The sequence below is a fragment of the Pseudomonas sp. SCB32 genome, from assembly GCF_009189165.1.
Lineage (GTDB): Bacteria > Pseudomonadota > Gammaproteobacteria > Pseudomonadales > Pseudomonadaceae > Pseudomonas.
On sequence record NZ_CP045118.1, the window covers coordinates 5,781,817 to 5,839,487 of the forward strand.

Consider the following 57,671-nt stretch of genomic DNA (forward strand, 5'->3'; position numbering starts at 1 on the left):
TGACGACCTCGGCCGGCTCCGCTCGCTGGAGCAGCAGATCGATGACCAGCGCGAAGCTCGGGATATCGCCAAGTCCAACTTCGACCTGGCCATGCGCCGCTACGGCGAAGGCGTCGGCAACTACCTCGACGCCCTCAGCGTGCAGCAGCAACTGCTGCTGGCCGAACGCCAACTGGCCAATCTGGACGCCCAGCGCATCGACCTCTCGGTGCAGCTCGTCCAGGCCCTGGGCGGCGGCTACCAGCCCGACACCACCTCCACTCCCGCCCCGCTCGCCCAGGCGAACGCGGCCGCCGCGCATTGAACGAGGCACCCGACATGAGCACCCCTACGCAAGAAACCCAGAACGGCAACTCCAAGCGCAAGCGCTGGCTGTTGATCCTGCTCGCCGTCGTCGTGCTGGCCGGCCTCGCCAGCGTGGCCTGGCAGATTCTCTATGGCCGCTGGCACGAGGACACCGACGACGCCTACGTGAACGGCAACATCGTGCAGATCACCCCGCAGATCACCGGGACTGTGGTCAGCATCGGCGCCGATGACGGCGACCTGGTGCAGAAGGGCCAGGTGTTGGTGAAGTTCGACCCGAGCGATGCCGACATCGCCCTGCAGCAAGCCGAAGCCAACCTCGCACGCACCGTGCGCCAGGTTCGCGGCCTGTTCAGCAACGTCGACGGCTACAAGGCTGACGTGGCGGCGAAGAAAGTCGCCCTGACCAAGGCCGAGGCGGACTTCAAGCGCCGGCAGAATCTTGCAAACGACGGCGCCATCTCCCAGGAAGAACTGGCCCACGCCCGCGACGCCCTGGACACCGCGCGCAGCTCGCTGACCAGTGCCGAACAGCAACTGGACACCAACCGCGCCCTGGTCGACGACACCGTCATTTCCTCCCATCCGGACGTCAAGGCAGCCGCCGCCAAGCTGCGCCAGGCCTACCTGGACGACGCCCGCGCGGTGATCGTCGCCCCCGTTACCGGCTACGTCGCCAAGCGCACCGTGCAGGTCGGCCAGCGCGTGCAACCGGGCAATGCCTTGATGGCGGTGATCCCGCTGGATCAGGTATGGATCGACGCCAACTTCAAGGAGACCCAGCTCAAGCACATGCGCATCGGCCAGCCGGTCGAGATCCGTTCCGACCTCTACGGTAACGAAGTGAAGTACTCCGGCACCGTCGACAGCCTCGGCGTCGGCACCGGCAGCGCCTTCTCCCTGCTGCCGGCGCAGAACGCCACCGGCAACTGGATCAAGATCGTCCAGCGCGTGCCCGTGCGTATCCGCATCAGCCCGGAAGAACTGGCCAAGCACCCGCTGCGCATCGGCCTGTCGATGGACGTCAACGTCAACCTGCACGACCAGAGCGGTCCCGCCCTGGCCCAGCAACCGCCGCGCGAAGCGCTGTTCTCCACCGACGTCTACCAGCAGCAGCTGGCCTCTGCCGACCATCTGATCGAACAGCTGATCCACGCCAACCTGGCCGACTCCAACCACAGCACCGCCCAGCGCTGATGCCCCCGACGCCATGAGCCAGAACAGCAGCTTCTCCCCGCCCAGCCTGGTGATGGCTACCATCGGCCTGTCGCTGGCGACCTTCATGCAGGTGCTGGACACCACCATCGCCAACGTGGCGCTGCCGACCATTTCCGGCAACCTGGGTGTCAGCTCCGAGCAAGGCACCTGGGTGATCACCTCCTTCGCGGTGAGCAACGCCATCGCCCTGCCACTGACCGGCTGGCTCAGCCGGAAAGTCGGCGAGGTGCGGCTGTTCATCGCCGCAACGGTGTTGTTCGTGATCGCCTCCTTCCTCTGCGGCGTTGCGCAGCAGATGGGCATGCTGGTCGGCTTCCGCGCCCTGCAAGGCTTCGTCGCCGGACCGCTGTATCCGATCACCCAGACGCTGCTGATCTCCATCTATCCCCCCGCCAAGCGAGGGATGGCGTTGGCGCTGCTGGCCATGGTGACAGTGGTCGCCCCCATCGCCGGGCCAATCCTCGGCGGCTGGATCACCGACAGCTACAGCTGGCCGTGGATATTCTTCATCAACGTGCCCATCGGCCTGTTCGCCGCAATGGTGGTCTATCAGCAATTGCGCGAGCGCCCGGTAGTGATCAAGCACGCGCCGATGGACTATATGGGGCTGGCGATGCTGGTACTGGGGGTCGGCGCCCTGCAGATCGTGCTCGACAAGGGCAACGACCTGGACTGGTTCGAGTCCGACTTCATCATCGGCGGCACGGTGGTCGCGGTGATCGCCCTGGCGGTGTTCGTGATCTGGGAGCTGACTGACCGTCACCCGATCGTCAATCTGCGACTGTTCGTGCACCGCAACTTCACCGTCGGAACCCTGGCCCTGGTCGGCGGTTACGCTGGCTTCTTCGGCATGGGCCTGCTGCTGCCGCTGTGGCTGCAGACGCAGATGGGCTACACCGCCACCTGGGCGGGTCTGGCGGCCGCACCGATCGGCGTCCTGCCGATATTCCTCTCGCCGATTGTCGGACGCTACGCACAGAGTTTCGACCTGCGCGTGGTCGCCAGCCTGGCCTTCCTGACGATGGCCGCGACCTGCTTCATGCGAGCCAACTTCACCACCGAGGTCGATTACACCCACGTCGCCCTGGTGCAGATGTTCATGGGCTTCGGCGTGGCATTCTTCTTCATGCCGATCCTCAGCATCCTGCTCTCGGACCTGCCACCCGACCAGATCGCCGATGGTTCGGGCCTCGCAACCTTCCTGCGCACGCTCGCAGGCAGCTTCGCCGCGTCCCTGACCACCTGGCTGTGGAACCGCCGCGCAACCATGCACCACGCTTACCTGACCGAGAACCTCAGCCAGTACGACCCGGCCACCCGGGCGACCGTCGATCAGCTCGGCGGTCCTGGCCAACACAGCGCTGCGCTGCTGGAGCGCATGGTGGAAAGCCAGGCCTACATGATCTCCACCATCGACTACTTCACCCTGCTTGGCTGGCTGTTCCTCGCCATGCTGGTGGTCATCTGCCTGGCCAAGCCCCCGTTCGGCGCCAAACCCGGCGCAGCCACTGCGGGCGGGCACTGATCATGTACTGTATCACACTGCAAAATCAGAGGTTTACACCCCAGGCGGCATCGCTATAATGGCGGCCCTCCTTGCCGGTATAGCTCAGCTGGTAGAGCAACTGACTTGTAATCAGTAGGTCCCGGGTTCGATTCCTGGTGCCGGCACCATATGCAAAGGCCCCGTGAAAGCGGGGCTTTTTCATTTCAGGGAACCAAACTTCGCCGGAACAATCCAACCCTTGAATCAGTCCATTCGCGACCCCGACTTGACCGGTTGCACTATGAGCACCGGGCCGTCATGCGGTAATCTCTCGGTCGGCCGACTTTCAGGCGGGTGACCTACCCCATAGCGTAAAAAGAACGGTGATGCTGCGTAGGATGAATCTTGCAAAGGACCTTTGATTGATGCTGATCCCAGTGATCATTTGCGGCGGCGCAGGCAGCCGGCTGTGGCCGGTTTCGCGCGAGGCGCACCCCAAACCCTTCATGCCGCTTCCCGACGGGCAGAACCTTCTGCAGAAGACGTTGCTGCGAGCTCTCGCCCTGGATGGCGTATCGGAAGTGATGACCGTCACGAACCGCGAACTGTTCTTCAAGACCGAAGACGAATACCGCGCCTTCAAGCCGCAGGCCCATTGCCTGAGCTACGTGCTTGAGCCGTTTGGCCGCAATACCGCTGCCGCCGTGCTCTCGGCCGCCCTGCAACTGGACCAGACCCACGGTCCCGATGCCCTGATGCTGGTGCTGCCGGCCGACCACCTGATCCAGCACTCCGACGCTTTCGCCGAGGCCGTCGCCAATGCGGCCCGCCTTGCGGCTGCAGGCTGGCTGGTCACCTTCGGCGTCCAGCCAGAGTTCCCGGAAACAGGTTTCGGCTACATCGAATCCGACAGCCAGGCTCTGGAGGGTGGACTGAAGGTCAAGCGCTTCGTCGAGAAGCCTAGCCTGGAAAAAGCGCAGGAATACCTCGCCGCCGGAAACTACTTCTGGAACTCCGGCATGTTCTGCTTCCGAGTTGGAACGCTGGTCGAGGAGATGAAAATCCACGCGCCCGACGTTCATGAAGCCGTCACCCGGACCATCGGCCAATCGCGGCTCACCGAAGCAGAGGCTCACCGTTGCCTATCTCTGGATGCAGATGCATTCGGACAGGTGCCGGACATCTCCATCGACTATGCGCTGTTGGAGCGCTCCGGAAAGGTCGCCACCGTTCCCTGCAACCTTGGCTGGAGCGATATCGGCTCGTGGAACGCATTGAGCGAACTGACCGCCGAGGACGATGAGGGCAACCGCTTTGACGGCGAAGTACTCTCCCATGGCGCCCACAACAACTACGTGCACAGCCCTGAGCGTCTGGCGGCACTGGTGGGCGTGCAGAATCTGATCGTCGTCGACACCCCCGACGCCCTGCTGATCGCTCACAAAGAGCACACCCAGGATGTCAAGCAGATCGTCACTCAACTGAAGAAGAGCGGCCATAGTGCGCACCTGCTGCACCGCACCGTCCATCGCCCCTGGGGTACCTACACCACGCTGGAGGAAGGGTACCGCTTCAAGATCAAGCGCATCGTGGTCAAGCCCGGCGCATCGCTCTCCCTGCAGATGCACCACCATCGCAGCGAACACTGGATTGTCGTAGCCGGCATGGCGCAAGTCGTCAACGGCGAGAGCACCATGCTGCTTAACAGCAATGAATCGACCTTCATTCCGGCCGGCCACAAGCATCGCCTGGAAAATCCTGGCGTCATAGATCTGGTTCTGATTGAAGTTCAGAGCGGCGACTATCTGGGCGAAGACGATATCGTGCGATTCCAGGACAACTACGGCCGCGCTGCGTGCTGAGAAGCCCATCTGCACAACTTATATGCCCGCTAACTTGCGGGCATTTTCCTAATATTCAGCCAATAAGATTTCACCGAAAGAGCACACGGTCGCCTATCGACCTGGAAAATGGACGCCAGCTGCTTACAGATTTCACGTCTGAAAGACCGTAGCGCGATCAACCCAGTGGTCTAGACGCGTCACTGCCGGACCCGACCTTGCTGGTTTCAGCATAAGGGCCAACGTAGCAGCAAGAGGAGAGTCAGGAGCCTTTATGTTTGGGATGTTGAATAGCCTCTGGGATTACAGGGGTTTCATACTTTCGTCAATCCGGAACGAATTCGTTGCTCGATTCGCAAGAAGCCGACTGGGCGGCCTCTGGATGATCATTCATCCTCTGGCCCAAGTGGCAATCTACGCGCTCGTACTTTCGAATGTACTCCAGGCAAAACTTCCAGGGATTGACCACAGTTACGCATACGCACTTTACCTGATGGCCGGCATGGCGGCCTGGAATTTGTTTGCCGACATTATCGGACGTTTCCTTACTCTGTTTATCGAGCAAGGAAACCTAATGAAAAAGATCCGATTCCCTCGCATTACGCTTCCCGCTGTAGTGCTCGGATCGGCACTTCTCAACAACTTACTTCTAATCCTATCCCTTCTGGTTGTATTTGCACTAATGGGCCAGAAGATCACCTTAGAAGTACTTTGGTTGCTCCCCCTGATACTGGTCACCGCTGCCCTGGCATCGGGAATCGGGCTGGTACTCGGCGTACTCAATGTGTTCGTTCGCGATATAGGCCAGGTCATTCCTATTATCTTGCAAGTCTGGTTCTGGCTGACCCCCATTATCTACCCTGTCGCGGTAATTCCAGAGAAATTCAAGGGCACCATGGCCATCAACCCCATGTTCCCAATCGTCAATGCCTATCAGGAAATCCTTGTCTATAACAAGTCTCCCGAACTCCTGAGCGTTGCCTGGATCGCCGCCATTTCTATTGCGCTCATGGCGTTCGGCCTATTTCTCTTCCGTCGCGCAGCACCTGAAATGGTGGACGTACTATGAACTCGCTAGAAGTACATGACATCGGCAAGGCATTTGTCGGATACAGATCCGAATGGCAACGCTTTGCCAGATGGCTCTACCTCCCTAGCAAGCCAAGTACTGAGCACTGGATCATCCGCAATATAAGCTTCTCCATCGGGCGCGGGGAAGCCGTTGGCATTCTGGGCAAGAACGGCGCAGGAAAATCAACGCTATTGAAAATGATCTCTGGAACCTTGCAGCCCTCCGAGGGGAGCATCCAGATAAATGGGCGAATCTCAGCGATCCTGGAGCTGGGAATGGGCTTCAATCCCGATCTGACAGGCAGAAAGAACGTTTATCACGCCGCAGGCCTGATGGGATTCTCGACCGAAGAAACTGACAAGCTCATACCAGATATCGAAGCCTTTGCCGATATTGGCGAGTACTTCGACGAGCCGGTGCGCACGTACTCCAGTGGCATGCAGGTTCGCCTGGCTTTCGGGGTAGCAACCGCCGCCAGACCGGAAATTCTCATCATTGACGAAGCCCTCGCCGTAGGCGATGCCGCCTTTCAGCGCAAATGCTTCCAACGAATAGAGAAGTTCATGGCAGAAGGAACGACTCTGCTCTTCGTAAGCCACGACATAGAAACTGTAAAGAAAATGTGCAACAGGGCGATCTTCATCAAAGAGGGTCGCTTGGAAAGTATTGGTCCGGCAAAGCAGGTTTGCGATGAGTACGAGCGCCATCTGTTTAGTGGAAAGTCGCCCGCAAATCGTCCGTCCAAGAGCACCGGTGAGTCTCTGGCGCATAATGAGCCGCTTTTTGATCCAGCCCTGACTACTGGCTGCGAAATGATCTACGGCAGTGGCGATGCAGACATAGTCGCCTGCTGGCTAGAGGATAGCCTGGGCAGACGAGTCAACATCATCGAGTCTGGCGCCACCTTCAGCTGGTGCTATCGCGTTCACTTCCATAGCGACGTCACGCACCCCATATTCTCCATGATGCTGAAGACTCGTGAAGGCATCGCAATTTTCGGAACTGACAGTACCACACTGGGAGAACCACTTCCCAGCCCGCGGGCAGGAGAGGTGCGCGACATCAAATTCACGCTCACATCACCACTGGCTCCCGGCGTTTACTACTTCAATTGCGGAATTCGACTCGATACATCCGGCGAGGCGGAGTTCCTGTGCCGACGGATCGATGCTGCACTTTTACGTGTAACTTCGACCGATCAGACCACTACAGCCATCGGCATTGTAGAGATGCAGGCCTCTCTTAAAGATATCTCGGTGAGCAACGCATGAATCCTGAAAGCCCAGTATTTATTCACTCACTATTCCGCGCCGGCAGCACTTACATCTTCAATACATTCCGGACTGCGAAAAGTAATTTCTGGTGCTATCAGGAACCTCTGCACGAGTTCATCCTGTCGTCCAAGGGAGCACTCGAGAACCTCATTATCGAAAGTGATGCATTACTGGCGACACTGCGTCACCCCAAGATGTCCGCACCTCACTTCCAAGAGGTGTATGAGGTAGCAGAAAGCTGTCTTCCCCAGCTCTCAGCAGACATGTGTTACGCCGGATACTTTGGCGAAGACATTGTCACCAGCGGAACCCCCTACTTCAGCTCACTCATCGAGGCGGCGAAAGGACGCCCGGTCATCGAGGAGTGCAGAACGGCATCGCGAGTCGGAACACTGAAGAACGCCTTGGGCGGGACACATATCTACCTATGGAGGAATCCATGGGACCAGTGGTGGTCATACAAGACATTCCCTTACTTTACGCACGCAAATCAGGTAATTCTGGACTCCTGTGTGGGGCCGCAGCCAATCGGCATTCTCAAGGACTCCATTTCGTTTACACCCAGCGATAAGAGCAGCATCGTCGAGAAGTTCGACTTCTTCTATCAGAGACCTCTTTCAGCAAACGAAAGCTACCTGACGTTCTACATTCTCTGGTGCATGGCGCTAAGGGAGGGGATCGCTGCCGCCGATATCCTGCTGAATATCGACCGACTTTCAGAAAGTGCCGACTATCGCCAGGAAATTCTAGATCAACTGCAGCAACACGATATAACAGGTCTGGATTTCTCAGACTGCAGAAGCCCATGCGCAGTGTATGACAAGGAAGAGATACAATTCTTCGAAGAAATCGAAGCCCGAGCGAGCGAAATTCTACTGAAGGGGGGCTGGAGTCAGAGTGATCTGGACGAAGTGGCTTCGCTGCGCAAGCGCTTTGCTCCCACTCCGCAGTCAAACTCGGAAAAATTTGATAGCGGCAATGTCCCCAGAGATGCCAGCCGCGCCCGGCAACTTGCACTGCGCTATGAAAATAGTCAAAGCGATCTTGCACAGCAGTTAGTGGCAAAAAACGACGAAGCACACCTACTTTCCTGTGAGAAAGAATACCTTAGCCAGACTCTAGGCTCCAGAGAGGCCGAACTTTCCGATCTGAAACTTGAGTTAAAGACTGAACATTCCAGGAGAGAAGCCCTGGAGACCGAGCGTGAAGAAGCACTTGAAAGCCAGCGCAAGTCCGATGGCGTGATATCCAATCTTCAGGAAACCGTTGCTGCCGCCGAACACGCCCTGGAAAGGCAGCGAATTGAGTTTGAACTGCTAGAAAAACAGCTTGAAGATGTTCTAGCGCAATTGAGCACATCCACCACCACGATATCCGGCCTGGAAAACGCCATCACCCTGGCGGAGCGTGCTCTCAAGGAGCATACCGTGGAACTGGCGGCGACCAATAACCAGCTTGACGGCATAATGAACAGTAAGTCCTGGCGTATTACCAAACCTCTCCGGCTCGGCTCAAGATCTTTACAGGCCATATCGGGCAGAGATGCTGACCTCCTCAATAAAATCAAGCAAAGGATCAAGAGGCATTGCGCAGCCTTCGTAAGGCTTTTTCTGCATAACCCGGAGCTCAAGCAAAAAGTTTCGATGAGGCTGGCACGCCACCCAAGACTGAAAGCAAAGGTCAAGAGAGTCGTTTGGGCATTGGATCGAAAGTTGCGTAGCGCCCCCAGATATCAGCCGCTGGATGTTCCGCAAGACAATTTCAATCCCGCAATTTCACCGACCGGCTTGGCAGCCGGCCAGGGCATACCAGTGAGAAAAGAAGCTGGAATTAATCAGGACCAGAAGTCACCACTCGAGTCCTATTTTTACAGCTAATACGGATATTCCATGAGCAAGATTCTAGCCTTCAGCTTCTTTCCAGCATTCACTCCTCCCTCGAACGGAGGAGAGTCCAGGCTGTTCAATATTTATTCCGAACTTAGCCGCGCACACGAAGTAGTGCTTCTCTCCTCCACCTTCCATGGGGTAGAGGAAAGTATTATCCAGCACGGGAGCAATTTCATTGAGAGACGGATTCCCAAGGATAATGCTTTCGCTGATAGCTGGAACAAATTGAATGCGCATGCAGGCAGTGGCGGGGGCGACCTCTCCGCCCCCTCTCTCGCTTTAGCCGCAAACTCGTTCGGAAACCTCCACCGCGCATATCTGGAAGAGTATGCCGAGGCTGACATCATCATCCACGAGTTTCCGTTCACTATTGGCTACGATATCTTCGCCGGAATGGACGGGAAGCCTCGTATCTACGACGCGCACAATTGCGAGAGCGACCTTTACAAAGAGCTGCACGATGCCAACGGCAATCGGGATGTTCCAGGCCTCGTTATGGATCTCGAGACAAGGATGCTCAAGCTCTGTGACATGCTGTTCTACTGCAGCCCCAATGACCTCGGACGCCTGAAGGAAATCTGCCCTTCTGCATCGTTCGATGCCACCTTCATCCCAAATGGGATGACGCCAAAGACATCCAAGAGGGTCTCTGCCACTGCGGGCAAGTCATTGTCTGCGGCTTTCATTGGCAGCGGGCACCCGCCAAACGTCCTCGCGGCCAAACGGATCGTTGAAGATATCGCCCCGGCACTTCCAGAAGTGACATTCCACATCATTGGCACTTGCCTGCCCGAAGGCAAGTACCCGTCCAATGTCATCCGCCATGGCAGGGTGAGCGATAAAGAAAAGGAACAGATACTCTGGGAAAGTCAGATTGCTCTGAATCCAATGGATCAGGGCAGCGGGTCTAATGTCAAAGTCTTGGACTACCTTTCCCACAGCATGGTAGTAATATCCAGCGAATTCGGAATGCGGGGTATTGAAGCCAACGCCAACGAGCACTATATCGCCGCAGAAATTCAAGATTTTCCGCAGGCAATACGGAATATCGTGGATTCGCCGGATGTCATGTCGCATATCGCAGCCGCAGGTGCGAAGCTTGCAAGTGAAAGATATACCTGGGCAAGCATTGCTGACCGCGCGAGCTCCGCAATCAATCAGTTGTTGGAGTCAAGCACTGCTCCCAAGGCTGAAAAGCATGTCTTGGTCCTCAACGACTATAACTCCTTTAAAATGGTCGGCGGCGGCGCCACGCGAACCCAGGGCATGTACAGCGCGGTCAAATCCTGGGCCCCGGTCATATTGATCTGCTTCTCGGACCGTGACTTTGGTGTTACCAGGGTAGATGAGCGCATACATGTCATCAGCATCCCGATTTCTGATGCACACCGCGCGGAGCTCCATGAGACCAATCGTCAGTTCCACATCAGTGCTGATGACATCATCGCGGGAAAACATTGCGCCACCAACAGTATGTTTCTGTCGGTATATCGCGCACTCCGAAAGGACGCACGCTGCGTCATTATCGAACACCCCTATTTATCGCAGATCCCGGTCATGCATGGTGATCGGTTCATCTACTCATCGCAAAACGATGAGACCCTGCTGAAGCAACGTCTTCTTGAGTATCACCCGCTCAGAGAGTCACTGATTGCAGAGGTCTCTCGGCTTGAAAAGCAGGCAGTAGAATGCGCTGCAGCGGTAGTTGCAGTATCCGAAGATGATGCTGTCAGCCTACTGGAGGAGCGCCGTAGCGCCGGCCCCTGCATCGTAGTACGCAATGGCGCGCTTGCGCCGGCGCAAAGAGACGAGCAACTCTTTGAAACCTGCCAAAGAGAGAGCCGCAGCAACTCAGTGGTATTCCTGGGCTCAGCACACATGCCCAATGTCGACTCTGCGAACTTCATCATCGAGAATGTCGCTGGTGACTGCCCCGATATGGAATTCCACTTCATTGGGTCTGTCTGTGACGCTATTGCCACAAAACCACCGAAGAACGTCAAACTTTGGGGTGTGCTGGATGACGGACAGAAATCTGCTGTGCTGCAGTCCTGCAAGATCGCCCTGAATCCCATGATGGGTGGCGGCGGCTCGAACGTAAAGCTCGCAGACTATCTTGGCAACGGACTGTTTACGGTAACCACCAGCTTCGGTCAACGTGGATACCCTCAGGAGATACAGGAGCATATCAGCATCTGCGAACCTCAGCAGTTCGCTGACACTATCAAAGGCGCTCTTCAGCAACCTGACCTTTTCACCGAGGAAAAGCGTCTTGCCAGACGGCAACTCTTCGACAACCTACTTTCGATGAGCTCACTTGCCTCGGGGTTTGTTGGTTTACTGAAGGGCCTTGAGAAGCAGAGAAAGCGCGCGCTCTTCGTCACTTATCGGTATACCGCACCAGCGGCAGGCGGCGCCGAGGCTATGCTTCATCGACTCTTGAGATCGCTCGGCAGCACCGACGAATTCCAGATTGACGTGGTGGCGCCAGAGGTATCCGTCATCAGCAACCAATATAGGTTTGCTGAAAGCTACGGCTTCTCTCCTGTCAGCGCATTTCCAGATATGCCGAATACCCGGTTCGCTCGCTTCCCACTCGACCCTCAGAGTGAGCCACGCCATGCATTAGAAAAGGCCTGGCGAGTCCAGGCTCGCTTCGAACACCAGCTCAATCGCCAACTTGAAGCGAAGTATCAGCATAGCGGACTTGGCTGGGGATGGGGTTCGCCAAGTTCGAATGATGATAGTGCTTGTCGTTGGGCATTTACTTCATGTGGAATATATTGCTCAAACCCCACGGAAGTAAGGATGTCGGCCTACTCCCATGGCAAGATCTCTATTACCGTCAGAGACGCACATGGTCGGCAATTACTATCCGTCGAAGCTGAACGAAACTTCGAGCTCTGCTTCAGTGCACCGCAAGGCGGTATCGAAATATCCAGTTCCGCTGAGTACTGTGTCGAAGACCCGAGACCACTTGCTTTCCTAGTGCGCGACCTGTACTTCGACGGTACGAGGCAGTCCTTGGCGTCTGCCTTGGAAGTTCCCAAAGGTATTGGTGCGGATGATCTCTTCGAGCACATGCATGCCGCCGCCCGCGCGACTCGCTTCCCGGCCAATCTGCGGCTGACCGACATTCGAGGACCTCACTCGGCTTCGATGGAGCGATATATTGCGGAACATGCCGGTGATTACGACCTGATCATTACCCACAATGTCGTATTCCGCCCTGCCGTGCTTGCCGTCGAACACGCCAATCGCAACAAAGTTCCCGTCGTGCTCATTCCGCATACGCACCTGGACGATGATTACTATCACTTCCCTGATCTTCACGAAGCGGCGCTGAATGCCGATCTGGTCCTGGCCTCTCCGAAGGCCGCTTGCCGGTTCTATGAGGGGCTTGGGGCAAATTCGCATTATCTGCCGGCCGGGGTCGATTGCGCGGAAGGGTTCACCGAACAGGACCGCGCCGCGTTCAAAGCCGTTTGGCCCTCCAAAAAACGCTTTGTGCTGGTATTGGGCAGGAAGGCCGGAGCCAAAGGTTATCGAGATGTGATTGCTGCGGTCGAAGCCATCAATGCACGAGGCGAAGAACTGCACGCCATCCTGATCGGACCGGACGACGACCAGCAGCCCATCGTGTCTCCGCACGCCACCTACCTCGGCATGCAGCCGAGAAACGTTGTCCGTGGTGCTCTGCAATGCTCGGAAACGCTGGTGAACATGAGCTCCAGCGAAAGCTTCGGTATTGTCCTGCTGGAGGGATGGCTGGCCGGCACGGGCGTCATCGCAAACGAAAGCTGTGCTGCATTCCATGACATGGCCACGGATGGACTGAACGCCTTGCTGACCTCACCCGAGAATCTTCCCGCGGCCATCCTGCGAGTAATAAGAGAGTCCGGGCTTAGAGATAAGCTGGCGGCCAATGGAAAGAGAACGGCGCAAGAATACGACTGGTCGGAGGTCGGCCATGCCTTTAGCCACTTCTGCCGTCAGCTTGTAAACTAATCAGCCAAGGGCCGTACTACCAACGCGCCAACAAGAAAGACTGGAGTATCTACCAATGAATTCTGCGATTATCACGGGCATTACGGGCCAAGACGGCGCATACCTGGCTCAGCTGCTGCTTGAGAAAGGCTACAAGGTCTATGGCACTTACCGCCGTACCAGCTCGGTAAATTTCTGGCGAATCGAAGAGCTCGGCATCAGCCAGCATCCCAATCTGCATCTGGTCGAGTACGACCTGACCGACCTGTCCGCCAGCATTCGCCTGCTGCAGGAAACCGGCGCCACTGAAGTCTACAACCTCGCCGCTCAGAGCTTCGTCGGTGTGTCCTTCGATCAACCGATCACCACTGCAGAGATCACCGGGATCGGCCCAGTGAACCTGCTCGAAGCGATTCGCATCGTCAATCCCAAGGTACGTTTCTACCAGGCATCGACGTCGGAAATGTTCGGCAAGGTGCAAGCCATTCCTCAAACCGAGGACACTCCTTTCTATCCCCGTAGCCCCTACGGTGTGGCCAAGCTGTATGCCCACTGGATGGCCATCAACTACCGGGAGTCCTATGGCATCTTTGCTTGCAGCGGCATCCTGTTCAACCACGAGTCGCCGCTGCGCGGCCGTGAGTTCGTGACCCGCAAGATCACTGATAGCGTGGCCAAGATCAAACTGGGCAAGCTCGATGTTCTCGAGCTAGGCAATCTCGATGCCAAGCGCGACTGGGGATTTGCCAAGGAGTACGTGGAAGGCATGTGGCGCATGCTGCAGGTTGACGAGCCCGACACTTACGTTCTGGCGACCAATCGCACCGAGACCGTGCGTGACTTCGTCAGCATGGCATTCAAGGCCGCAGGCATTGCCGTTCGATTCGAAGGCGCGGCCGAGCAAGAAATCGGTATTGATGAGGCCTCGGGCAAAGTCATCGTCCGGATCAATCCCAAGTATTATCGCCCGGCCGAAGTCGATCTTCTCATCGGTAGCCCGGCTCGTGCCACCGAGAAGCTTGGATGGGCACCCAAGACTACGCTGGAAGAGCTGTGCCAGATGATGGTTGAGGCAGATCTGCGTCGCAACCAGATTGGGTTCTCCTTCTAATGACTACTTCAGCCAAGCGAGTATTGATCACCGGAAGTCGGGGATTTACTGGCGTTTACATGGCTGATGAAATGGCTGCTGCGGGTTACCAGGTCATCGGCCTGGGCTCGCAGCCGGCCGCAGGTGAGAACTATGTTCAGGCCAACCTCAACGATGCCGCTGCGCTAAAAGGGCATATCGAGGTCATTCAGCCAGACATCGTGATTCACTTGGCGGCGCTGGCCTTCGTCGGACATGGGGATGCCAAGGCTTTCTATGACGTCAACCTCGTAGGAACCCGGAACCTACTGCAGAGCCTGGCCGACTGTAAGCACCGCCCGGAGGCCGTACTCATTGCAAGTAGTGCCAACGTCTACGGCAATACTTCGGAAGGGCAGCTCGACGAAAGTACCCAACCACAGCCAGCAAATGATTATGCGGTCAGCAAACTTGCCATGGAGTACATGGCAAGACTATGGATGCAACAGCTGCCCATTATCATCACCCGGCCGTTCAACTACACCGGAGTCGGCCAGGCCGAGAACTTCCTGATTCCCAAGATTGTCTCGCACTTCCGCCGCAAGGCAGATTTCATCGAGCTTGGGAACATCGATGTATCGCGCGACTTCAGCGATGTACGGAGTCTCGTAGCGGCCTATCGTCGGCTGATCGAGGCTAAGGCTTTTGGCCAAACGGTCAATGTCTGCTCGAGCCGCACCTATTCGCTACGTGAAATCATTTCCATGAGCAGCGACCTGTCCAAGCATGACTTGGAGATCAGGATAAATCCCGATTTCGTGCGAAAAAATGAAGTGCGCACACTTTCGGGAAACTGTGGCCTTCTTCGGAGCATCATTGGTGACTGGCAAGTCCCTCCCATCGAGGAGACCTTGCACTGGATGTTGAATGCTTGATGAAGGTTATTCTTTCTGTCGAACCCGTTCGCTTCCCACTGACAGGCATTGGACGCTACACCTATGAGTTGGCAAGGCAACTTCAGACTTCGCCGGAGCTGACTGAGCTCAGACTGTTCAGCGGAACAGGATTTGTCGATCAGCTTCCAGTTGCGACCGAGTCCGGGGGAACCTCGCATCGGCTCAAGCGGCTGGTACAGAACAGTCGTCTGGCGACCGAGGCCTATCGTGTGCTGACACCGATCCTCAAGCGTAGAGCGCTGCGGGGGTACGGAGATTACCTGTATCACGGTCCGAACTTCTATCTGCCCCCGTTCGCCGGTCGGAGCGTGGCCACGTTCCACGATCTGTCGCCATTCCTCTGGAGCGATTGTGCGCCCATGGAGCGAGTGCGCTATATGCAGAAAGAGCTTCGTCTCGCGCTTGAAAGGGGAAGCGCCTTCATTACTGACTCTGAGTTCAACAGACAGGAACTCATCAGCCAGTTCTCGCTTTCCCCGGAAAAGGTCCACTCTGTACCATTGGCGGCCAGCGAGGAGTTCTTACCTCGCTCGGAGCAAGATATTGCCCCAACTCTGGCACGACACAATCTGACCTATGATGGTTACTCTCTCTACGTAGGCACGATCGAGCCGAGAAAGAATCTGCTCAATCTGCTGGAAGCGTATAGAAAGTTGCCTATTGCCGTTCGTCAACGCTGGCCGCTGATTCTGACAGGCTATGCAGGTTGGCGTAGCCAGGCTATTCACGAGGCGATCGGCAAAGGAGCCCGCGAAGGATGGGCGCGATATCTGGGCTTCGCCCCCGCAGCGGATCTTCCCCACCTCTTCGCTGGCGCCAGGCTATTCTGCTTCCCTTCGCTGTACGAGGGGTTTGGCCTGCCAGTGCTGGAAGCAATGCAGAGTGGCGTTCCGGTCGTATGCTCCGATAGTTCGTCCTTGCCCGAGGTCGCCGGCGAAGCCGCCCTGGCCTGCGCTCCCGCAGACGTGGACGGGATGGCCGGACTGCTTCTCAGGGGTTTGGAGGATGAGGCATGGCGTCAGGCGGCGAAAGTAGCTGGAATCACTCAGGCAGCGAAATTCAGCTGGAAACGCTGCGCACTCGAAACGCAGCGGGTTTATAAACTGGTGTTGAGCAAGTAATGCGCGTTCTTCATTTCTTCAAGACCTACTACCCCGACAGTTTCGGTGGAATCGAGCAGGTTATCTACCAACTGGCTGAGGGCTGCCGGAATCATGGAGTATCCAGCAAGGTACTCACATTGAGCCAGAATCCGGAGCGCGAGAGGACTGTAGGCACGCATACCGTCAGAAGATCCCAGCAGACCTTCAATATTGCATCAACTGGCTTTTCCCTCTCGGCGCTGTCCGACTTCAAGGAACTCGCAAGCGAGGCGGATATCATCCATTATCATTTTCCATGGCCATTCATGGACATGATTCACTTTGCTAGCCGGATAAAAAAGCCGTCGATTGTAAGTTATCACTCGGATATTGTTCGCCAGAAGTCGCTTCTAAAACTCTACACCCCGCTGATGCATAAGTTCCTGTCCAGCATGGACAGTATCGTTGCTTCATCGCCGAATTATGCGCAGTCCAGCGATGTGCTGCTAAAACACCATGAGAAAGTCTGCGTAATTCCATATGGGCTGGAAGAGTCGAGCTACCCAGCGCCCTCCGCGGAGTCTCTCCAGACCTGGCGAGAGCGGATCGGCCCTCGATTCTTCCTGTTTGTGGGGATGCTCCGTTACTACAAGGGTCTCAATTATCTGCTGGAGGCTCTCTCCGGACTCGACTATCCCTTGGTGATCGCAGGCTCCGGCCCACTTGAGGCGGAACTGAAGATGCAGGCCAGTCGACTTGGCTTGAAGAATGTGCACTTTCTTGGAGCCGTCAGTGACCACGACAAGGCTGCACTGCTGAAGCTTTGTCATGCCTTTGTATTTCCTTCGCACCTGCGTTCGGAAGCGTTCGGAATCTCACTCCTTGAGGCTGCCATGTTTGGCAAGCCTCTTATCTCCTGCGAAATTGGCACCGGCACCAGCTTTATCAATGTCGATGGCATTACCGGCCTGAGCGTCTCCCCTGCCGACCCAATGGCCTTGCGAGGGGCGCTCATGAAGATCTGGAGCGACCAGGAGTTCTCTCGGGAATGCGGTGAAGCAGCACGGCATCGTTTTGAGTCAGGCTTTTCAGCGAACACGATGGCCGAGAGTTACGCAAGACTCTATGAGTCTCTTATAGGACGATAAATACAAGGGCGCGATACAATTCGGGGCTTGCAGTTTTCCGGCCTGCCCCGAAGTCCTCTCGCGACCTACTACCATCTGCTCAGTACTATCCTGAATGGATCAAACTAGAGCATCAGAGTCCAATGTTCCGCTCAAAGAAAGATTGCGACACCGGAACAAACTAAGCCTGACATCGTTGTCCGTTTCAGATGGCACCTGACTCATGAAAACCGGTAGATCCCCGGCAATGCTCAGGCACCGCTGCATCGCAGTCAGTCTCTGGTCATGTGCTCAGAAGTGTGCCGGACAACGCTTCCCGACAACCTTATACTGAGTGACTCACGCTCATACAAAGGCTATCCCATGACGATCCTGGTTACCGGTAGCGCCGGCTTCATCGGCTCCAACTTCGTGCTCGACTGGCTCGCCGCACACTCCGAAACCGTGATCAGCCTGGATAAACTGACCTACGCTGGCAACCGGGCGAACCTTGCCAGCCTGGCTGGCGACGACAGGCACGTATTCGTCCATGGCGATATCGGTGACAAGCAGCTGACGGCCTCTCTGCTGGAGCAGCATCAGCCGCGCGCAGTGCTGAACTTCGCCGCCGAATCCCATGTCGATCGCTCCATCCTGGGCCCCGAGGAGTTCATCCAGACGAACGTGGTCGGCACCTTCCATCTGCTCGAGACAGTGCGAGCCTACTGGAACGCGCTGGATGACCAGCGCCAGAAGGACTTCCGCTTCCTGCACGTATCCACCGACGAGGTGTACGGCTCCCTCGCCCCTGAAGCACCCGCCTTCACAGAGCGGCATGCGTACCAGCCCAACAGCCCCTACTCGGCGTCCAAGGCCGCATCCGATCATCTTGTCAGAGCCTATCACCACACCTACGGGCTACCGGTACTGACTACCAACTGCTCCAACAACTACGGCCCGTATCACTTCCCCGAGAAGCTCATTCCGCTGGTGATCCGCAATGCACTGGCCGGAGAGACGTTGCCGATCTACGGCGACGGCCAGCAGATCCGCGACTGGCTTTACGTCAAGGACCACTGCAGCGCCATTCGCCGCGTGCTGGAAGCCGGGAGCGCGGGGGAAACCTACAATGTCGGCGGCTGGAACGAGAAGTCCAATCTGGACGTGGTGCACCACATCTGTGACACCCTCGACCAGGAGGCCCCACGCAGCGATGGTCGTAGCTACCGTGAGCAGATCCGCTTCGTCAAAGACCGCCCCGGCCATGACCGCCGTTACGCCATCGACGCCACTCGTCTGGAGCGGGAACTGGGTTGGAAACCTGCGGAAACCTTCGAGACCGGCATTGCCAAGACCGTCCGCTGGTATCTGGACAATCAGGACTGGGTCGAGAACGTGGCCAGTGGGGCCTACCGCGAATGGCTGAGCAAGCAGTACTCATGAGCAACATCCTGATCCTCGGTGCCAATGGCCAGGTCGGCTGGGAATTGCAGCGTGCCCTGGCGCCTCTCGGAAGGCTGATCGTCTGTGATCGCCAGCGAGGCAACCTGGAGGACCTGACGGGCCTCCGTGCCCTGGTGAGGACCGAGCGCCCCTCGATCATCGTGAATGCCGCCGCCTACACCGCGGTCGACAAGGCGGAAGCCGACTCCGACCGGGCGCGCCGCGTAAATGCGGAGGCCGTCGGTTTGTTGGCTGAACTCGCAGTCGAGCTTGATGCGTGGCTCGTGCACTACTCCACCGACTACGTGTTCGACGGCAGCGGCAGCGAGCCCTTTCGCGAGGACGATCCGACCGGGCCGCTCAACATCTACGGGCAGACCAAGCTGGAAGGCGAGCAGGCAATCCTGCGCAGCGGCTGCCGCCATTTGATCTTCCGCACCAGTTGGGTCTACGCCTCGCGCGGAGCGAACTTCGCCAAGACCATGCTGCGCCTTGCGGCAGATCGTGAAGAACTGCGCGTGATTGACGATCAAGTTGGCGCGCCGACCAGCGCCGAACTGATTGCCGACGTTACTGCCCAGGCGCTCGCTCAATTGCTCCATCGCCCTGACGCACGATCGCTTGCCGGTGTGTATCACCTGACAGCGGATGGTGCGGTCAGTTGGCATGGCTACGCCCGCTTCGTAATCGAACAAGCCGCCCGCCTGGGACTACCACTGCGCACCTTGCCAGAACGGGTGCTGCCGATTCCGACCCGGGAGTATCCGCTACCCGCGACGCGCCCCCACAACTCTCGACTCGACACCCGCAAGCTGCGGACAACCTTCAGCCTCACGCTTCCCACCTGGGAAACTCACGTGACGCGAATGCTGGTCGAGCTGACCGGAGAAAAACTCGCATGAAGCGTAAAGGCATTATTCTCGCCGGCGGTTCGGGCACTCGACTGCACCCCGCTACATTGGCCATTTCCAAGCAGCTGCTACCGGTATATGACAAGCCGATGATCTACTACCCGCTGAGCACCCTGATGCTCGCGGGCATCCGTGACATCCTGATCATATCCACGCCCCAGGACACTCCGCGCTTCGAGCAACTGCTCGGTGATGGCAGCCAATGGGGTCTCAATCTCCAGTACGCCGTGCAGCCCTCACCCGATGGCCTGGCCCAGGCGCTCCTGATCGGCAAAGAGTTCATCGGCAATGACCTTTGCGCACTGGTACTCGGCGATAACATCTACCACGGCCACCACCTGCAGGAGCTCCTGGCCAGCGCCATGCAGCGAAACAGCGGCGCGACCGTCTTTGCCTATCACGTGCACGACCCCGAGCGTTATGGTGTCGTGGAGTTCGACGCGCGCGGCAAGGCAATCAGCCTGGACGAGAAGCCTTCGAAGCCAAAATCCAATTACGCCGTGACGGGGTTGTATTTCTACGACCAGAGCGTTGTCGAAATCGCCAAAGGGCTTCGCCCTTCAGCACGCGGTGAGTTGGAGATCACCGATGTCAATCGCCACTACCTGGAGCAGGGCGAGCTTTCGGTGGAAATCATGGGCCGTGGCTACGCTTGGCTGGACACCGGCACCCATGAGTCCCTGCTCGAAGCCAGCCAGTTCATCGCCACCCTGGAGAACCGACAGGGACTCAAGGTCGCGTGCCCGGAAGAAATCGCTTTCCGCCAGGGCTGGATCAGCCCCGAAGACCTGCAGCGCCTCGCCGCGCCGTTGGCCAAGAGCGGGTACGGTCTGTATCTCCAACACCTTCTGATTCAAACGGTCTACTGATGAAAGTCATACCACTGGCCATTCCCGACGTTCTCGTCATCGAACCTCAGGTCTTCGGCGACAGCCGCGGCTTCTTCTTCGAGAGCTACAACCAGCAGAAATTCGAGCAGGCGATCAACCGCAAGGTCGATTTCGTGCAGGACAACCACTCCCGCTCCTCCCGTGGCGTACTGCGCGGTATGCATTACCAGATCCGCCAGGCACAGGGGAAACTGGTACGCGTCATCCAGGGCGAAGTATTCGACGTCGCCGTGGACCTGCGCCGTGGCTCGCCGACGTTCGGCCAGTGGGTCGGCCAGATCCTCAGCGAGGAAAACAAGCTTCAGATGTGGGTCCCTGAAGGGTTTGCCCACGGCTTCCTGGTGCTCAGCGAAAGCGCCGAGTTTCTCTACAAGACCACCGACTTCTGGGCTCCGGAGCACGAACGATGCGTAGCCTGGAACGACCCGGAACTGGCCATCGAGTGGCCCCTGGACGGCGAGCCGGCACTGTCCGGGAAGGACCGAGAGGGTCGTCGACTGGCGGACGCAGAAGTCTTTGACTGAAAGCAGAAAGAGCCAGCTCCATAGTTAGTCCTGAGTGAGTCAGTTCCCCGGCAGACCAGCGCCATCCCCACGGGCCGCTGGCTCTGAACCTGGGGCCGCCCACTCCGCCCCTCTCAGGGATATCGACACTGGCAGCACGAACCAGGAACAACGCTCGGCGTGGTGAATGACTTCGTGTGAGCCGCTCCCCCAGCCCCGATCGGTGTAGCATCCCCAGCGGACACGACCCCACGCGATGTATGCCGCCTTGAATCACCACCTCACCCGCTGGCGCTCCCTGGCCTTGCTCGCGCTCCTGCTGGCACTGCTGCTCTGGCCGCTGCACCATGTCGCCGAGCGCTACTACAGCCTGCAGATCGCCCAGCAGAACCAGCAGACCCTCGACCTCTACGTCGCCAACCTGCTCGGCACGCTACGCCGCTATGAGGACCTGCCGCCGATCCTCGGCGAGCTGCCGGCACTCCGGGCGGCGCTGCAATTCCCCGGCAATCTGGACCTGCAGAACGCCGCCAACGTCGAACTGGCACGCATACGGGGACGCACCGGCGCCGACGTCATCTACCTGATGCAGCCTGACGGTCTCACTCGCGCCGCCTCCAACTGGGAGCAGCCCGACAGCTTCGTTGGCCGCAACTTCTCATTCCGCCCTTACTATAAGGAAGCCATGCAGGGGCGCCCGGCGCGCTTCTTCGGCCTGGGCACCACGTCCAAGCGCCGCGGCTATTTCTTCGCCAGCGAGGTCCGTGACGGGGAAACGCTACTGGGCGTGCTGGTGGTGAAGGTCGACCTGGAGCACATGGAAGATCTCTGGGGAAATACCCCTGACCAGCTCCTGGTAATGGATGCCGACGGCGTGGTCATCCTGTCGTCCAACAAGGCCTGGCGCTTCCATACCAGCCGTGAGCTGTCGCCGGCCAAGCAGCGCGAGATCGCGCAGAACATCCCCTACCCGGTGCTGCATCCCCTGCCACTGACGATCGATCAGCGCCGCTGGATCAGCCAGAGCCGCGAGCTGCCGGAAACCGGCTGGACCGTCAGCATCTATACCCCCCGCACCCAGGTCGACGCCCCGGTGCGCAGCGTCGTACTGATCGGCGCCGCCACCCTCGTCGCGCTGCTCCTGCTGCTGTCGCTGCTGATCATCAGCCGCCGCCACTACCTGGAGCGCATCGCGCTCGAGGCCCAGGCCAAGCACGAGCTGGAAGTCCGGGTGCAGGAGCGCACCCAGGAACTGGAAGACGCCAACAGCCGCCTGCAACAGGAAGTCAGCAACCGCGAACAGGCACAGCGCGAGCTGATGCATGCGCAGGACGAGGTGGTGCAGGCTGGCAAGCTCACCGCCCTGGGCACCATGTCCGCCAGTATCAGCCATGAACTCAACCAGCCGCTCGCGGCGATCCGCACCTACGCCGACAACGCCCGCGTGCTGATCGACCACCAGCGCATCGACGACGCCCGCAGCAACCTCGAGCAGATCGGCGAACTGACCGGCCGCATGGCTTCGATCATCGGCCACCTCAAGGCTTACGCCCGCGGTGCACGGCGCGCTCCGGAAAACGTCGCCCTGCAACCGGCGATCAACGACGCCCTGGCGCTGGTTGCGCCGCGCCGCCAGTCGATGAACGTGGAACTGCTACGCGACCTGCCGGATGCGGCGATCTGGGTGCAGGCTGGCGAGACCCGGCTGCGCCAGATCCTCTCCAACCTGCTCTCCAACGCCCTCGACGCTCTCACCGAGAAGGCGCCACCTCGACGCATCTGGCTGACCGCCGAGCAGACGCCCGAGCGCATCATCCTGTCCCTGCGCGACAACGGGCCCGGCTTCTCCGAGCAGGCGCTGGCCCACGCCCGCGAACCCTTCTTCACCACCAAGACCAGCGCCAAGGGCCTCGGCCTTGGCCTCGCCATCTGTGACACCCTGTTACGCACGCTCGGCGGCCATCTGGAATTGGGGAATAACCCCGATGGCGGTGCTCTCGTACAATTGCACCTGTTGCCGGGCATCCCCGGCGTGACTTCGACGCCGCAGGAGGAAACCCGCGCATGAGTTCGGCCGCGCCCTTCGATTCGACCACCCAGGTGCTGTTGATCGACGACGATCCGCATCTGCGCCAGGCGCTGAGCCAAACCCTTGACCTGGCCGGCTTCAGCGTCGTCGCCCTGGCCGACGCGCGCCAGCTCGACCCACAGCAGGCGCGGGACTGGCCCGGAGTGATCGTCAGCGATATCCGCATGCCTGGTATCGACGGCCTGCAACTGCTGGAGCAACTGCACGCGCAGGATGCCGAACTGCCGGTGATACTGGTGACCGGCCACGGCGACGTCCCGCTGGCGGTCAAGGCCATGCGCTCGGGCGCCTACGACTTCCTGGAAAAACCCTTCCCCAGTGATGCATTGCTCGACAGCGTGCGCCGCGCCCTCGATGTGCGCCGCCTGGTGCTGGAGAACCGCAGCCTGCGGCTGGCGCTGTCCGAGCAGAAGGAACTGCGTGGTCGCCTGGTCGGCCAATCTGCACCGATGCAACGCCTGCAGCAGCAGGTCGCCTCGCTGTCGGCGATCCAGGCCGACGTACTGATCCTCGGTGAGACTGGCTCGGGCAAGGAAGTGGTCGCCCGAGCCTTGCATGACCTCTCCAGCCGCCGCAACGGTCCCTTTGTCGCCATCAACGCCGGGGCGCTGGCCGAGTCGGTGGTGGAAAGTGAGCTGTTCGGCCATGAGCAGGGTGCATTCACCGGCGCGCAGAAGCGGCGCATCGGCAAGTTCGAATACGCCAATGGCGGCACGCTGTTCCTCGACGAAATCGAAAGCATGAGCCTGGACGTCCAGGTCAAGCTACTGCGCCTGCTGCAGGAGCGCACGGTCGAGCGCCTGGGCTCCAACCAGCTCATCCCCCTGGACATCCGCATCATCGCGGCGACCAAGGAAGACTTGCGCCTGGCCTCCGACGAAGGCCGCTTCCGCGCCGACCTTTATTACCGCCTGAACGTCGCCAGCCTGCGCATCCCACCGCTGCGCGAGCGTGGCGATGACATCCTCCTGTTGTTCCAGCACTTCGCCGAACGCGGTGCGCAGCGGCATGGCCTGACACCACGCGCCCTGGACTCCACGCAGCGCGCGCAACTGCTGTCCCACGGCTGGCCGGGCAATGTGCGCGAACTGCAGAACGCCGCAGAACGCTATGCACTGGGACTGGACCTGGGGCTCGACGATACGGGCACCCACTCGACCCCGACCGCCGCCGGCGCAGGGCTGAACGAACAGGTCGAAGCCTTCGAGCGTGCGCTGATCGCTGCCGAGATGAGCCGCCCGCACAACTCGCTGCGCAGCCTCGCCGAAGCGCTCGGCGTGCCGCGCAAGACCCTGCACGACAAGCTGCGCAAGCACGGCCTGCTGTTCTCCGGCGGCGGGAATCCCGCTGACGACGCCGACGGCTGAGCAAGAATCCGCCTATACCGTTAAGCGGACCGACCGGCGGAGCCCGGCAGGCCGGGGTGCGCCAGACTGGCATACCCCTTGCTATTCACTTGTCGGTGCCGTTGCGCACCGCTTCGTGCCGCACCTGTTTGTGGCACGCCCTCCGGGCCACGAACCCGGGGGTGTCCTTCGGCGTCCATGCCATCCGGCGCCCTCGGCGCCTCGCCGGGTGCAGTGATCCTGCCCCGGCCAATTCCCCCTCCTGAATGATTTCGGCCTCCCTGCGGGGCTTCCGCTTGCATCAGAAAACTCCTACACAACCCGCGTACCGCCAGGGTGCAACCCCGCACGCCCTCAATAGCCGTTTCACTCCATCGTGAGCACGCTCGCGAATTGCCACAGTGCGGTCACATCAACGTGATCAAACTTTCACGAAATCCTCTCTAAATCGGGCGTTAGTGGAAAAGTCCTTCTATCTTGTTTGCGGGGTGAGCGGGTTATGGAGTACCGCTCGATACATTGGATAGCAAGCTATTGACCTACGTCAGGGACCGTCCCTGACAGACGGCGCTTAATAGCTACACTCTCCAACTTCCTATAGGGAGATTCTTAAATGTCGCAAGAAAGCAGCCAAAAATTGAAACTCGGCGCGCTGACGGCGTTGGTGGTGGGTTCCATGATCGGCGGGGGCATTTTCTCCCTTCCGCAAAACATGGCCGCCAGCGCAGACGTCGGTGCCATTCTCATCGGTTGGGCCATCACCGCGGTCGGGATGCTGACCCTGGCATTCGTCTTCCAGACCCTGGCCAACCGCAAACCTGAACTCGACGGTGGGGTGTACGCCTACGCCAAGGCCGGCTTCGGCGACTACATGGGCTTCTCCTCGGCCTGGGGCTACTGGATCAGCGCCTGGCTCGGCAACGTCGGCTACTTCCTTCTTCTATTCAGCACCCTGGGCTACTTCTTCCCGGTCTTCGGCAAGGGCGACACCCTGCCGGCGGTGATCTGCGCCTCGGTATTGCTGTGGGCCCTGCACTTCCTGGTGCTGCGCGGGATCAAGGAGGCGACGTTCATCAACACCATCACCACGGTGGCGAAGATCGTCCCGCTGTTCCTGTTCATCCTGATCTGCCTGTTCGCCTTCAAGCTGGACATCTTCAGCGCTGACATCTGGGGCGCGAGCAATCCGGATCTGGGCAGCGTGATGAACCAGGTGCGCAACATGATGCTGGTCACCGTCTGGGTGTTCATCGGCATCGAAGGCGCGAGCATCTTCTCCTCTCGTGCGGAAAAACGTTCCGACGTCGGTAAGGCCACTGTGATTGGCTTCATCACCGTACTGCTCCTGCTGGTACTGGTGAACGTGCTGTCCATGGGCGTGATGACCCAACCGGAACTGGCCAAGCTGCAGAACCCGTCGATGGCGCTGGTACTGGAGCATGTGGTCGGGCACTGGGGTGCGGTACTGATCAGCGTCGGTCTGCTGATCTCCCTGCTGGGTGCCCTGCTCTCCTGGGTGCTGCTGTGCGCCGAGATCATGTTCGCCGCGGCCAAGGACCACACCATGCCGGAGTTCCTGCGCAAGGAGAACGCCAACCAGGTGCCGGCCAACGCCCTGTGGCTGACCAACATCTGCGTGCAGATCTTCCTGGTGGTGACCTTCTTCTCCTCGGGCAGCTCCGACGGGATGGACCCGTACACCAAGATGCTGCTGCTGGCCACCTCGATGATCCTCATCCCGTACTTCTGGTCCGCGGCCTACGCCCTGCTGCTGGCAGTCAAAGGCGAGACCTACGACAAGGACCCGGGTGACCGCACCAAGGACCTGATCATCGCTGCGATCTCGGTCACCTACGCCATCTGGCTGATCTACGCCGGTGGCCTGAAATACCTGCTGCTGTCGGCGCTGCTGTACGCGCCGGGCGTAATCCTCTTCGCTAAAGCGAAACATGAAGTGGGCCAACCCATCTTCACCAATGTCGAGAAGCTGATCTTCGCGGGTGTCGTCATCGGCGCCCTGATCGCGGCCTATGGCCTCTACGACGGCTTCCTCACTCTGTAACTCCTGGAGACATCTCATGAGCACGGAAAAAACCAAACTTGGCGTTCATTCTGAAGCTGGCAAATTGCGCAAAGTGATGGTCTGCTCGCCTGGACTCGCCCACCAACGCCTGACCCCGAGCAACTGTGACGAGTTGCTGTTCGACGACGTAATCTGGGTAAACCAGGCCAAGCGCGACCACTTTGATTTCGTCACCAAGATGCGTGAGCGCGGTATCGACGTCCTGGAAATGCACAACCTGCTGACCGAGACCGTCCAGAACCCCGAGGCCCTGAAGTGGATCCTCGACCGCAAGATCACCAACGACAGCGTCGGCCTGGGTCTGACCCAGGAGCTGCGCGGCTGGCTGGAAAGCCTGGAGCCGCGCAAGCTGGCCGAGTTCCTCATCGGTGGCGTTGCCTCTGACGACATCCCCGACAGCGAAGGCGCCAAGGCGCTGAAGATGTACCGCGACTACCTGGGCCACTCCAGCTTCCTGCTGCCGCCGCTGCCCAACACCCAGTTCACCCGTGACACCACCTGCTGGATCTACGGCGGCGTGACCCTGAACCCGATGTACTGGCCGGCGCGCCGTCAGGAAACCCTGCTGACCACCGCCATCTACAAGTTCCACCCGGAATTCACCAACGCCGAATTCGAAGTCTGGTACGGCGATCCGGACAAGGACCACGGCATGTCCACCCTGGAAGGTGGCGACGTGATGCCGATCGGCAACGGTGTCGTCCTGATCGGCATGGGTGAGCGCTCCTCCCGCCAAGCTATCGGCCAGGTCGCCCAGGCACTGTTCGCCAAAGGCGCCTGTGAGAAAGTCATCGTCGCCGGCCTGCCGAAGTCGCGCGCCGCGATGCACCTGGACACCGTTTTCACCTTCTGCGACCGCGACCTCGTCACCGTCTTCCCGGAAGTGGTGAAGGAGATCGTTCCCTTCGTCCTGCGTCCGGACGAGAAGAGCCCCTACGGCCTCAGCATCCAGCGCGAAGACAAGGACTTCCTCACGGTCGTCGCCGAATCGCTGGGCCTGAAGAAACTGCGCGTCGTGGAAACCGGCGGCAACAGCTTCGCCGCCGAGCGCGAGCAGTGGGACGACGGCAACAACGTGGTCTGCCTGGAACCGGGCGTGGTGGTCGGCTATGACCGCAACACCTACACCAACACCCTGCTGCGCAAGGCCGGCGTGGAAGTGGTCACCATCAGCGCCGGCGAACTGGGCCGGGGCCGTGGCGGCGGTCACTGCATGACCTGCCCGATCCTGCGTGATCCGGTCGACTACTGATACCCAACAGAGCGCACAAACCAATGGGGCGGCCCAACCAGGGTCGCCCGCCTCGCCAGCCACTAGCCGCGCTGGCGAGACCGAGAATTCCGTCGAAGGAGAAAGATCATGGCTTTCAACATGCACAACCGTAACCTGCTCAGCCTGATGCACCACAGCACCCGCGAGTTGCGTTATCTCCTCGATCTGTCCCGCGACCTGAAACGCGCCAAGTACACCGGCACCGAGCAGCAGCACCTGAAAGGCAACAACATTGCGCTGATCTTCGAGAAAACCTCGACCCGCACCCGTTGCGCCTTCGAAGTGGCCGCCTATGACCAGGGCGCCAACGTCACCTACATCGACCCGAACTCCTCGCAGATCGGCCACAAGGAATCGATGAAGGACACCGCCCGCGTTCTCGGCCGCATGTACGACGCCATCGAATACCGTGGCTTCAAGCAGGAAATTGTCGAGGAACTGGCCAAGTTCGCCGGCGTACCGGTGTTCAACGGCCTGACCGACGAGTACCACCCGACCCAGATGCTGGCCGACGTGCTGACCATGCGCGAGCACAGCGACAAGCCGCTGCACGAAATTACCTACGCTTACCTGGGCGACGCCCGCAACAACATGGGTAACTCCCTGCTGCTGATCGGCGCCAAGCTCGGCATGGACGTGCGCATCGCCGCGCCCAAGGAGCTCTGGCCGACCGAAGAGCACATCGCCGCCTGCAAGAAGTTCGCTGAAGAAAGCGGCGCCCGCATCACCATCACCGAAGACCCGAAAGTGGCGGTCAAGGGCGTGGACTTCATCCACACCGACGTGTGGGTCTCCATGGGTGAGCCGGTCGAAGCCTGGGGCGAACGCATCAAGGAACTGCTGCCCTACCAGGTCAACATGGACATGATGAAGGCCGCCGGCAACCCGCGCGTGAAGTTCATGCACTGCCTGCCCGCCTTCCACAACAGCGAGACCAAGGTCGGCAAGCAGATCGCCGAGCAGTACCCGAACCTGAAGAACGGCATCGAAGTCACCGACGACGTCTTCGAATCCCCGTACAACATTGCCTTCGAGCAAGCGGAAAACCGCATGCACACCATCAAGGCAATCCTCGTTTCGACCCTCGCCGACATGTAATGCCGCGCCGCCCCCGGACCGCGACGCCGTCGCCGGTCCAGGGGCGTTTCCACTCTTTCGGAGGTAATGAATATGCGTATCGTCGTCGCATTGGGCGGCAACGCCCTGCTGCGTCGTGGCGAGCCCATGACTGCCGACAACCAGCGCACCAACGTGCGGATCGCTGCCGAGCAGATTGCCAAGGTCGCTCCCGGCAACGAACTGGTGATCGCCCACGGCAACGGCCCGCAGGTCGGCCTGCTGGCCCTGCAGGGCGCGGCCTACGAGAAGGTCAGCCCCTATCCGCTGGACGTCCTCGGTGCCGAGACCGAAGGCATGATCGGCTACATGATCGAACAGGAAATGGGCAACCTGCTGCCGTTCGAAGTGCCGTTCGCCACCCTGCTCACCCAGGTCGAGGTCGACTCCAAGGACCCGGCCTTCCAGAATCCGACCAAGCCCATCGGTCCGGTCTACTCCAAGGAAGAGGCCGAAGCCCTCGCCAAGGAGAAAGGCTGGAGCATCGCGCCCGACGGCGACAAGTTCCGCCGCGTGGTCGCCAGCCCGCGTCCGAAGCGCATCTTCGAGATCCGCCCGGTCAAGTGGCTGCTGGAGAAAGGCACCATCGTCATCTGCGCGGGCGGTGGCGGCATTCCGACCATGTACGACGAATCGGGCAAGAAGCTCTCCGGCGTCGAGGCTGTAATCGACAAGGACCTCTGCTCCTCGCTGCTGGCCCAGGAACTGTCCGCTGACGTCCTGATCATCGCTACCGACGTGGACGCGGCCTATATCGACTGGGGCAAGCCGACCCAGAAGGCCATCGCCCAGGCCCACCCGGACGAACTGGAACGCTTGGGCTTCGCCGCCGGCTCCATGGGACCGAAGGTCATGGCGGCCATCGAGTTCGCCCGCAATACCGGCAAGGATGCGGTAATCGGCTCACTGGAAAACATCGTGGCCATCACCGAAGGCAAGTCCGGCACCCGCGTCAGTACCAAAAAGGCTGGCATCGAGTACCGCTGAGCACTACCCGCAACACCCTGGGAGCCCATCGTGGCTCCCGGTTCCCTTCCCCTTCAGTAGTCTCCGCTCGATCTATACGGAAATTCGTCGCCTTCTTCCGCCAAATCCTGGCGTTAGCGTGACTCGGCGGTCATCATCCTCGTCAGCTAAAGCATTCGAATCACTCTAGCCACCGCTGGCTTTGTGCCACTGGGCCGCCCCGCCTTGGGCAATCACCGCCCGAACGCACAAGATGGACTTGCTGAAGGAGTTTCCGAGAGATGTCTCGACTACCGGTCATCGTTGGTTTTGGTGGGTATAACGCTGCGGGCCGCAGCTCGTTCCACCATGGGTTCCGCCGCACCGTCCTCGAATCCATGGAGAGCGCCGCTCGCCAGGAAACCCTCGCCGGCCTCGCGGTGATGATGAAGCTGGTGAAGTTCGACGCCGGCCACTACCGCGACGCCGAGGGCCAGGTCCTGACCCTGGCCGAAATCGAAAAGCGCTTCGCCGAGCAGATTCGCCAGTCCACCCTGATCCGCCGCATCGAACTGCAATACCTCGACGTCGATGCCGCCCACTGCCACAAGAGCATCACCCTCGGTGCCGCCGGCAGCCCGGTCACCTTCAGCACCCAGCGCAAGCAACTGCCCGAGCCGCTGCCGGCCAACTGGTCGGTGGACGAGCTCGAAGGCGGCGAAGTGCGCGTCACCCTGCACGACAGCTGCGAATTCAAGGTCGACAGTTACCGCGCACTGCCGGTCAAGTCCGCCGGCCAGCTGCCCACCGGCTTCGAGCCGAGCGAGCTGTACAACTCGCGCTTCCACCCGCGCGGCCTGCAGATGTCCGTGGTCGCCGCCACCGACGCGGTGCGCTCCGTCGGCATCGACTGGCAGACCATCTGCGACCGCGTGCAGCCCGACGAAATCGCCGTGTTCTCCAGCAGCATCATGAGCCAGCTGGACGAGAACGGTTATGGCGGCCTGCTGCAATCGCGCCTGCGCGGCCACCGCGTATCGGCCAAGCAGCTGCCGCTGGGCTTCAACAGCATGCCCACCGACTTCATCAACGCCTACGTGCTGGGCAGCGTCGGCATGACCGGCAGCATCACCGGCGCCTGCGCCACCTTCCTGTACAACCTGCAGAAAGGCATCGACGTCATCACTACCGGCCAGGCCCGCGTGGTCATCGTCGGTAACGCCGAAGCGCCGATCACCTCCGAGATCATCGAGGGCTACGCCGCCATGAGCGCGCTGGCCACCGAAGAAGGCCTGCGACACATCGATGGCCGCGACGACGTCGACTTCCGCCGCGCCAGCCGCCCATTCGGCGAGAACTGCGGCTTCACCCTGGCCGAGTCCGCCCAGTACGTGGTGCTGATGGACGACGCCCTGGCCCTGGAGCTGGGCGCCGAGATCCACGGCTCGGTGCCGGATGTGTTCATCAACGCCGACGGCTTCAAGAAGTCCATCTCCGCCCCCGGTCCGGGCAACTACCTGACCATGGCCAAGGCCGTGGCCGCCGCCGCGCAGATCGTTGGCGAAAAGAGCGTGCGCCAGCACAGCTTCGTCCACGCCCACGGCTCCAGCACCCCGGCCAACCGCGTCACCGAGTCGGAAATCCTCGACCGCGTCGCCAGCGCCTTCGGCATCAGCGAATGGCCCGTCACCGCGGTCAAGGCCTTCGTCGGCCACTCCCTGGCCACCGCCAGCGCCGACCAGTTGATCTCCGCCCTGGGCACCTTCCGCTACGGGGTGATCCCCGGCATCAAGACCGTGGAAAAGTTCGCCGACGACGTGTTCAAGGACCACATCGCCCTGTCCAACACCGATGTGCGCCGCGACGACCTGGAGGTCTGCTTCATCAACTCCAAGGGCTTCGGCGGCAACAACGCCACCGGCGTGCTGCTGTCCCCTGCCGTTACCGAGAAGATGCTGCGCAAGCGCCACGGCGATGCCAACTTCGACGCCTACCAGACCCGCCGCGAAGCCACCCGCGCCGCCGCCCGTCAGTACGACGAAGCCGTGACCCAGGGCCGTTTCGACATCATCTACAACTTCGGCAACGACATGATCGACGAGCAGGCCATCGAGATCAGCGAGAAGGGCGTACAGGTGCCGGGCTTCAGCCAGGCCATCGCCTACAAGAAGGACGAGCGCTTCAGCGACATGCTCGACTGATCGCTTCCGTTGAACGAAAAAGCCGGGCAGATGCCCGGCTTTTTCGTGTCTGGGGTTCACTCGCGCGATACGTCCGCCCCTACAGGGAAAACTCAACGGCAGCGTAGGAGACGATGGCCAACCGCCGCGTCGGGGCTCCAGGTCAATAGGTCCCCTGCCCCACGCCCAGCTCGAGAATGCTGGCCTTGAGGTTCTCGAAGTCGTACTCCGACAGCCCCACGTAATCCAGCACCTTGGCGCGGATGCTCTCCCACTCGTGGTCTTCCGGCTGGTTGCCCAGCACCCGGTGCGAGCCGCAGATGTGCTCGGCCATCTTGAGGATCGCCAGCAGGTTCTTCAGTTGCGTATCACGGGCGCTGTCGTCGCTGAAGATCGACAACGCATTGTGATGATTGGCGATGGCCTCGCAGACATGCTCCGGCAGGCGCCAGGAGCGCGCGGTGAAGTAGCCGACCACCGCATGGTTGGTGTTCAGCACACGATTCTCGGTGTCCACCACCCGGCGCTCGTCGCTGGCACTGGCGTACGCCTCTTCCAGTACCGCCATGTAATGCGGGAAGCGCTTGAGCATCAGCGGAATGCCGCAATTATGGAACAGCCCCAGCGCATAGGCCTCGTCAACCGACTCGTAGCCGATGCGCTTGGCCAGGTTCAGGCAGCTCATGGCCACGTCCTGCGCGGTATCCCAGAAGCGGTTGAGAGTGACGATGGTGGCGTCGCTCATCTCGCCCTTGATCGACTGCGCATTGATCAGGTTGATCACCGAACGGCTGCCCAGCAGGTTCACCGCGCGCTGGATCGAGGTAATTCGATTGGCCAGCCCGAAGAACGGCGAGTTCACCAGCTTCAGCAGCGCACCGGACAGGCCCGGGTCCTGGCTGATCAGCTTGGCGATCGCCTTCAGGTCCGGGTTGGGCATGAACTGCTCCATCTGCAGGTCGACCATGATCTGCGGCTGCGGCGGCACACTGATGCCCTGCAGGGCCTGGCGAATCTGTTCGGCGGAGAGTTCTTGGGACATGAGCGGGCAGGCTGAAGGTGATTGGGCGCACAGTTTACCCAGAGCGCGGCGTTCTGGAACCAGCGTTTTAGACTGAACTTTCATCGGCGGCAGTGTCGGAATCTTTACCCCCCAAAGGGACCACACGGGAGATTCGCAATGAGCCAGACGCTGAAAGGCAAGACTGTCGCCATCCTGGTTACCGACGGCTTCGAGCAGGTGGAACTGACCGGCCCGCGCAATGCCCTGGAACAGGCCGGGGCCAAGGTACGCATTCTTTCCGACCACATAGACAAGGTCCGAGGCTGGAACCGTGAGCTGCCCGGCGACAGCTTCAAGGTGGACGGCACCTTCGAGACGGCCCACATCGATGAGTACGACGCCGTGCTACTGCCCGGAGGCGTGATCAATTCCGACCAGATCCGCAACCTGCCCAGGGCCCAGGAACTGGTCCGGCGCGCCGACCTCACCGGCAAGCCCATCGCGGTGATCTGCCACGGCGCCTGGCTACTGGTCTCGGCCGGACTGGTGAGAGGCCGCACCCTGACCAGCTGGAACTCCCTCAAGGACGACATCAGCAACGCCGGCGGTCACTGGGTGGACCGCCCGGTGGTCAGGGACGGTCACCTCATCAGCAGCCGTAAACCGGACGACATCCCGGTCTTCAGCAAGCGGCTGATCGAAACCCTCACCCTCTGACCGACCCCGAGTCGACCAAAAGCGCACGCGCCCCGCTCCGGCGGTGCGCGCCGCTGCGTTATAATCGCGCTCTTTTGCCGGAGCCTTTCCCCATGACCCTGCCCAGCCTGCGTCTGAAAGCCAATGCCGAGCGCCGCCTGCGCGCCGGCCACCTGTGGGTCTACAGCAACGAGGTGGACGTTGCCGCCACCCCGCTGAACGGATTCGGTGCTGGCGAGCAGGCCATCCTCGAGATGGCCAACGGCAAGCCGCTGGGCATCGTTGCGATGAGCCCGAACAACCTCATCTGCGCCCGCCTGATCTCCCGCGACACCAAGCACGTTCTCGACAAATCCCTGCTGGTTCACCGCCTGAACGTCGCACTCAGCCTGCGCGACCGCCTGTTCGACAAGCCCTTCTACCGCCTGGTCTACGGCGACTCCGACCTGCTGCCGGGCCTGGTGGTCGACCGCTTCGGCGACGTACTGGTGGTCCAGCTCGCCTCGGCGACCATGGAAAAGCACCGCGACGACGTCCTCGCCGCCCTGCTGCAGGTGCTCAAGCCCAGCGCCGTGCTGTGGAAGAACGACTCCAGCGCCCGTGATGCCGAAGGCCTGGAACGCTACGTCGCCAATGCCTACGGCGAAGTCCCTGAGTGGGTCGCCCTGGAAGAGAACGGCGTGAAGTTCGAGGCCCCGGTACTGGCCGGCCAGAAGACCGGCTGGTTCTACGACCACCGCATGAACCGCGCACGCCTGCAGCCCTACGTGCAGGGCAAGCGCGTCCTCGATCTGTTCAGCTACATCGGCGGCTGGGGCATCCAGGCCGCGGCCTTCGGCGCCAGCGAAGTGATGTGCGTGGACGCCTCCGGCTTCGCCCTGGACGGCGTGGAGCGCAACGCCGCGCTCAACGGCGTGGCCGAGAAAGTGGCTTGCGTGGAAGGCGACGTGTTCGAAGCCCTGCGTGAGCTGAAGGCCGCCGACGAGCGCTTCGACGTGATCGTCGCCGACCCGCCCGCCTTCATCAAGCGCAAGAAGGACCTGAAGAACGGCGAGGCCGCCTACCGCCGCCTCAATGAACAGGCCATGCGCCTGCTCTCCAAGGACGGCGTGCTGGTCAGCGCCTCCTGCTCGATGCACCTGCCCGAGGATGATCTGCAGGACATCCTGCTCGGTAGCGCCCGCCACCTGGACCGCAACATCCAGCTGCTCGAGCGCGGCGGCCAGGGCCCTGATCACCCGGTGCACCCGGCGATCCACGAGACCCGCTACATCAAGAGCCTGACCGTGCGCCTGCTGCCCAACGGCTAAGGCACTGCGGCACGAAAACGGGGCGTCTCCTGACGGGAGCGCCCCGTTTTTCATTTCAGCGGCGGATGGCGGATAACGCCCGAGGCGTTATCCGCCCTACAGGTGTGCAGCCGCGTAGGGCGCATAAAGCGGAACGCTTTATCCGCCGCCTCCGGGCCAAGTCCTTACTTCATCGGCATCAGCGAATCCGCCTCGCTGATCACTGCATTGCCGGTCTTGCGCTCGAACAGGCACAGCTCGCGGCCCGGTTTGCCCTTCATGTGTTTTTGGGCATAGGTCCCACCAATCATCAGCGCCGTGTATCCCACGCTGTCATCGAACAGCACCGGCGCGCCCAGCACCTTCTTGTTCTGCAGATGGCTCAGCGCCAGGCAGGCTTCGCGCTGCTGCTTGTCCTGCGCCTGCCAGGCCTGATCCGACGAGGCTTGTACGCTGCCGACGAAAAGCGCGGCGAGCAGGGCGATGCGGGTGACTTTCATGGTGTTGCTCCTTCAACGAACGGGACCGAAAAGCGTCGATGGCCATTCTGACCACGCCAGGACGGCGAAAGTCCATGGCCCGTACCGACCGCCAGCCTTTCCCTGGCGGCAAGGGCCGGCGTAGAATCCGGGCATTCCTGCCATTTATCCCCCGGCGGGCCTGTGAGCCCCGGCCGAGCAGGCGGTGACCCCGCCACGCCGCGCGCCGACCTCGCCCATGCAAGGCCATCTGCTGTTTGCATCCGGTGCGTACCGCGCTCACGATACGAAATCAGAGTCCGCTCAAGGTCTCGCCGGCCAGCCCTACCCGCTGTACGCCGCCGCACGAAAAGACCCGGATCGGCTCCCACCGTGACCTGATGCGCAGGAACCCTTCATGCCCGATTACCGCTCGAAAACCTCCACCCACGGCCGCAACATGGCCGGCGCCCGCGCCCTCTGGCGCGCCACCGGGATGAAGGACGAAGACTTCAAGAAGCCGATCATCGCCATCGCCAACTCCTTCACCCAGTTCGTGCCCGGCCACGTACACCTGAAGGACCTGGGCCAGCTGGTCGCCCGCGAGATCGAAAAGCACGGCGGCGTGGCCAAGGAATTCAACACCATCGCCGTGGACGACGGCATCGCCATGGGCCATGACGGCATGCTCTATTCCCTGCCGTCGCGCGAGATCATCGCCGACTCCGTGGAGTACATGGTCAACGCCCACTGCGCCGACGCCATCGTCTGCATCTCCAACTGCGACAAGATCACCCCCGGCATGCTGATGGCCGCCCTGCGCCTGAACATCCCGGTGGTGTTCGTCTCCGGCGGCCCGATGGAAGCCGGCAAGACCAAGCTGGCCAACCATGGCCTGGACCTGGTCGACGCCATGGTGGCTGCCGCCGACGACTCCTGCTCCGACGAGAAGGTCGCCGAGTACGAGCGCAGCGCCTGCCCCACCTGCGGTTCCTGCTCCGGCATGTTCACCGCCAACTCGATGAACTGCCTGACCGAAGCCCTGGGCCTGTCCCTGCCGGGCAACGGTTCGACCCTGGCCACCCACGCCGACCGCGAGCAGCTGTTCCTGCGCGCCGGCCGCCTGGCCGTCGAGCTGTGCCAGCGCTATTACGGCGAAGGCGACGAGTCCGTGCTGCCGCGCAACGTCGCCAGCTTCAAGGCGTTCGAGAACGCCATGACCCTCGACATCGCCATGGGCGGCTCGACCAACACCATCCTGCACCTGCTTGCCGCAGCCCAGGAGGCGGAGATCGCCTTCGACCTGCGCGACATCGATCGCCTGTCGCGCAAGGTGCCGCAGCTGTGCAAGGTCGCGCCAAACATCCAGAAGTACCACATGGAAGACGTGCACCGCGCCGGTGGCATCTTCTCCATCCTCGGCGAACTGGCCCGTGGCGGCCTGCTGCACACCGACGTTCCGACCGTGCACAGCCCGAGCATGGCCGACGCCATCGCCCAGTGGGACATCACCCAGACCCAGGACGAGAAGGTCCACACCTTCTTCAAGGCCGGCCCCGCCGGCATCCCGACCCAGGTTGCGTTCAGCCAGAGCACCCGCTGGCCGACCCTGGACGATGACCGCGCCGAAGGCTGCATCCGCAGCGTCGAGCACGCCTACTCCCAGGAAGGTGGTCTGGCCGTGCTGTACGGCAACATCGCCCTGGACGGCTGCGTGGTGAAGACCGCTGGCGTGGACGAATCCATCCACGTGTTCGAAGGCCGCGCGAAGATCTTCGAAAGCCAGGACGGCGCCGTGAAGGGCATCCTCGCCGACGAAGTGAAGCCGGGCGACATCGTGATCATCCGCTACGAAGGCCCGAAAGGCGGCCCGGGCATGCAGGAAATGCTGTACCCGACCAGCTACCTGAAATCCAAGGGCCTGGGCAAGGACTGCGCCCTGCTCACCGATGGCCGCTTCTCCGGCGGCACCTCGGGCCTGTCCATCGGCCACGCCTCGCCGGAAGCCGCCGCTGGCGGCGCCATCGGCCTGGTGCAGGACGGCGACAAGGTGCTGATCGACATCCCCAACCGCAGCATCAACCTGCTGGTGAGCGATGAAGAACTGGCAGCCCGCCGCGTCGAGCAGGACAAGAAAGGCTGGAAGCCTGCCCAGCCGCGCGCTCGTAAAGTCAGCACTGCGCTGAAAGCCTACGCCCTGCTGGCCACCAGCGCCGACAAGGGCGCGGTGCGCGACAAGACGCTGCTGGAAGGCTGAGTCTGGTAGAGCGATGAAAAAGCCCGGCGAATGCCGGGCTTTTTTTGTTCCAGCTGCTGCTTTTCGCTGTTCGTGGGAGCGAGCTTGCTCGCGAACCAGCCCAGCTTCAGTGCAGCCGGGAAGTCCGTTCGCGAGCAAGCTCGCTCCTACAGGTTCATGCAGCTCCGCTACCCGATGGCGGGTTGCGGATTTCATTAAACCTTACGAGCCGGTTTTCGGCGTCTTCGGGCAGTCGCCATACCCCGGCTTCATGCCACGCTCCGAATTGCAGATCGTACCTTTTTCCTCCCAGGTGATATTTCCGGTCTTGCTGTCCTTCGCAGGCGTCAGCTTGATAGTCAGGGCATTGCCGTCCACATCGGTCGCCGCGGTATTCGCTTCGATGACACCACTGGCAACCGAATAGCCGCCCCTGATGTTCGACGTCTCCGCGAAGACCTCGGGAATCCCGTAGGTGCCCGCCTTGCACTCCTCCAGCTTCGCGTCGGCCATACAAAGACTGACCGCCGTCTTCACACCGGAAAGCTCCGTCTTCGCCGCAGCAGCCCGCGAGCGCGATGAGTAATCCGAATACAAGGGAAGCGAAACCGAAGCCAGGATGCCGACGATCGCCACGACGATCATCAGTTCGATCAGGGTGAAACCACGTTGCACGTTCTTCATCAGCAAGTCCTTTTGTAGCGTTGATAGACATCCGACGTCGTTGAGCCGCGCCGGATTCGCTCCATTCAAGTCGCCACATCGGGCTGCCGCATTCAGACGAATCCGCGCAAGATGCTGAAATTTCTCTCTTTTCTGGACCGCCGAAGGACGTAGCACTACTACTCTGGCCTCTATCTGAACGAAACCGCGCTTCCCGTTCGTCCTTCCTTGTCTCATGGCACTGTGCGATCCAGGCCTTGGCCAGTAAAATCGCGCTCTTTTTTTCCGGACCGCCCCCATGAGCTCCTTCGAGAACCCGTCCGCCGCCAAGGATCAGCCCGATCTGGTCTACGGCCTGGAAGACCGCCCGGCCCTGCCCATTGCCCTGCTCGCGGCACTTCAGCACCTGCTGGCGATCATCGTGCCGATCGTCACCCCCGGCCTGCTGATCTGCCAGGCGCTGGGCGTATCGCCGCGCGACACCAACCTGATCGTGTCGATGTCGCTGGTGATCTCCGGCATCGCCACCTTCGTCCAGTGCAAGCGCTTCGGGCCGTTCGGTGCGGGTCTGCTGATCGTCCAGGGCACCAGCTTCAACTTCGTCGGCCCGCTGATCGCCGGCGGTGCGCTGATGGTGAAGAACGGCACCCCGGTGGAAGCGGTAATGGCGGCCATCTTCGGCGTGGTCATGGCCGGCTCCTTCGTGGAGATGGGCGTGTCGCGCATCCTGCCCTTCGTGAAGCGCCTGATCACCCCGCTGGTGACCGGCATCGTGGTGCTGATGATCGGCCTCACCCTGATCAAGGTCGGCCTGATCAGCATGGGCGGCGGCTTCTCCGCCATGGGCAACGGCACCTTCGCCAACGGCGAGAACCTGATGCTGTCGGGCCTGGTGCTGGCGATCATCGTCATCCTCAACCGCATCCCGGTGGTGTGGATGCGCAGCGGCGCCATCGTCATCGCCCTGGCCGTGGGCTACGCGCTGGCCGGCTACCTGGGCCGCCTGGACTTCACCGGCATGCACGAGGCACCGGCCTTCCAGGTCCCGGTGCCGCTGCACTTCGGCCTGGGCTTCTCCTGGAGCCTGTTCATCCCGATGCTGGTGATCTACCTGGTGACTTCGCTGGAAGCCATCGGTGACGTCACCGCCACCAGCAAGATCTCCCGCCAGCCGGTGGAAGGCCCGCTGTGGATGCAACGGATCAAGGGCGGCGTATTGGTGAACGGCGCCAACTCGCTGCTGGCTGGCCTGTTCAACACCTTCCCGAGCTCGGTGTTCGCGCAGAACAACGGCGTGATCCAGCTGACGGGCGTGGCCAGCCGCCATGTCGGCCTGTGGATCGCCGCAATGTTGATCGTGCTGGGCCTGTTCCCCAGCGTCGCCGGCGTGATCCAGGCCGTTCCCGAGCCGGTGCTCGGCGGCGCGGTGATGGTGATGTTCGGCGCGGTCGCCGCCTCGGGCATCAACATCCTCGCCGGCACCCACCTGGACCGCCGCGCGCTGCTGATCATCGCCGTAAGCCTGGCGCTGGGCCTGGGCATCTCGCAGGTGCCGGAGTTCCTCGCGCACATGCCCCACGCGATCCGCAACGTGCTGGAATCCGGCGTCGCCACCGGCGGCATCTGCGCCCTGCTGCTGAACTGGTTCCTGCCCGAGTCCGACGCCGCCAAGGCCTCGCACAACGGCTGATCCAGACACGACGCCACCTTCAGGTGGCGTCGTCGTTTATGCTCCCCCCATGACCACCTCCCTGCGCATCGGCGTCATCGCCGACACCCACGGCCTGCTGCGCCCCGAAGCGCTGGCGGCGCTGCAGAGCTGCGAGCGCATCCTGCACCTGGGCGATATCGGCCCCGCCGCACTCCTCGACCAGCTCCGCGCGCTGGCGCCGCTGGATGTGGTGCGTGGCAATAACGACACCGACGACTGGGCCGCGGCCCTGCCGGAGACCCTAGTGCTGGAGCTGGGTGGACTGCGGCTCTACCTGATTCATGACCTCAAGCAGCTGGCCATCGATCCGCTGGCCGAAGGTATCGACGTGGTGCTGGCGGGGCATTCGCACAAGCCGCTGAACGAGGTGCGCGATGGAGTGCTGTACCTGAATCCGGGCAGCGCCGGGCCGAGGCGGTTCAAGTTGCCGATTGCGTTGGCGATCCTGGAGGTCGCCGACGGGCAGCCAAGGGTCGAGATCGTTTCGCTCGTCTAGGAGCGTTCGCGAGCAAGCTCGCTCCTACGAAAAGCCACGCTCAACCTGTAGGAGCGAGCTTGCTCGCGAACAGCCCCCCGCTCGGTGTTCACGGCTCGAGCAGATGCGTGGCCAGCTGCGCCACCGCCTCCTGCCGCTCGTTCTTCTCGCTGCGACGCCCACCGTTGAGGCTCGACCACTCCGGATGTGCCCGCGCCCTGCGCAGCGCCTCGGGCAGCTTGCCCTCGCGCCACTGCTTGTCTTCCGGCGACTGCAGATGGATCGCCTCCACCGCCGCATGCCCGCGCGTCTGCAACGCCGCCAGCAGCTGCCGCTGCCTCAGCGCCAGCAGACGCAGCACGTTGTCATCCACGGACAGCTCGCGGCTGCCCTTGAGCTTGCCCAGCAACCGCTGGCCATAGTGGCCAACGGTCTGCCAGGCACCACCGGCGATAGCTCCCAGCGCAGTGGCCGCTCCCAGGGTCAGGCCACCGACCAGCAGATCGATCCCCGCTCCCGCCGCGGCACCGGCAGCGACGCCGCCACCAAGGCGAATGCCGAGTTGGCGCAGGGTTTCCGGGTTGAACAGATCGTCGCCCCAGCGACCATCCAGCAGCGGCAGATCGGTCGAGCGGGCGTCGTCCTTGCGGAAGGCGTAGAGGCTGAGCAGCGCCTTCACGCAATTGTCTTCTCGCTTGCGCACCTGATTGCGCAGCGTCTCGGTGGCCGCGCGCACGGCGGCATCGCCAGTGGGCACCAACTGGCGGCAAGCAGCGACATCCACCAGCAGTTCGGCGATCAGTCGTGCACCCGCTTCGCGGCGGGCGATGGTCTGCGCTTCGTGATCGGCCACCAGCCGATCCAACTGTGGCCGGGCACGCTCCAGCAGCAGTGCGAGGCTTTCGTACAGACGGCGCTCACCATCCAGCGGCGGCGCCACGCTGTCGAAACGCACCAGCGCATGCAGGCCGAGACGGGACAGTGCCTCGCGCCACTGCTCTTCACGGTGCTGCGGACTGGCGACGAAATTCAGCACCGGCAACAGCGGCCGGGCACACGCGGAGAGCACCGCCAGTTCGTCGCGGTACTTGGCCAGAACCGGCTCGCGGGCGTCGATCACATAGAGGCCGGCGTCGGAGGCCAGCAACTGGCGCAACACCTTGGCCTCCTGCTCGAAGCGGCCACGGGCTTCGCTGCCGTCGAGGAAGCGGCGCAGCTTCTCCGGGCCGTCCAGGCGCTCTCCGGGGCGTTCCAGACCATCGAGGAAGTCGCGCAGGGCGATGGCGTCCTCCAGGCCTGGGGTGTCGTAGAGCTCCAGCAACGGCTCGCCGTCCACCGACAGCCGCGCGCCCTCCACGTGCCGTGTGGTGCTGGGGCGATGGGACACCTCGCCGAAGCCCACGTCGCGGGTCAGGGTTCGCAGCAGGGAGGTCTTGCCGACGTTGGTGTGGCCGACCACGGCCAGTTTCAGCGCATCAGTCATGCCCGGCCTCCAGCCAGCCCAGGGGCGACGCCGAGGTGTGCGGCAGTTGCAGGCGATCGATGGCGGCATGCCAATCACCCAGGCGCTCGGCGTCCAGCGCCTCGCCCAGCGGCGCCTGCAGCAGCCAGATGCGCGTGGCCGCAGCGCAGCGAGAAAGCTCGGCGATCAACGCCAGAGTGCCGCGATCCGGCGAGCGACGCGGGTCGCAGGCAATCACCAGGCGCGCTGGCGGGTAACGGGTGAGTTGCTCCAGTAGTCGACGGCGCTGGGCACCGTCGTCGAGGTCGCCGGCATTGGCGATGCTTTCCGGCAACTTCGGTGGCCAGTTGGGCCGGTCCAGCAGCTCGATGGAGACCAGCAGCGCACCGTCAGCGGTGGCGGCCGGGGCCTGCGCCTGCGGCTCGATCAGCGCATCCGGCGCGGCGTCACTCACGCCCAGGCGTTCGCTGGCCGGCATCAGGCGGTCACGCAACAGGGCATAGCCCGGCAGCGAGATATCCAATGCCAGCCGAGCGCGCCCGCGCTTCCAGCGCCACAGGCAAAGTAGCCAGAGCGCACCGCGCAGTAGCACGCCGTACACCAGCAGGATGCCCACCAGCCAGCCGGCCCAGGCGTGGCGGGCGGCCTCGTTGGCCACCAGCTCATCGCCGCTGGCACGCACCAATTCGGCATCCGGCTGAGGGAAGCCCAGCAGCGACGGCAGCGCGCCGAGACCGTGGGTCAGGGCGATGAAGGTGTCGCCGCCGAGGATAGTGGTCTCCCAGACAAAGCCGTAGCGCCGCGTCGCCAGCAACGCCAGCATCACGCCCAGCGCACTGCTCAGCGCCACCAGCCACAGGCCGTGGACCAGCATGCCGAGGGCCCAGCGGGTGAGGCGCTGGCGATCCAGCAGCACCAGCAACGCAGGGGCCAGTTGCGCGGCCTGGGCATCGCGGGCGAGCTTGCCACTCAACCACAGCCACAGGCGTCCGAGCGCGCCGGTCGCCTCGCCGCTGGCGAAGAAGGCCAGGGACCAGCCGGTCAGGGTGATGAGGTGCAGGCCGAGCAGGCTGGCCAGGGCCCAGAACACATTCACTGGGCGCAGGCCGTCGCCCAGCGCGGCGAGCGCAAGGCCCCCACCGGTGAACAGGGCCAGCGCCAGCAGGAGATAGAGCGCCAGGCGCGCACCCTGGGTCCAGGTGCGCAGGGCGGCACGCTGGCCGTCGCGTTCGGCCAGCAGCCGCGCACGGTGCTGCAGACGCCGCGCCAGATCACCACCACCGGCGATAGCGCGGCGGTTGGCTTCGCTGTCTTCCAGGGGACCGACCTGTTCCTCGCGCAGGCGCACGGCCTCGCACAGCCACAGGGATTGGAGGGCGGACTCGCTCACGGGTTCTCCGACAATCGGTACTGAGCGCAAAGCATAACCGCTGGGCGCCCTCGCGTCCGCCCGGGCCGCCGGTAACACCGACACGCGTCAACCAAACCAAGGAAGGGCTCACGGCGCTCGTCTGCGGCCTCAGACTCGCCCGACAGCAACGCCGACCAGAATGCCTACAACAACAAGAACGAGGCCCCGCCATGCTGCGCTCGATGCTCAGTGCCCTGCCCCTGCTGCTGGCCGCCGCCACCGCGTCAGCCGTGGAAACGCCGCCGGTGCGCCCCTCCGGCTGGGGCCCGGACACCCCGCTGATGCAGGCCGTGCCGCCGCGCCAGCTGGACGCCAGCGTGAGCGCGCGGCAGTCCGACAGCAACACCTCGCAACTGTGGATCAGCCACACCGATTTCCGCCTGCACGACGACATCGGTTTCTTCATCCGCAAGATGCTGATCCAGATGAGTCCGGTTGCCGGCTCCGGCACGCCGCTGATGCTGGACGACCCGAAATCCATGGTCGCGCGCATCCAGGCCGGGGACATCTTCGTCGCCGACGCCACCCTCGCCACCCTGCTCAACGAGGAGCTGCGCAACGCCGGTGCACCAGTACGCAATCTCGTACTCAGCACCCGCAAGGACGGCCAGGAAGTGCGCGGCGAACTGTTGCGCAAGGGCCGCTGGCGGCCGCTGCGGATGGTCACCGGCATCGAGCAGGCCGGGCCGCTGAAGGTGGCGCTGGTGCCCCAGCGCATCTTCGTCGACGAGGTGGACGTCACCCCCTCGCTGACCGCCGCGTCCATCGAAATGTCCGAGGTGCTGCAACTGCACACCGCGCACATGCAGCTGGTCGGCAACCGTATCCTGGTCGACCTCGACGGCCTGTTCCCGCCGCCGCGCCTGGACTTCACCGTGCGCAGCCTGAAGCTCGCCGATGGCGGCATGGACCTGCTGCTGGGCGGTGAGCTGGCCGACCTGAAATGGCCGCAGCTGAATGCACCGCACAGCTACATGTTCATCGAGGGCGGCGATATCAAGATGGCGCGGACCATCCTGGTCAAGGCCTACGCGCTGTTCACCAGCCTGAGTCCCGACGCGCCGCTGCTGTTCAACCTCTACGACTACCGCCGCCAGTTGCAGTACGGCGAAATCCGCCTGCGCGAAGACGGCATGGTGCACATCGCCGTCTCGCCCGTTAAAGCGCCCGCCCCAGAGGAGAAAGCCCTATGAAACCCCTCCTCGCCACCCTGCTCTGCCTCGCGCTGGCCGGCCAGGCCGCCGCCGAGAGCGCCATCGACAAGCAACAGCGCGAACTGGGCGTACTGCGCCAGGGCTGGTTCCAGCAGACACCGCCGGCCGCCGATTACCACGCCACGCGCCCCGGCGGCCTGCGCGGCTCCGGCCAGGACGGCGTGGGCATCCTGCTGGACAACGTGGACATGTATTTCCAGGGCGGTGTCGGCTTCCACAGTCCGCTGCTCAAGGGCTGGCTGGTGCCGCTCAAGGCCGGCGAGCCGGTCGACTTCGACCGCCCGCAGGACATGCGCATCGAGGTCTCCGAGGGCGAGGTGATCCTGAGTCCCGAGCAGCTGGCCAACCTGTTCAACCAGCACATCCTCGCCTACCCGGAATCGATGCTGCGCAATTTCAGCCTGAGCGTCGAAGGCGACCGCCTGCTGGTTTCCGGCGAAGTGCAGCCGCTGGGCATCGGCCCGTGGCTGCCGCTGCGGCTGTCCGGCACGGTGAAGCTCGACGGCGACAACCTCGACTACCAGCCCGACAGCGTGAAGGTCCTCGGCGTGCCCAGCTACGGCGCCATGAGCCTGGTGGGCCTGCGCCTGGATTCGCTGGTGACCCTGAACCGCCCCGGCGCGGTGCTGCAGGACAACGTGATGCACCTGAACTACCACCAGGTCTTCCCGCTGGTGGGCATCGGCGGCCGCGTGGAATCCAGCTGGCTGGACGCCCAGGGCATGCACCTGAAGTTCGCGCCGAAGGCAGGTGCCGCCGCGCTCGCCTTCGAGCCGCCGCGCCAGGCCGGGCAGTCCTATATCTGGCTGCAGTCGGGCGACCTTAAGATCTTCGAGATCCTCATCACCTATTCCCAGGTACTGCTCAAGGCCGAGCGCCCGGACCAGACCCTGGCCTTCAACCTCAAGGACTATCGCAAGGTGCTGGCGACCGGCATCACCCAGGTCAACGAAGACGGCACCTTCTTCATGCGCGTTCCGCCCTCCGGTCCCACCGGGGAGGTGCGACTGGTATCCTCTGGCAACGGGAGTTCCCGCTGATGTTCACCACTGGAGTCACGATGTCCGAAGTCCTGCCCCTGGCGATGATCGCCGCCCTTGCCGAAAACCGCGTGATCGGCGTCGACAACCGCCTGCCCTGGCACCTGCCGCAGGACCTCAAGCACTTCAAGGCCATGACTCTGGGCAAGCCGGTGATCATGGGTCGCAAGACCTGGGACTCCCTCGGCCGCCCGCTGCCGGGCCGGCTGAATATCGTGGTCACCCGCCAGGCGGGCCTGGAGCTCGAAGGCGCGGAAGTCTTCACCAGTCTCGACGCCGCCCTGGAGCGGGCTGCCGAATGGGCGAAGGAAGAGGAAGCCGAGGAGCTGATGCTGATCGGTGGCGCGCAGCTCTATAGCGAAGCGCTGGAGCGCGCCGGACGGTTGTACCTGACCCGCGTGGGCCTCAGCCCGGCGGGGGATGCGCACTTCCCGGCGGTGGACGAGAAGCGTTGGCGCCTGGCATCGAGCATCGAGCACGACGCGGACGGCGAGACGCCGGCTTATGCGTTCGAGGTTTGGGAACGGGCCTGACCACCGTAGGAGCGGACTCCGTCCGCGATAGACCGTACCGGGGTGTTTCGCGGACAGATCCGCTCCTACGAAGAGCAAAAAGAAACGCGCCCGAAGGCGCGTTTCGCAGGGTTCAGAAGCGATCGCGAATGATCGTCTCTTCCACCGGCAGGCGACCGATGCGCGGCTTGGCTTCCATCGCCTGCTTGCCCACGGCGACCATCAGGCCGATCACGTGGTTGTCCGGCAGGTTGATCAGCTTGCCCACCGCGTCGAAGTCGAAACCGTCCATCGGCACGCTGTCCAGGCCACGGCCACGGGCGGCGAGCATCAGGGTCTGGGCCACCAGGCCGCAGCTGCGCATGGTTTCGTCACGCTGGGTCTGCGGCTTGTCGCGGTAGTAGCCATCGATAGCGCCGACCATGAAGTTCTGTACCTCGGCCGGAGCGCCGTCCCACACGCGGTTGGCATTCTGCTCCCAGCTGTCGGTCTGGGCGCAGATCACCACCAGCATCGAAGCGTCGGTCATCTGCGCCTGATCCCAGCCCACCTCGCGGATGTGCGCGCGCAGCTGCGGGTTGCTGACTTCCACCAGGCGTACGTGCTGCAGGTTGAAGGCAGTGGGCGCGAGCAGTGCCAGCTGCAGCAGTTCGTCCTTCTCCTCGCGGCTCATCACGTAGGAGGTGTCGAAACCACGGATGGAACGGCGGCTGCGGATGGCGTCATCGATATGCATGGAAATTCCTCTGGCTTGCATGGGCGAAAGTGGCGCGCATGGTAAGCCCAGAGGAAGTCCCGTTGCAGAGCGGCGCATCGATAATGTCTATCCAGTCTGTCGATGAAGCGGCGCCCGCAACGGCTGACGCCACAACCGCGATCAGCTCTCCAGCGCCTCCACTGGCGCTTCCGTGGTCTGACTCTGCTTGGGCGATGTGAAGGTCAGGTAGCCGTCCTCGACCTTGCCGAAGCGCAGCAGCGCGAGGTCCAGCGCGTAGTTCTGATAGAGCTTCCACGGCGTGCGGTCGCCCTGCTTGGGCATGCGGTCGGCGGCGCGCTGGATGTAACCGGAGTTGAGGTTGAGGAAGGGTTCTTCCTTCACCTGGCCGTCGGTCTGGCGCGGCGTGCACTGGCGCATGCCGATGCTGTCGAGGTGGTTGATCAGGCGGCAGAAATACTCGCTGGAAAGGTCGGCCTTGAGCGTCCAGCTGGCGTTGGTATAGCCGACGATGGCGGCGAGGTTGGGCAGGTCGCGCAGCATGATGCCGCGATAGCCCATGCTCTGGGTGAGGTCGAAGGGCTTGCCATCGATGGCCAGTTCCGCGCCGCCGAACATCACCAGGTCCAGGCCGGTGGCGGTGACGATGACGTCCGCTTCCAGCACCTGCCCGGACTTGAGCAGGATGCCCTTCTCGCAGAAACGCTCGATATGCTCGGTGACCACCGAGGCGCGGCCCTGGCGCAGCGCCTTGAACAGGTCGCCGTCGGGCACGCAGCACACGCGCTCGTCCCACGGTTTGTAGCGCGGGCTGAAGTGGCGCATGTCGAAGTTCTTGCCCAGCTGCAGGTTGGCCAGCTTGAGCATGAGCTTGCGCACCGCGCCGGGGAACGCCCTGGACGCCATGAAGAAGATCATCTGCATGGTCACGTTGCGCGCCCGCGCCTGGCGGTACACCCACTTCTCCGGCAGGAAATTGCGCAGGAAGTTGGAGATCGGGTCCTTCGCCGGCAGGGTGATCACATACGACGGCGAGCGCTGCAGCATGGTGACGTGGGCGGCCTTGTCGGTCAGCGAAGGGATCAGCGTGACGGCGGTGGCACCGCTGCCGATCACCACGATGCGCTTGCCGCTGTAGTCGAAATTCTGCGGCCACAGCTGCGGGTGGATGACCTGCCCACCGAAGCTCTCGCGCCCGGCGAAGTCCGGGGTGTAGCCGGCGTCGTAGCGGTAGTAGCCGGTGCACATGAAGAGGAACTGCGCGCTCATGCGCACCGGCTCCGCTTCATCGCCGCGCTGCACGGTGAGGTTCCAGCGCGCATTGCTGCTGTCCCAGTCGGCCTTGAGCACGCGGTGGCGGTAGCGGACCTTGTCCTCGACGCGGTACTCGCGGGCGGTTTCGCGGATGTAGTTGAGGATCGACGGGCCGTCGGCGATGGCCTTGGGGTCGGTCCAGGGCTTGAAGTTGTAGCCCAGGGTGTACATGTCCGAGTCGGAGCGGATGCCTGGGTAGCGGAACAGGTCCCAGGTGCCGCCCATGGCCTCGCGGCCTTCGAGGATGGCGTAGGACTTGCCGGGGCACTGCTTCTGCAGGTGGCAGGCGGCGCCGATGCCGGACAGGCCGGCGCCGATGATCAGTACATCCAGGTGCTCGATGGACATGCGAGGGGCTCCTTGCTGCAACGCCCTGAAGAGTCTAGGCGGGAATGCTTATTCCACACCCTACAAGGAGCCCCCCGGCGCCACGCCGACCTTTAGTCGTGCGTGGCGCTGGCGTAATTACAGCTGAGCCTGTACCCAGTCGCGCACCCTGGCGTAGGGGTAGTCCTCCAGCGTTGCATAACCCGGCAGGGTGCGAGCACGCATGCGAGTGAAAGCCGGCACGCTGATGCCGCAGAGGAAGCGCGTCACGCAGTCGGCGCTGGGCGCGAGACCACGGGCACTGCGGTATTTCTCCAGGAAGGCGGCGCAACGGTTGTGCAGTGACTGGCCCTCCAGCGGCGGCAGCGCGGGCGGCTCCGGCAACCGGGCGACGTGACCGGCGCACACCGAGCAGTGCCCGCAATGCCGGGGCGCCTGGTGGTCGCCGAAGTACTGCGCCAGGCGCCAGCTCAGGCACTCCGGGCTGCCCAGCAGTTCGAGCATGGCGCCGATGCGGGCGATCTCGCTTTCCTCGTGGCGCTTGAAGTAGCGGTGCAGTTCGTCGCTCAACTTATCCACATCGAAGTGCGCGTCGCGAACCGCGTAGACCTCGGTCATCTGCTTGCTTTCCAGCTCGACCCAGCCGCGCTCCTGGAAGTAGTCCAGCGCCTTCACCACCCGTGCGCGCTCGGCACCGTGGCGGCTGTAGAGGGTGTCGAAGTCCAGGGTCGCCCAGGTCCGGGCGCGGGCCGAGGTGGTGAGGATGGCATCGACGAACTGCCGCCGCTCGCCTTCGAAATGCCCCAGCAGCCCGGCGGAATCTATCAGCAGCTTGTAGCGATATTCGGCGAAATAGGCGAAACGCGGCGCGATGATGTCGCGCAGTTCCAGCTGCACCAGCAGCGTCTTGAGTGGCAGTTGGCGGATGTTCGACTGGTCCGACAACGGCACCAGCATGGTCTCCCATTGGCCATTCGGCGCCTGGCGGATTTCCTCCAGTACGTTGCGGATACCTTCGCGCTCGGGTGTGTCGCCGTAGACGAAGTTCTCCAGCACGTTGAGGCTGTCGCGGTTGGCCAGCACCAGGCATTCCGAGCGCTGGCCATCGCGCCCGGCGCGGCCGATTTCCTGGCTGTAGTTCTCCAGCGACTTGGGCAGGTCGTAGTGCACCACCTGGCGGATGTCGCTCTTGTCGATGCCCATGCCGAAGGCAATGGTGGCAACGATGCAGTTCAACCGGCCCTCCATGAAGCGGCGCTGAATGCCCTCGCGCTCGGGGTGTTCCATCCCGGCGTGGTAGGCACAGGCGGGAATACCGCGCTCGGCCAGATGCGCGGCGATTTCCTCGGCGGTCTTCTGCTGGGTGACGTAGACGATGGCCGGCTGCCCGGCGCGCTCGCCCAGCCACTGCACCAGGCGCGCACGGCGGGCGGCGCTGGCCACTGGCTCCACCTGCAGGTCGAGGTTGGTGCGGTAGAAGCCGGTGGTGACCACGTCGGTCTCGGCAATGGCGAATTTGGCGCGCATGTCGGCGATAACCGCCGGCGTCGCCGTGGCAGTGAGCAGCAGCACTTGGGGAATGCGGAACTGCTTCTGGTAGTCCGGCAGCTTCAGGTAGTCGGGGCGGAAGTTGTGGCCCCATTCGGAAATGCAGTGCGCCTCGTCCACCACCAGCAGGGAAATCGGCACCTCGCTGATGAAGTTGCGGAAGCGCTCGTTCTTCAGGCGCTCCACCGAGATCATCAGCACCTTCAGCTCGCCGCTGCGCGCCCGCGCCATGGTTTGCGCGGTCTGCTCGCGGCTCTGTGCCGAGTCGATGCTGGCGGCGGCGATGCCATGGCGGGCGAGGAAGGCGAGCTGGTCCTGCATCAGCGCCAGCAGCGGCGAAACCACCAGGGTCAGGTGCGGCAGCAGCAGCGCCGGCAGCTGGTAGCACAGCGACTTGCCCGATCCGGTGGGGAAGATCGCCGCCGCCGAGCGGCCGGCCAGCACCGCGCTGACCGCCGCCTCCTGGCCGGGGCGGAACTGGCGGAAGCCGAAGACGCGTTCGAGGGTGTCGTGCATGTGGGTAACTCCTTTCATGGGCGTCCACCCAGCCTAGGAAGCGTCATTGTAGGAGCGAGCTTGCTCGCGAACGGGATTGGAGCCATTCGCCAGCGGTATAGATTCTGCCACCTTGTAGGAGCGGGCCATGCCCGCGATCGCGCGCATGGCGCGCTCCTACAGGGGAACTCCAGTATCGAGCCGAGAAATGAAAAAGCCGCCCGAAGGCGGCTCTTTCCAGAACGGGCTCGCTTACAGCTGCGGGCCGGCGCTCTTGATGGCGTCGCTCACGTCGAACTTCTTGAAGTTCTCAATGAACTTGCCGGCCAGGCCCTTGGCGGCTTCGTCGTAGGCGGCCTTGTCTGCCCAGGTGTTGCGCGGGTTGAGCAGGATAGTTTCGACGCCCGGAACGGCCTTGGGCACGTCCAGGTTGATGATGTCCAGGTGCTCGGTCTCGGCGCCGATCAGAGCACCGCTCTGGATGGCGGCGATCACGCCACGGGTGGTCGGGATGTTGAAACGCTTGCCAACGCCGTAGCCACCGCCGGTCCAGCCGGTGTTGACCAGGTAGACCTTGGAGCCGAAGGCCTTGATGCGTTTGATCAGCAGCTCGGCGTAGACGCCGGCCGGACGCGGGAAGAACGGCGCGCCGAAGCAGGTGGAGAAGGTCGACTTGATGCCGCCGCCCGAACCCATTTCGGTGGAACCGACCAGCGCGGTATAGCCGGACAGGAAGTGGTAGGCCGCCTGCTCGTTGTTCAGGATCGACACGGGCGGCAGAACGCCGGTCAGGTCGCAGGTCAGGAAGATCACGGCGTTCGGTTCGCCGCCGAGGTTCTGCTCGGAACGCTTCTCGACGTGCTCCAGCGGGTAGGCCGCGCGGCTGTTCTGGGTCAGGCTGTCATCGGCGTAATCCGGGGTGCGGTTGTCGTCGAGGACGACGTTTTCCAGCACGGAGCCGAACTTGATGGCTTTCCAGATGACCGGCTCGTTCTTCTCGGACAGGTCGATGCACTTGGCGTAGCAGCCGCCTTCGATGTTGAAGACAACGCCTTCGCCCCAGCCGTGCTCGTCGTCGCCGATCAGGTAGCGGCTTTCGTCAGCGGACAGGGTGGTCTTGCCGGTGCCCGACAGGCCGAAGAACAGGGTGACGTCGCCGGCTTCGCCGATGTTGGCGGCGCAGTGCATCGGCAGTACGTCTTTTTCCGGCAGCAGGTAGTTCTGTACGCCGAACATGGCTTTCTTCATTTCACCGGCGTAGCGCATGCCGGCGATCAGCACTTTCTTCTGGGCGAAGTTGAGGATCACGCAGCCATCGGAGTTGGTGCCGTCACGCTCGGGCACGCACTCGAAGTTGGCGACGTTGAGGACCTGCCACTCTTCGCGGCCAGCCGGGTTGTACTGCTCGGGCTCGATGAACAGCGCGCGGCCGAACAGGTTCTGCCAGGCGGTAGCGGTGGTCATTTTCACAGCCAGGTAGTGGTCGTGGGCCGAACCTACATGGACGTGGGAAACGAAGTGATCCTGGGTGTTGTTGAAGGCCTGGACACGGTCCCACAGGGCATCGAACTTGTCGGCCGGGAACGGGCGGTTGATGGCGCCCCAAGCGATGGAGTCCTTGCTGCCCGGCTCTTCGACGATGAAACGGTCGGCAGGCGAGCGGCCGGTGCGGTGGCCGGTTTTCACGACCAGCGAGCCGTTGTCGGCGAGTTCGCCTTCGCCGCGGCGAATGGCTTCTTCAACCAGTTGGGCAACGCTGATGTCGGTGTAAACGGCTTTATTGGCTTGCGTCATGTGGGTCCCCGTCGGCCGAAGCCGAGTCCTCCAAACATTGCGTAGTGACTTCTAATTCCCACTACCGCGGAAAAAAGTCGCGGGATTATGCCAGAAAAGAACTGTTCTCGTGCAGCCTCTGATCCGGCAAGAGCGCCATCGGTGCGGCTATCGGACGGATAGATGCAGTTAATGGCGGGTTTCTGACGGTGTCTTGCTACCACCGCCGGAGAACAGCTGGGCAACGTCCGAACCATCGAACAGATAACGCTGGTTGCAGAACTGGCAGTCGATGACGATCTCGCCATCCTCCTCGGCCAGCAGACGCTCGGCGTCTTCCTGCCCAAGGCTGACCAGGGCATTGGCCGAGCGTTCCCGCGAGCAGCTGCAGCGGAACACCAGGGCCTGCGGGTCGAACAGGCGCACATCATCCTCGTGGTACAGGCGGTGCAGCACGGTGGCGTTGTCCAGGCCCAGCAGTTCCTCGGCAGTGAGGGTGTCGGCCAGGGTGGTGACGTGCTGCCAGCTGGCTTCCCGCGACTCCGCATCGCGCTGGCGATCGACCGGCAGCTGCTGCAGCAGCAAGCCACGGGCGCGACGGCTGTCGGCGTTGAGCCAGAAGCGGGTCGGCAGCTGCTCGGAGGTGGCGAAGTAGGTCGACAGGCACTCGGCCAGGGTCGCACCTTCCAACGGTACGATACCCTGGTAGCGTTTGCCGTTCTTCGGATCGACGGTCAGGGTCAGCACGCCGTGGGGCATCAGGTCGGCGAGCCCTGCGGCATCGCCGATGGCATCCGCGTCGTAACGGGCCAGGCCACGCACTTCGCGATTGCTGGAGCACTCCACCATCAGCAGCGGCACCGCGCCATTGGAGCGTGCCTGCAGTACCAGCAGGCCGTCGAACTTCAGGGTGCCGCACAGCAGCGCGGCGGCGGCCAGCATCTCCCCGAGCAGTTGGGCGACCGGCTGCGGATAGGGGTGCTTGGCCAGCACTTCGGCGTAGCTGCGCTCTAGCTCCACCAGTTCACCGCGGACATCGGTGTTGTCGAACAGGAAACGCTGACTTTGATCGATCTGAGACATGCTGGGCACAACGCTGGGAAAGGCACTAGTAAATGACAAGTTAATGGCAAAGGCCTATAAAGCGCGCTTTGCAGCACCCACCCATACCGAGGGTGGTCCCGTGAGAGCCTGTTAACGATCTGCTGCACATCGGCATAACTGCGTTAGAAACAGGCTCGGAATGCTTATTTACAGCTCGTAAACTCCGCTTCCTCGCCGGCTTTTGCCGAGTTCTGCTCTAGCGCGCGAGATCGTCAGCAGGGTCCAAGGGGGTATCGATTTTATGGATAAAGCCAATCCGTTCCAAGCCACTTGGTCCTGGAAGCCCTTTATCGCCTGTCACCTGTTCGCGCTCGCCCTGCTTCTGCTGTGGCTCTGGGAGCCCACCCGGGCGGCGATGGACCTGTTCGACTTCAGCCTGTTCAGCCTGCTCAACGAACCCCTGGCGACCCACAGCGCCTGGCGCCTGACCTGGGCCACGGCAAGTACCCGCCCGTTCGACCTGCTGGTCGGAGTGATCCTGCTGCTCCTGCTGATTCGTGGCGACTGGATCTTCAAGGCCAGCCAGGCGCGCGCCGCCACCTTCGGCTTCCTCTGCGCCGCCGTGGTACTGGTGGTGGTCCGCATCCTCTACGCCAAGATCGCCCACAAGCTGGGCTGGCAGCATGCGAGCATCTCCCGCCTGAGCGAAGGCGCCGTGCACCTCGGGGGCTATTTCCCCGGCTGGCAGGGCACCGTCTTCACGATCAAGGATGCCTCGGCCCGCAGCTTTCCCGGTGACCACGCCTCGGTGCTGCTGATCTGGGCCCTGTTCCTCACCCTGTTCGCCCGCACCGCCCTGCAGTGGGTGGTGATCTGGAGCCTGGCGCTGCTGTTCATGCTGCCGCGTCTGGTGGCCGGCGCCCATTGGGGCCAGGACGACTACATCGGTGGCGTGCAGATGGCGCTGTTGGCCCTGGCCTGGAGCTGCTTCACCCCGTTCGCCGCCAAGGGCAGCGCCGCGCTGGTGCGCTGGACCCAGCCGCTGTTCAACCTGCTGGCGAAGATCCCGCTGCTCAACCGCCTGAGCGTCATCGCCGCCTGAGCCAGCCGCCGATCACTCCTGATCGCGGAAACTGAACAGCTGACGACGCTGCTTCTTGGTCGGTCGCCCATCGGTCTGCACACCCAGGGCGCCGGCCTTGCGCATGGCCGATGCGTCCTCTCGGCGCTTCACGCTGTCGGCGGTTTCCTCATACAGCAGTTGGGCTTCCGGGGCGCCACGGCGCACCACGGACAGCGCCTTCACCACTACCGTGCGTTCATCGAAGCCGGTGCGGATCACGTATTCCTCGCCGACCTTCGGTTCCTTGCCCGGCTTGCAGCGCTCGCCCCGGCAATGCACCTTGCCGCCGTCGATGGCCTCCTTGGCCAGCGAGCGGGTCTTGTAGAAGCGCGCCGCCCACAGCCACTTGTCCAGGCGGATCTTGTCGTCGTCTTTTTCGCTCACTTCATTACCTCGTCATGCGGGTCTGCGAGTGTACCGCGCGCCCCGCTGGCGGGGCACAATCGCCCTGACTAGAATGCCGGCAAACGCCGGGGACGCTTGCCTTGAAGACATTCGACCAGCTGTCGGTAATCGGATTGCGCGAATGGATCGCCCTGCCTGAACTGGGCATGGTCGGCCTGCGCGCGAAGATCGACACCGGCGCCAGCACTTCCAGCCTTCACGCCAGCGACATCGTGCCGTTCAAGCGCGACGGGCAGAACTGGGTCCGTTTCGTCGCCCACCTCGGCACCCAGGTACAACGTCGCCACCGTTGCGAAGCCCCGGTGGTGACGATGAAGACCATCAGGAGCTCCAATGGCCAGGCCCAGACCCGCTATGTGATCCGCACCCTGCTGGCCCTGGGCGACCGCGCCTGGCAGGTGGAATTCACCCTGGCCTGCCGCAAGACCATGCGCTACCGGGTACTGCTAGGCTCCAAGGCTTTGGTCCACGGCCAGCTGGTGGTCAATCCCGGCCTGACCTATGTCCAGGAAAAACCTCTCATCATGGTTTCCTCCCCCCCTTCAGGTGATCAATGAAAATTGCTGTGCTGTCGCGCAATCCGCGCCTGTATTCCACCCGTCGGCTGGTGGAGGCCGGGCAGCAACGTGGCCATGAGATGGTGGTGATCGACACCCTCCGCGCCTACATGAACATTGCCAGCCACAAGCCGCAGATCCACTATCGCGGCCAGCCGCTGGAAGGCTTCGACGCGGTGATCCCGCGCATCGGCGCATCGGTGACCTTCTATGGCTGCGCGGTGCTGCGGCAGTTCGAGATGATGGGCGTGCTCCCGCTCAACGAGTCAGTGGCCATCGCCCGCTCGCGGGACAAGCTGCGCTCGCTGCAACTGCTGTCGCGCAAGGGCATCGGCCTGCCAATCACCGGTTTCGCCCACTCCCCCGACGACGTACCGGACCTGATCGAGATGGTCGGCGGCGCACCGCTGGTGATCAAGCTGCTGGAAGGCACCCAGGGCATCGGCGTGGTGCTCTGCGAGACGGAGAAGGCCGCCGAGTCCGTGCTGGAGGCCTTCATGGGGCTCAAGCACAACATCATGGTGCAGGAGTACATCAAGGAAGCCGGCGGCGCCGACATCCGCTGCTTCGTGGTCGGTGACAAGGTGATCGCCTCGATGAAGCGCCAGGCCGCGCCCGGCGAGTTCCGCTCCAACCTGCACCGAGGCGGTAGCGCCAGCCTGATCAAGATCACCCCGGAAGAGCGCATGACCGCCATTCGCGCCGCCCGCATCATGGGGCTGAAGGTCGCCGGCGTGGATATCCTGCGCTCCCACCACGGTCCGCTGGTGATGGAAGTGAACTCCTCGCCGGGCCTCGAGGGGATCGAGACCACCACCGGCAAGGACATCGCCGGGGTGATCATCGAGTACCTGGAGAAGAATGGCGGGCCGCATCTGGCGAGGACAAAAGGCAAGGGGTGAGTCGGGGCTTTCGCAACGCATGCGTTGCGCCGGCGAACGCCAGGCCAAGGATGGCCTGGCAGGACTCTCAGGAAGCACGTAGTTGCGACAGGGATGTCAGGAACGCTCCCTCATGAAGCACCCTTCGGGCTTGCAGGTTCGATCGGCGGATAAAGCGTTCCGCTTTATTCGCCCTACAGGTGATTCTTCTTCCGCCTTCGTTGCCACGCTGAACCATTCGCGAACAAGCTCGCTCCTACACGTTACCCCGCAGTAATCGGACTCCTCTCATGCCGTCTTCCCGATCCAGCACCGAACTCAAATGGTCGCCCATCGAAGGCCGCGTCGCCCTGGTGGCGCCGGCCTCGGCCATCGCCGAAGAGGTACTGGAAGCCACGCTGCGCCAGCTGGAAGTGCTGGGCGTGGACTACCACCTGGGCGAGCACGCCGATGCACGCTATCGCTACCTGGCCGGCACGCCGCAACAGCGCCTGGAAGACTTCCACGCCGCCTTCGAGCGAGACGACATCAGCGCCGTCTGGTGCCTGCGCGGCGGCTACGGCTGTGGACAACTCATCCCGCAGCTCGACTGGAAGCGCCTGCAGGCCGCCTCGCCGCGCCCGCTGATCGGTTTCTCGGACATCTCCATCCTGCTCAGCGCCTTCCACCGCCACGGCCTGCCGGCGATTCACGGGCCGGTGGCGACCGCCCTCGGCCTGCAGCCGCTCAGCGCGCCCAGCGAGCAGCGCGAGCGCCTGGCCTCATTGGCCTCGGTCAGCCATGTACTGGCGGGCAATCCGGGCAAGCTGGCGGTGCAGCACCTGGCTGGCCCGAAACAGGCCGTGGCGGGCCAACTGATCGGCGGCAACCTCACCGCGCTGGCCTGCATGGCCGGCACCGAGGGCGCGCTGTACGTACCGGACGGAGCGATCCTGATTCTCGAGGACGTGGGCGAGCCCTACTACCGCCTCGAACGCAGCCTCTGGCAGCTGCTCAACAGCCTCGGCGGGGCGCGCCTGGGCGCGGTGTGCCTGGGTGGCTTCACCGACTGCCCGCGCAAGGGCGTGGCGCACAGCCTGGAAGAGATCATCAGCGAGTATGTCAGCGCCCTGGGCGTGCCGCTTTACCACGGCCTGCCCAGCGGCCACGGCGCGCACAACCGCGCCTGGCCCTATGGACGCCAGGCGCTGCTGGAAGGCAAAGCCCTGCGCTGGGATTAGCGTCTGTTTACGATCTCGCGGGCTAGAGCAGAAC

Annotated in this window: 46 protein-coding genes and 1 tRNA gene (1 of these 47 running past the window's edge); 36 read left to right on the plus strand and 11 right to left on the minus strand. The window is 62.4% G+C overall.

Going from position 1 to position 57,671, the window contains the following annotated elements:
* The 24 genes from GA645_RS26385 to GA645_RS26500 form a co-directional block, all read left to right on the plus strand.
* Positions 1-304, plus strand: partial view of an efflux transporter outer membrane subunit gene (locus GA645_RS26385; RefSeq protein WP_152226981.1) — the 3' portion only. 1,178 nt of this gene lie to the left of the window's left edge; 304 of the gene's 1,482 nt are visible here — the last part of the coding sequence; the start codon falls outside the window, past its left edge; it ends in the stop codon at positions 302-304.
* Between the two features lie 14 nt (positions 305-318).
* Entirely contained in the window at positions 319-1,503 is a 1,185-nt protein-coding gene (locus GA645_RS26390; RefSeq protein ID WP_152226983.1) for an efflux RND transporter periplasmic adaptor subunit, read from the plus strand.
* Between the two features lie 13 nt (positions 1,504-1,516).
* Positions 1,517-3,049: a DHA2 family efflux MFS transporter permease subunit gene (locus tag GA645_RS26395; protein ID WP_152226985.1), complete on the plus strand. Its 1,533-nt coding sequence runs from the start codon at positions 1,517-1,519 to the stop codon at positions 3,047-3,049.
* A 73-nt stretch (positions 3,050-3,122) separates the two neighbouring features.
* A tRNA-Thr gene (locus tag GA645_RS26400) sits at positions 3,123-3,198 on the plus strand.
* Between the two features lie 234 nt (positions 3,199-3,432).
* Positions 3,433-4,872 carry a mannose-1-phosphate guanylyltransferase/mannose-6-phosphate isomerase gene (locus GA645_RS26405; protein ID WP_152226987.1) on the plus strand — a complete coding sequence of 480 codons (1,440 nt, stop codon included), beginning with the start codon at positions 3,433-3,435 and terminating at the stop codon, positions 4,870-4,872.
* 253 nt (positions 4,873-5,125) lie between these two features.
* Positions 5,126-5,920, plus strand: a complete 795-nt coding sequence (locus tag GA645_RS26410; RefSeq protein WP_152226989.1) for an ABC transporter permease — start codon at positions 5,126-5,128, stop codon at positions 5,918-5,920.
* Positions 5,917-7,194 carry an ABC transporter ATP-binding protein gene (locus GA645_RS26415; RefSeq protein ID WP_152226991.1) on the plus strand — a complete coding sequence of 426 codons (1,278 nt, stop codon included), beginning with the start codon at positions 5,917-5,919 and terminating at the stop codon, positions 7,192-7,194. Before GA645_RS26410 ends, GA645_RS26415 begins: the two co-directional genes overlap by 4 nt.
* Positions 7,191-9,074 carry a hypothetical protein gene (locus GA645_RS26420; RefSeq protein ID WP_152226993.1) on the plus strand — a complete coding sequence of 628 codons (1,884 nt, stop codon included), beginning with the start codon at positions 7,191-7,193 and terminating at the stop codon, positions 9,072-9,074. The genes GA645_RS26415 and GA645_RS26420 overlap by 4 nt, the downstream gene beginning before the upstream one ends.
* Before the next feature lie 12 nt (positions 9,075-9,086).
* Positions 9,087-13,094 (plus strand): glycosyltransferase family 4 protein, encoded by a 4,008-nt coding sequence (locus GA645_RS26425; RefSeq protein ID WP_152226995.1) that lies wholly within the window; start codon positions 9,087-9,089, stop codon positions 13,092-13,094.
* 55 nt (positions 13,095-13,149) lie between these two features.
* Positions 13,150-14,184 (plus strand): GDP-mannose 4,6-dehydratase, encoded by a 1,035-nt coding sequence (gene gmd / locus GA645_RS26430; RefSeq protein ID WP_152226997.1) that lies wholly within the window; start codon positions 13,150-13,152, stop codon positions 14,182-14,184.
* Entirely contained in the window at positions 14,184-15,077 is an 894-nt protein-coding gene (locus GA645_RS26435) for a GDP-mannose 4,6-dehydratase (protein WP_152226999.1), read from the plus strand. The genes gmd and GA645_RS26435 overlap by 1 nt, the downstream gene beginning before the upstream one ends.
* Positions 15,077-16,219, plus strand: a complete 1,143-nt coding sequence (locus GA645_RS26440) for a glycosyltransferase family 1 protein (protein WP_152227001.1) — start codon at positions 15,077-15,079, stop codon at positions 16,217-16,219. The genes GA645_RS26435 and GA645_RS26440 overlap by 1 nt, the downstream gene beginning before the upstream one ends.
* Entirely contained in the window at positions 16,219-17,328 is a 1,110-nt protein-coding gene (locus GA645_RS26445; RefSeq protein WP_152227003.1) for a glycosyltransferase family 4 protein, read from the plus strand. The genes GA645_RS26440 and GA645_RS26445 overlap by 1 nt, the downstream gene beginning before the upstream one ends.
* 342 nt (positions 17,329-17,670) lie before the next feature.
* Positions 17,671-18,729, plus strand: a complete 1,059-nt coding sequence (rfbB, locus tag GA645_RS26450) for a dTDP-glucose 4,6-dehydratase (protein WP_152227005.1) — start codon at positions 17,671-17,673, stop codon at positions 18,727-18,729.
* The gene (gene rfbD / locus GA645_RS26455; protein WP_152227007.1) at positions 18,726-19,631 is read left to right on the plus strand and encodes a dTDP-4-dehydrorhamnose reductase; all 906 of its coding nucleotides are present in this window, start codon (positions 18,726-18,728) and stop codon (positions 19,629-19,631) included. Before rfbB ends, rfbD begins: the two co-directional genes overlap by 4 nt.
* Positions 19,628-20,509, plus strand: a complete 882-nt coding sequence (gene rfbA / locus GA645_RS26460) for a glucose-1-phosphate thymidylyltransferase RfbA (RefSeq protein WP_152227009.1) — start codon at positions 19,628-19,630, stop codon at positions 20,507-20,509. The genes rfbD and rfbA overlap by 4 nt, the downstream gene beginning before the upstream one ends.
* Positions 20,509-21,054, plus strand: a complete 546-nt coding sequence (gene rfbC / locus GA645_RS26465; protein WP_152227011.1) for a dTDP-4-dehydrorhamnose 3,5-epimerase — start codon at positions 20,509-20,511, stop codon at positions 21,052-21,054. Before rfbA ends, rfbC begins: the two co-directional genes overlap by 1 nt.
* 235 nt (positions 21,055-21,289) lie before the next feature.
* A complete protein-coding gene (locus GA645_RS26470; RefSeq protein WP_152227013.1) occupies positions 21,290-23,101 on the plus strand; it encodes a sensor histidine kinase in 1,812 nt (603 codons plus the stop codon).
* Positions 23,098-24,489, plus strand: coding sequence for a two-component system response regulator DctD (dctD, locus tag GA645_RS26475; RefSeq protein WP_152227015.1), 1,392 nt, complete (start codon positions 23,098-23,100; stop codon positions 24,487-24,489). Before GA645_RS26470 ends, dctD begins: the two co-directional genes overlap by 4 nt.
* A gap of 592 nt (positions 24,490-25,081) precedes the next feature.
* Positions 25,082-26,530, plus strand: a complete 1,449-nt coding sequence (gene arcD, locus GA645_RS26480) for an arginine-ornithine antiporter (RefSeq protein ID WP_152227017.1) — start codon at positions 25,082-25,084, stop codon at positions 26,528-26,530.
* Between the two features lie 16 nt (positions 26,531-26,546).
* Positions 26,547-27,803, plus strand: a complete 1,257-nt coding sequence (gene arcA, locus GA645_RS26485) for an arginine deiminase (RefSeq protein ID WP_152227019.1) — start codon at positions 26,547-26,549, stop codon at positions 27,801-27,803.
* 108 nt (positions 27,804-27,911) lie between these two features.
* Positions 27,912-28,922, plus strand: coding sequence for an ornithine carbamoyltransferase (locus GA645_RS26490; RefSeq protein ID WP_152227020.1), 1,011 nt, complete (start codon positions 27,912-27,914; stop codon positions 28,920-28,922).
* Between the two features lie 72 nt (positions 28,923-28,994).
* Positions 28,995-29,927, plus strand: coding sequence for a carbamate kinase (gene arcC / locus GA645_RS26495; protein WP_152227022.1), 933 nt, complete (start codon positions 28,995-28,997; stop codon positions 29,925-29,927).
* A 260-nt stretch (positions 29,928-30,187) separates the two neighbouring features.
* Positions 30,188-32,086 carry a beta-ketoacyl synthase gene (locus tag GA645_RS26500; protein ID WP_152227025.1) on the plus strand — a complete coding sequence of 633 codons (1,899 nt, stop codon included), beginning with the start codon at positions 30,188-30,190 and terminating at the stop codon, positions 32,084-32,086.
* A 142-nt stretch (positions 32,087-32,228) separates the two neighbouring features.
* On the opposite strand, the gene GA645_RS26505 is transcribed toward GA645_RS26500, so the two are convergent.
* Positions 32,229-33,053, minus strand: coding sequence for an HDOD domain-containing protein (locus tag GA645_RS26505; protein ID WP_152228326.1), 825 nt, complete (start codon positions 33,051-33,053; stop codon positions 32,229-32,231).
* 192 nt (positions 33,054-33,245) lie between these two features.
* On the opposite strand from GA645_RS26505, the gene GA645_RS26510 reads away from it, so the two are divergent.
* Both GA645_RS26510 and GA645_RS26515 read left to right on the plus strand, forming a co-directional pair.
* Positions 33,246-33,785 (plus strand): type 1 glutamine amidotransferase domain-containing protein, encoded by a 540-nt coding sequence (locus GA645_RS26510; RefSeq protein ID WP_152227027.1) that lies wholly within the window; start codon positions 33,246-33,248, stop codon positions 33,783-33,785.
* A gap of 92 nt (positions 33,786-33,877) precedes the next feature.
* Positions 33,878-35,074 (plus strand): class I SAM-dependent rRNA methyltransferase, encoded by a 1,197-nt coding sequence (locus GA645_RS26515; RefSeq protein WP_152227029.1) that lies wholly within the window; start codon positions 33,878-33,880, stop codon positions 35,072-35,074.
* A 164-nt stretch (positions 35,075-35,238) separates the two neighbouring features.
* On the opposite strand, the gene GA645_RS26520 is transcribed toward GA645_RS26515, so the two are convergent.
* A complete protein-coding gene (locus tag GA645_RS26520; protein ID WP_152227031.1) occupies positions 35,239-35,553 on the minus strand; it encodes a hypothetical protein in 315 nt (104 codons plus the stop codon).
* Positions 35,554-35,929: 376 nt separating this feature from the next.
* On the opposite strand from GA645_RS26520, the gene ilvD reads away from it, so the two are divergent.
* The gene (gene ilvD, locus GA645_RS26525; protein ID WP_152227033.1) at positions 35,930-37,768 is read left to right on the plus strand and encodes a dihydroxy-acid dehydratase; all 1,839 of its coding nucleotides are present in this window, start codon (positions 35,930-35,932) and stop codon (positions 37,766-37,768) included.
* Positions 37,769-37,969: 201 nt separating this feature from the next.
* On the opposite strand, the gene GA645_RS26530 is transcribed toward ilvD, so the two are convergent.
* Positions 37,970-38,431 carry a prepilin-type N-terminal cleavage/methylation domain-containing protein gene (locus GA645_RS26530; protein ID WP_152227035.1) on the minus strand — a complete coding sequence of 154 codons (462 nt, stop codon included), beginning with the start codon at positions 38,429-38,431 and terminating at the stop codon, positions 37,970-37,972.
* 277 nt (positions 38,432-38,708) lie between these two features.
* On the opposite strand from GA645_RS26530, the gene GA645_RS26535 reads away from it, so the two are divergent.
* Both GA645_RS26535 and GA645_RS26540 read left to right on the plus strand, forming a co-directional pair.
* Positions 38,709-40,100, plus strand: a complete 1,392-nt coding sequence (locus GA645_RS26535; protein WP_152227037.1) for a nucleobase:cation symporter-2 family protein — start codon at positions 38,709-38,711, stop codon at positions 40,098-40,100.
* 49 nt (positions 40,101-40,149) lie between these two features.
* Positions 40,150-40,617, plus strand: coding sequence for a metallophosphoesterase (locus tag GA645_RS26540; RefSeq protein WP_152227039.1), 468 nt, complete (start codon positions 40,150-40,152; stop codon positions 40,615-40,617).
* 88 nt (positions 40,618-40,705) lie between these two features.
* On the opposite strand, the gene GA645_RS26545 is transcribed toward GA645_RS26540, so the two are convergent.
* Entirely contained in the window at positions 40,706-42,079 is a 1,374-nt protein-coding gene (locus GA645_RS26545; RefSeq protein WP_152227041.1) for a GTPase/DUF3482 domain-containing protein, read from the minus strand.
* The gene (locus GA645_RS26550; protein WP_152227043.1) at positions 42,072-43,448 is read right to left on the minus strand and encodes a DUF2868 domain-containing protein; all 1,377 of its coding nucleotides are present in this window, start codon (positions 43,446-43,448) and stop codon (positions 42,072-42,074) included. The genes GA645_RS26545 and GA645_RS26550 overlap by 8 nt, the downstream gene beginning before the upstream one ends.
* A 191-nt stretch (positions 43,449-43,639) precedes the next feature.
* On the opposite strand from GA645_RS26550, the gene GA645_RS26555 reads away from it, so the two are divergent.
* Genes GA645_RS26555 through GA645_RS26565 form a run of 3 tightly spaced genes read left to right on the plus strand, consistent with a single transcriptional unit; the run spans position 43,640 to position 46,256 of the window.
* Entirely contained in the window at positions 43,640-44,662 is a 1,023-nt protein-coding gene (locus GA645_RS26555; protein WP_152227045.1) for a hypothetical protein, read from the plus strand.
* Positions 44,659-45,723, plus strand: coding sequence for a hypothetical protein (locus GA645_RS26560; protein ID WP_152227047.1), 1,065 nt, complete (start codon positions 44,659-44,661; stop codon positions 45,721-45,723). Before GA645_RS26555 ends, GA645_RS26560 begins: the two co-directional genes overlap by 4 nt.
* A 20-nt stretch (positions 45,724-45,743) precedes the next feature.
* Positions 45,744-46,256: a dihydrofolate reductase gene (locus tag GA645_RS26565; RefSeq protein WP_152227049.1), complete on the plus strand. Its 513-nt coding sequence runs from the start codon at positions 45,744-45,746 to the stop codon at positions 46,254-46,256.
* Positions 46,257-46,368: 112 nt separating this feature from the next.
* Here GA645_RS26565 and GA645_RS26570 read toward each other — a convergent pair whose 3' ends face one another.
* The 5 genes from GA645_RS26570 to hslO all read right to left on the minus strand — a co-directional run bounded on the left by GA645_RS26570 (position 46,369) and on the right by hslO (position 53,490).
* Positions 46,369-46,971 carry a nitroreductase family protein gene (locus tag GA645_RS26570; protein ID WP_152227051.1) on the minus strand — a complete coding sequence of 201 codons (603 nt, stop codon included), beginning with the start codon at positions 46,969-46,971 and terminating at the stop codon, positions 46,369-46,371.
* 141 nt (positions 46,972-47,112) lie between these two features.
* On the minus strand, positions 47,113-48,612 hold the full coding sequence (locus GA645_RS26575) for an NAD(P)/FAD-dependent oxidoreductase (RefSeq protein WP_152227053.1): 1,500 nt from the start codon (positions 48,610-48,612) through the stop codon (positions 47,113-47,115).
* A 117-nt stretch (positions 48,613-48,729) separates the two neighbouring features.
* Positions 48,730-50,655, minus strand: a complete 1,926-nt coding sequence (locus tag GA645_RS26580) for an ATP-dependent DNA helicase RecQ (protein ID WP_152227055.1) — start codon at positions 50,653-50,655, stop codon at positions 48,730-48,732.
* A gap of 231 nt (positions 50,656-50,886) precedes the next feature.
* Positions 50,887-52,428: a phosphoenolpyruvate carboxykinase gene (locus GA645_RS26585; protein WP_152227057.1), complete on the minus strand. Its 1,542-nt coding sequence runs from the start codon at positions 52,426-52,428 to the stop codon at positions 50,887-50,889.
* Between the two features lie 168 nt (positions 52,429-52,596).
* Positions 52,597-53,490: an Hsp33 family molecular chaperone HslO gene (hslO, locus tag GA645_RS26590; RefSeq protein ID WP_152227059.1), complete on the minus strand. Its 894-nt coding sequence runs from the start codon at positions 53,488-53,490 to the stop codon at positions 52,597-52,599.
* Positions 53,491-53,752: 262 nt separating this feature from the next.
* On the opposite strand from hslO, the gene GA645_RS26595 reads away from it, so the two are divergent.
* The gene (locus tag GA645_RS26595) at positions 53,753-54,553 is read left to right on the plus strand and encodes a phosphatase PAP2 family protein (RefSeq protein WP_152227060.1); all 801 of its coding nucleotides are present in this window, start codon (positions 53,753-53,755) and stop codon (positions 54,551-54,553) included.
* A gap of 12 nt (positions 54,554-54,565) precedes the next feature.
* Here the strand turns inward: GA645_RS26595 and GA645_RS26600 are convergent, their stop codons facing one another.
* Positions 54,566-54,958, minus strand: coding sequence for an RNA-binding S4 domain-containing protein (locus GA645_RS26600; RefSeq protein WP_152227062.1), 393 nt, complete (start codon positions 54,956-54,958; stop codon positions 54,566-54,568).
* 134 nt (positions 54,959-55,092) lie between these two features.
* Here GA645_RS26600 and GA645_RS26605 point away from each other — a divergent pair, with 134 nt between their 5' ends.
* The 3 genes from GA645_RS26605 (at position 55,093) to GA645_RS26615 (ending at position 57,637) form a co-directional block, all read left to right on the plus strand.
* Positions 55,093-55,536, plus strand: a complete 444-nt coding sequence (locus GA645_RS26605; RefSeq protein WP_256676216.1) for an ATP-dependent zinc protease — start codon at positions 55,093-55,095, stop codon at positions 55,534-55,536.
* Positions 55,533-56,438, plus strand: a complete 906-nt coding sequence (gene rimK, locus GA645_RS26610; protein WP_152227067.1) for a 30S ribosomal protein S6--L-glutamate ligase — start codon at positions 55,533-55,535, stop codon at positions 56,436-56,438. Before GA645_RS26605 ends, rimK begins: the two co-directional genes overlap by 4 nt.
* A gap of 269 nt (positions 56,439-56,707) precedes the next feature.
* Positions 56,708-57,637: an LD-carboxypeptidase gene (locus tag GA645_RS26615; protein ID WP_152227068.1), complete on the plus strand. Its 930-nt coding sequence runs from the start codon at positions 56,708-56,710 to the stop codon at positions 57,635-57,637.
* The last annotated feature ends 34 nt before the right edge of the window (positions 57,638-57,671 follow it).

Coding starts and splice junctions, on each gene's coding strand:
- GA645_RS26440 (WP_152227001.1), top strand. CDS start 15,077: ATGAAGGTTATTCTTTCTGTCGAACCCGTTCGCTTCCCACTGACAGGC.
- GA645_RS26530 (WP_152227035.1), bottom strand. CDS start 38,431: ATGAAGAACGTGCAACGTGGTTTCACCCTGATCGAACTGATGATCGTC.
- GA645_RS26585 (WP_152227057.1), bottom strand. CDS start 52,428: ATGACGCAAGCCAATAAAGCCGTTTACACCGACATCAGCGTTGCCCAA.
- GA645_RS26425 (WP_152226995.1), top strand. CDS start 9,087: ATGAGCAAGATTCTAGCCTTCAGCTTCTTTCCAGCATTCACTCCTCCC.
- GA645_RS26520 (WP_152227031.1), bottom strand. CDS start 35,553: ATGAAAGTCACCCGCATCGCCCTGCTCGCCGCGCTTTTCGTCGGCAGC.
- arcD (WP_152227017.1), top strand. CDS start 25,082: ATGTCGCAAGAAAGCAGCCAAAAATTGAAACTCGGCGCGCTGACGGCG.
- ilvD (WP_152227033.1), top strand. CDS start 35,930: ATGCCCGATTACCGCTCGAAAACCTCCACCCACGGCCGCAACATGGCC.
- GA645_RS26500 (WP_152227025.1), top strand. CDS start 30,188: ATGTCTCGACTACCGGTCATCGTTGGTTTTGGTGGGTATAACGCTGCG.
- GA645_RS26470 (WP_152227013.1), top strand. CDS start 21,290: ATGTATGCCGCCTTGAATCACCACCTCACCCGCTGGCGCTCCCTGGCC.
- arcC (WP_152227022.1), top strand. CDS start 28,995: ATGCGTATCGTCGTCGCATTGGGCGGCAACGCCCTGCTGCGTCGTGGC.
- GA645_RS26515 (WP_152227029.1), top strand. CDS start 33,878: ATGACCCTGCCCAGCCTGCGTCTGAAAGCCAATGCCGAGCGCCGCCTG.
- GA645_RS26570 (WP_152227051.1), bottom strand. CDS start 46,971: ATGCATATCGATGACGCCATCCGCAGCCGCCGTTCCATCCGTGGTTTC.
- dctD (WP_152227015.1), top strand. CDS start 23,098: ATGAGTTCGGCCGCGCCCTTCGATTCGACCACCCAGGTGCTGTTGATC.
- GA645_RS26535 (WP_152227037.1), top strand. CDS start 38,709: ATGAGCTCCTTCGAGAACCCGTCCGCCGCCAAGGATCAGCCCGATCTG.
- GA645_RS26580 (WP_152227055.1), bottom strand. CDS start 50,655: ATGCACGACACCCTCGAACGCGTCTTCGGCTTCCGCCAGTTCCGCCCC.
- GA645_RS26595 (WP_152227060.1), top strand. CDS start 53,753: ATGGATAAAGCCAATCCGTTCCAAGCCACTTGGTCCTGGAAGCCCTTT.
- GA645_RS26555 (WP_152227045.1), top strand. CDS start 43,640: ATGCTGCGCTCGATGCTCAGTGCCCTGCCCCTGCTGCTGGCCGCCGCC.
- GA645_RS26490 (WP_152227020.1), top strand. CDS start 27,912: ATGGCTTTCAACATGCACAACCGTAACCTGCTCAGCCTGATGCACCAC.
- GA645_RS26445 (WP_152227003.1), top strand. CDS start 16,219: ATGCGCGTTCTTCATTTCTTCAAGACCTACTACCCCGACAGTTTCGGT.
- rfbD (WP_152227007.1), top strand. CDS start 18,726: ATGAGCAACATCCTGATCCTCGGTGCCAATGGCCAGGTCGGCTGGGAA.
- GA645_RS26565 (WP_152227049.1), top strand. CDS start 45,744: ATGTCCGAAGTCCTGCCCCTGGCGATGATCGCCGCCCTTGCCGAAAAC.
- arcA (WP_152227019.1), top strand. CDS start 26,547: ATGAGCACGGAAAAAACCAAACTTGGCGTTCATTCTGAAGCTGGCAAA.
- GA645_RS26540 (WP_152227039.1), top strand. CDS start 40,150: ATGACCACCTCCCTGCGCATCGGCGTCATCGCCGACACCCACGGCCTG.
- GA645_RS26420 (WP_152226993.1), top strand. CDS start 7,191: ATGAATCCTGAAAGCCCAGTATTTATTCACTCACTATTCCGCGCCGGC.
- rfbB (WP_152227005.1), top strand. CDS start 17,671: ATGACGATCCTGGTTACCGGTAGCGCCGGCTTCATCGGCTCCAACTTC.
- rfbC (WP_152227011.1), top strand. CDS start 20,509: ATGAAAGTCATACCACTGGCCATTCCCGACGTTCTCGTCATCGAACCT.
- GA645_RS26395 (WP_152226985.1), top strand. CDS start 1,517: ATGAGCCAGAACAGCAGCTTCTCCCCGCCCAGCCTGGTGATGGCTACC.
- GA645_RS26615 (WP_152227068.1), top strand. CDS start 56,708: ATGCCGTCTTCCCGATCCAGCACCGAACTCAAATGGTCGCCCATCGAA.
- GA645_RS26545 (WP_152227041.1), bottom strand. CDS start 42,079: ATGACTGATGCGCTGAAACTGGCCGTGGTCGGCCACACCAACGTCGGC.
- GA645_RS26410 (WP_152226989.1), top strand. CDS start 5,126: ATGTTTGGGATGTTGAATAGCCTCTGGGATTACAGGGGTTTCATACTT.
- rimK (WP_152227067.1), top strand. CDS start 55,533: ATGAAAATTGCTGTGCTGTCGCGCAATCCGCGCCTGTATTCCACCCGT.
- GA645_RS26415 (WP_152226991.1), top strand. CDS start 5,917: ATGAACTCGCTAGAAGTACATGACATCGGCAAGGCATTTGTCGGATAC.
- GA645_RS26575 (WP_152227053.1), bottom strand. CDS start 48,612: ATGTCCATCGAGCACCTGGATGTACTGATCATCGGCGCCGGCCTGTCC.
- hslO (WP_152227059.1), bottom strand. CDS start 53,490: ATGTCTCAGATCGATCAAAGTCAGCGTTTCCTGTTCGACAACACCGAT.
- GA645_RS26390 (WP_152226983.1), top strand. CDS start 319: ATGAGCACCCCTACGCAAGAAACCCAGAACGGCAACTCCAAGCGCAAG.
- GA645_RS26560 (WP_152227047.1), top strand. CDS start 44,659: ATGAAACCCCTCCTCGCCACCCTGCTCTGCCTCGCGCTGGCCGGCCAG.
- gmd (WP_152226997.1), top strand. CDS start 13,150: ATGAATTCTGCGATTATCACGGGCATTACGGGCCAAGACGGCGCATAC.
- GA645_RS26435 (WP_152226999.1), top strand. CDS start 14,184: ATGACTACTTCAGCCAAGCGAGTATTGATCACCGGAAGTCGGGGATTT.
- GA645_RS26510 (WP_152227027.1), top strand. CDS start 33,246: ATGAGCCAGACGCTGAAAGGCAAGACTGTCGCCATCCTGGTTACCGAC.
- rfbA (WP_152227009.1), top strand. CDS start 19,628: ATGAAGCGTAAAGGCATTATTCTCGCCGGCGGTTCGGGCACTCGACTG.